Source organism: Streptomyces spirodelae, assembly GCF_017676385.1.
GTDB lineage: Bacteria > Actinomycetota > Actinomycetes > Streptomycetales > Streptomycetaceae > Streptomyces > Streptomyces spirodelae.
Genome location: NZ_JAFFZN010000014.1, coordinates 115,103 through 171,478, shown reverse-complemented (window position 1 = coordinate 171,478; position 56,376 = coordinate 115,103). Strand labels below are relative to the sequence as shown.

Below are 56,376 nucleotides of genomic sequence, written 5' to 3'. Positions count from 1 at the left end.
CGGCCCGGTCGCAGCCCTCGTGCACGGTCTTGCCGAACAGCCACTGCGGCCGCAGCATGTGGTCCAGCGGCGGGGGCGGTGCGTCCCCGGCCGCGTGGTAGAGCACCCAGACCAGGGTCTCCATGAAGTTCTCGGGCTGGATCGGGCAGCCCGGCACGTTGACGACCGGCAGTGCGCCCTGCGACTTGCAGTCCCAGCCGAGGTAGTCCGCGAGTCCCATGGAGCCGGTCGGGTTCCCCGCCATGGCGTGGATGCCGCCGTACGTGGCGCAGGTCCCGGCGGCGACGACCGCCCATGCCCGGTGCGCGAGGTTGTCGAGCCACCAGTTGAGGGTGAGGGGTTCGCCGGTCTCCTCGTCGTTGCCGAAGGACGTCCAGAAGCCGTCGCCCTCGATGATGTTCTGGTTGGGGATCGAGCCCTCGATGACGAGGATGAACGGCCGCTCGGCCTCGCCGCGGGCCGCTGCCCGGAACGGAGCGAGGAACTCCTCGCCGCCGGAGGTGGGCGAGAGCACTTTGTTGTGCACGTTCACCTTCGGCAGGCCGGGCACGAGGCCCAGTACGAGGTCCTCGATGGAGGGCTGGTCGGCGGCCGTCATCGAGACGGTGTCGCCGTCGCAGCTCATCCCCTCGGAGATCCAGAGGATGTCGATCTCTTCGATACCCTGCCGTTTCTCTGCGTGTGACGGGTGCTCACTCGTGCGGGTGGTGCCGCTTTCGATGGTCATGTCCTCGGCCTCCCTTGCAGCCGGTCGCGGAGTCGGTCGTAGACACCGGCGACAGGTGCCGCCATGGCAGGAGCCGGTGGCTGGTCGGGGGCGTGCGGGTGGGGCCGGCTCGGCGCGGCGCGTTCGGCCTTCCCCAGTTCCCGGCCCGGCTCGTCCAGGGTCTGCTGGTCGACGGCCTCGCGCAGCTCGGGCGTCAGCCGGCCCTCTTCCTCGGCCACGTGTGCGTCGATCGCCTGCTGCCCGTCCGGGCATCCCTCGGGCCTCTCTGCGTCGAAGGAAGCGCAACCGGCGCCGCCCAAGGGCTGGACCTCATCGGGGCGGAAGTAGAAGAACCTGCCGTACCAGGCGTTCAGTTCGGCGGCGGGATCGTCCTCCACCGAGACGGCGAGATGCACGCTGCCGTCCACGTCGTGGAAGACGCCCTCGACCTGTGCGGTGCGCCCGGCCAGGAACATGTCCTGCGCGTCCGCGCCCCGGCCGCGGGGCCGCAGCCGCACCCGGTGGCCGCGCCGTACCGCGACGCCGTCCACCGGGACGCTGTCGGTCGCCGGGCTCAGTCCCTCGTCCCCGCCCTCCTGCCACCAGGGGACCGGCCCTGGGGGGTGGGGGGAGTGATCGCGGGCCGGGGGTCCGGCGCCGGGCCCGGGCCGGGGGTCCGGCGGGTCCGGGTGGGTGGGCCTGCCGGTGCCGGACGGCTCGGTGGAGCGCAGGACGCCGTGCAGCCGGGCGAAGACCTCCTGCGGCATGCTCTCGACCCGGTCGAGGATCGCGGCGGCACGCGGGTCGGTGGCGCGGGCCTCGCGCTTCTCCTCGTCGGTCAGCAGCAGGGTGCGCAGCGAGAGGATCTCGTCGATCTCGGCCGCGTCGTGCAGATCGCCCGGGCTCTCGGGGGCGACCTGCGGGTGGTCGCCCAGCAGGATGGGCGAGGAGAACATCATCCGCCGGCTGCCCTCAGGACCGGCCAGGACCGGGAAGGTGCGGACATTCCGGCAGGCCCGCGCGTGTGCCGCTGCCTCGGCGGGCGGGTCGATCAGCGAGAGGAAGCTCAGGCCGTCGCCGCCGAGCAGGGTGTGGGTGGCCAGCAGCGCGTGACGCAGCGCCTCTTCCCGCGGGGTGCCGGGTGGAGGGGTGCTGTCGGTGTTCTCCGTTCGTACGGTGAGGCGGTACAGGCCGTCGACCCGTTCGGCGTACAGGGTGGTACGGGCCCGCAGCGGGTGCCGGTGGCGTACGACGCGCGCCTGCTCGGCACCCTGGGTCTCCAGCGGCTGGACCTCGGTGCCTCCGGGCGCCCCGACCGGATACGTCAGCTCCTCACCCGTCAGCAGATCAGTCAGCGGCACCTCGATATCGGTCTCACGCGGTACCGCCTCGTCGAAGGACAGATGCAGCTCACCGGCCACGTCCAGGGCTTCCACGGCCTCCCACCGGCCCTCGGTGCCGCCGCGCCGCTCCACCGTCTTGCGCCGGGCCTGGAGGTAGCGCACCCGGAGACGCAGCACGGCGCCGGGATCGGCCTCGAACAGGCACTGGGTCTGCTGGTACCAGGACTCGGCCGCGCCGGAGACGCCGGGCTGTCCGGTGCCGTCGGCCGCCACCCAGTCGCGCGGCGCGAGGACGCCGAACTGCCAGCGCACCCGGTTCTTCGGGGAGCTGCGGCGGTACGGGTAGAGCAGGTATCCCTCGTAGCAGATGGCGTCGGCGACAGCGCGCGCCTGTGCGAACGCGTCAGCCGTGCAGGGCCCACCGCGCTCCGTACGCACCGGATCGTCCACCTCGCGCCTCCCGGTCCACGGCGCTCATGGCGCCTCCACACACCGGCGTCCATATTTGCACCATTTTTTAGACTTTGCCCATTTTGGCGCTGCCGGTGTCGCGAGGTACGCCCAGGTGGCGGCGGGGGACGCGGGCCGGTCCCGGCGGCCGGGACCGGGCCCGGCCGCCGGCTCAGTCCTGCTGCTTGCCCCGGCCGCTGAGCGCGTCGCGGGCGCGGTCGACGAGGCCGACCCCCGGGGCCACGGCCTTGAGGGCGGGCGGCTGGTGAGGGCTGGTGGGGTGCGGGCGGGTGGGTGCGGTCTTCTTGGCCTGCCGGACCTTGTCGCCCAGTTCGGTGAGCTCCAGTCGCGGCAGCACTTCCTTGAGCCGGGGGAAGAGGTTGTCCTCCTCGTCACTCACATGGGAGCGGACCTCCTGGATCAGGCTGGTCAGGATGTGGTCGAAGGCCGGGTCGCCGACGTGCAGGCCCTCGAGGTCCTTCATCAGCCGTTCGGCGCCCTTGTGGTCCTCCAGCTCCTTGTCCGCGAGCTCGTCCCCGCCGGGTACGTGGGAGCGTACCGCCGGGTACAGGTACTCCTCCTCCGCGATGGAGTGGCGCACCAGTTCGATCGTGGCCTGGTCCGCGTACCCCTTGCGCTTCTCGTCCCCGGGCGGCAGTGCCTCGATCTTGGCAAAGAGCTCCTCCACCTCGCGGTGGTCCGTGGTGAGTTCTTCGATGACCGTTCCACCATGTCCCATGGCGTCTCCTCCCAGTGGGCTGTCTCCAAGCTCGCTTCGAGGAAACCGGGTCCCCGCGCGGCACGGCGGGCTAACCTCCCGCCACCCGGGGGGCCGAGGAGGCAGGGTGAGCGTTTAGCCGGTGCCGGGCCTGGAACACCGTGACGTGTGTGGCTCCTGAGACCGCCGGGTGTGTACCCACCGCAAGGCGATTCCGACCTGCTGCTCGAAGCGCTGGCCGACGCCGCCGTACCGCGCGGCGCGCGGATGCTGGACGTGTGCACAGGCACCGGCATCGTCGCGCTGGCCGGCGCCCGGCTGGGCGCCGCCGAGGTGCACGCCGTGGACGTCTCGGCTCGGGCGGCGCTGGCCGCCGACTGGAACGCCCGGCTGCGGGGGCTGCCCGTCCGGGTGCACCGCGGAGACTTCCTGGCACGCGCCACGGGCCGCTACGACATCGTGACGGCCAACCCCCCGTATGTGCCGCACGCGGGACCGTGCGGGCGCTCCGGCCCACGCCGGGCCCGCGCCTGGAACGCCGGCCGGGACGGGCGCGGCGTGCTGGACCGGCTGTGCGAGTCCGCACCCCGGCTGCTCGCCCGGAACGGCGTCCTGCTGGTGGTGCACTCCGCGCTGAGCGGATCACAGCGGACCCTGGACATGTTGACCGAGGCGGGCCTGAAGGCGGCGGTGACGGCGCGCCGTACCCAGCCGTTCGGCCCCGTACTGCGGGAGCGTGCGCACTGGCTGGAGCAGCAGCGACTGATCGCTCCTGGACAGCGACACGAGGAACTGGTGGTCATCCGTGCCGACCTCACCCGATGAGCAGCCGCCTCCCCGCACCGCGACCGGGCCCGGCGACCCGCGCGAGCGCGAACCGCGCCCCGAACCGCACTCCGAACCGCGCCGCGACCGGCGCCGGGTGACCCTGGAGCAGGGCGGGCCCGTACTGGTGGAAGGTCCCGTGGAGGTCCGTCTCGACGACGGGAGCACGGTCGTCTCCGACCGCTTCATGACGGCACTGTGCACCTGCCGCCGCAGCCGCACCTACCCCTGGTGCGACACCAGTCACCGCCGCCGCTCCCGCCCCGCATGACCACAGCTCGCAGCGGCACCTCTCCTTGCAGCGTCGCGCCTCTCAGGGCAGCGGGGTACCGCCGGTCGCGTTGAGGACCTCCGCGGTCACGTAGTTGGCGTCATCGGAGGCGAGGAAGACATAGCCCGGCGCCATCTCGGCCGGCTGCGCGGGGCGTTGCAGCAGGCTCTTGGCGCCGAACTCGGAGGTGTCGGGCAGCGTCGAGGGGATCAGCGGCGTCCAGACGGGGCCCGGCGCCACGGCGTTGACGCGGATGCCGCGCTCGGCCAGGTTCTGCGCGAGGCCCTGGGTGAAGGTGACGATGCCGCCCTTGGTCATGGCGTAGTCCAGCAGATACGGCTTGGGCTGGTATGCCTGTACGGAAGTGCTGTTGATGACGCAGCCGCCCTGCGGGATGTGGGCGAGCGCCAGCTTGGTGACCCAGAACATGCCGTAGAGGTTGGTGCGCACCACCCGGTCGAACTGCTCGGTGCTGATGTCGTCGATGCCGCCGGACTGCGCCATCTGGAAGGCCGCGTTGTTGACCAGTACGTCGATCCGGCCGAACTCGCGCACGGTGCGCTCCACCAGGCGGCGGCACTCCGCTTCCTCGCGGATGTCGCAGGGTACGGCGACTGCTCGGCGGCCCGCGTCCTCCACCAGCCGGGTGGTTTCGCGCGCCTCGTTCTCCTCCTCGGGCAGATGGCTGAAGGCGACGTCGGCGCCCTCGCGGGCGTAGGCGAGAGCGACGGCTCGGCCGATGCCCGAGTCCCCGCCGGTGATCAGAGTGCGCCGGTCCGCCAGCCGTCCGCTGCCCCGGTAGGTGCGCTCCCCGTGGTCGGGACGGGGTTCCATGGCCTCGGTGTCACCCGGATGGGTCTGCTCCTGCTGCGGGAACTCCGGCTTGGGGTGCTTGTCCGCCGGGTGGCCGCCGGTCGGCTCGTTGGTGCCGCGGTTGCCGTTGCCGTCTGCGCTCATGTTCTCCTCCGGTTCCGGGTTCGCGACGGTGCCGGGCCCGCGGTGCGGGCCCGGCCGCCGGGTCAGCTCACGGACGCGCCCGCGGGGAAGCGCTCCCAGGCACGGTGCTCGGAGAGCGCCTGGGCGATCTGACCGAACACGGACCGCGGGTCGTCGGCCACCACCACACCGGCCGCGTCCTGCGGGCAGCCTGCGGCGGCGAGCACATCGGCTCCGTCACCCCACGCGCCCAGCGCCTTGGCGTGCCGGAACGCCTCGGAGACCAGCAGCAGGACGCGCGGGTCGATCCCGCCGCTGCCGGCGTGCAGCCCCGCCTTGGCGTCGCGGGCCCCGTAGGCGTCCTTCCCGGTGCCAGGCGCTGCCGCGAGCAGTAGGGCGTCGAACTCGACGGAGCGCGCGTTGGCGAAGGTCCGCTGGACGACGACGGGCCCGCCGGCGCCCGCCAGCTCTCCTCCGTGCGGGGCGATGACGAGCGGGACCATGCCCGCGCCGTGGACGGTGGCGCGCAGCGCGGAGAGCGCCGCCAGATCGCTGGTCTCGTCCGCGACGATGCCGATGACCCGGCCGTCGGTCGGCCAGGTGCGGCCGAGCTGGGAGAGGGCCGGGCTGGGAGTCACATCGGGAAGCGGGCCCGAGGGCTCGGGTGCCGGCAGCCCGAGCCCGGCCGCCACCCCGGCGCACAGCTCCGGGTCGATGTCGGCGAGCACGCGCAGCTGGCGCTCCTTGATGGCCTGCTCGTAGCACTTGCTCAGCTCGAAGGTGTAGGCGGCGATGACGTGCTCCCGCTCGACCGGGCTGAGGCTGAGGTAGAAGCGCCGCGGGTGGCTGGTGTGGTCGCTGAAGGACGCGGGCGCCGCACGTACCTTGGACGCCTGCGGAACGGTGACCGGAGTCTCCACATAGGCGCCCTCGCCCGCGCCCGCCAGGAAGGGGCAGCCGCCGTCGAGCGAGTTGGGGCGGTAAGCCGCAACACCGCTGTGCACCGCCGTCTGGTGCATACCGTCCCGCGTCATGTCGTTGATCGGCGCGTGCGGCCGGTTGATGGGCAGCTGTGCGAAGTTGGGGCCACCGAGCCGGGTGATCTGGGTGTCGATGTAGGAGAACAGCCGCCCGGCCAGCAGCGGGTCGTCCGTGATGTCGATGCCGGGCACCAGGTGGCCGGGGTGGAAGGCGACCTGTTCGGTCTCGGCGAAGAAGTTGGAGGGGTTGGCGGTGAGCGTCAGCAGCCCGATGGGCTGTACCGGCGCCCACTCCTCGGGCACGATCTTGGTCGGGTCGAGCAGGTCGATGCCCTCGAAGGTCTGTTCGGGGGTGTCGGGGAAGGTCTGGATGCCCAGCTCCCACTCCGGGAAGGCGCCGGCCTCGATGGCGTCGGCCAGGTCGCGGCGGTGGAAGTCGGGGTCGACGCCGTTGGTGATCTGGGCTTCTTCCCAGGTCATCGAGTGGACGCCGAGCTTGGGCTTCCAGTGGAACTTCACCAGGGTGGTCTCGCCCTGCTCGTCGACCAGCCGGAAGGTGTGGACGCCGAAGCCCTCCATCATCCGGAAGGAGCGCGGAATGGCGCGGTCGGACATGTTCCAGATGGTGTGGTGGGCGGCCTCGGTGTGCAGGGAGACGAAGTCCCAGAAGGTGTCGTGCGCGCTCTGCGCCTGCGGGATCTCCCGGTCCGGGTGCGGCTTTCCGGCGTGGATGACGTCGGGGAACTTGATGGCGTCCTGGATGAAGAAGACCGGGATGTTGTTGCCGACCAGGTCGAAGACGCCCTGCGGGGTGTAGAACTTCGTCGCGAAGCCGCGGGTGTCGCGCACCGTGTCGGCGGAGCCGCGCGAGCCGAGCACAGTGGAGAACCGTACGAAGACGGGCGTCTCGACATCCTTGCCGAGGAAGGCCGCCTTGCAGATCCTCGAGGCGGTGCCGTAGCCGCGGAAGACGCCGTGGGCCGCTGCGCCCCGGGCGTGCACCACCCGCTCCGGGATGCGTTCGTGGTCGAAGTGGGTGATCTTCTCCCGCAGATGGTGGTCCTGGAGCAGTACGGGACCGCGTTCACCGGCCTTGAGCGAGTGGTCCGTGTCGTACAGCCGCAGCCCCTGCGCCGTGGTGAGCCTGCCACCCGTCTGGGCCCACACGGCCGGGTCGACTCCCTCGGCGTGCTCGCCGGTGGCGGAGTAGATCTCCGGGCCCGACTGGTCCTGCTTGGGCGGAAGCGGCTCGCGCGGGGTGGTCGGCTCCTCGACGGGGGGCGGTTCGGGCGCCGGACGGCCGGGGATGAACGGCTCCCCTTCGCTGCTGTTCTCGTGGGTCGGGCCGGCCATGGAACCTCCAAGAGCGAGAGAGACGGACCACCGCAGGGGTAACCGGACCACCTCTCCCCGAAACGGGAGATCTGGGAAGTAACCGCAGATGCCACAGGGGCAGGCCGGGAAGGTGATACCCGCTCAGTTCGCCTCCGGGAGGCACACCTCCAGCACTCCGTCGTCCGTCACCCGGGTACGGAAGCTGGGCTGGGGTGCCGTTGCCGGGCCGCTGACGTTCCAGCCGTCCGAGAGCCGAAAGGTGCTGCCGTGCCAGGGGCAGGTCACACAGCCGTCGGAGACCGTGCCCTCGGACAGCGGGCCCGACTGGTGGGCACACCGGTCGGCGAGCACCCGCACGGTGCCGGAGGGCTCCCGGAAGACCAGCAACTTCACCTCGCCCAGCGAGGCGCTCGCGGCCTGCCCGACGGGGAAGCTGTCCGCCTTGCCCACCGGGTGCCAGCCGGGCCCGACCAGGTACGGCACGGGTTCGGACTGGTTGGGACCCGCGGACTGCCGGTAGGCGAGGTGACCGCCGATCAGCCCGCCCAGGCCGGCCATGGCCAGACCGCCGAAGCCGAGCATCCGTCCACGGCACTCGCGGCCGCGTACCCGGGCCCCGAGCGAGGCGGTGTACAGCCCCAGGGCCGCCACATTGGCCGCCGCGTGTACCAGCCCGGTACGCAGCTGCGGCTTGTGCAGCTGTGCCCAGTCGGTGGCGCCCGAGACAGCCGCGGGGAGCGCGGCCAGGATGCCGGTGCCGATCAGCACCCGGCTGGCGCGGCGGGTGCCGGGCAGCAGGTCGAGCAGCCCCGCCGAGTACCAGGCCCCGAGGGGCACCTGCACCAGTGCGGGGTGCAGCGGATGCCCCAGCCAGGTGCCGTGCAGTGCGTCCCGGATGCCCTTCAGCGGGGACTTGTGGACGGCGCTCTGCAGGGGGCCGATCGCGGGGTCGAGGGCGCGGAGGGTGCCCAGCCTGTCGAGCCACGCGGGGAGCGAGGAGGCCGCGGAAGGCTGCGCGGCCGGCGCCTTGAACGCCTGGGACACCTTGGCGGATTTGGACGACGTTTCGGAGGACATATCGCTCCGGTTGCCACACCTGGCCGCCGACAAACGGTCAGCGCGGCGCACCACTCCGTCAGGCGTAGCCCTGCCGGACGCAGTCCCCTTCCGCGCCTTCCGTCCCCGTTTCGGCAGCTGCCGCCAGGGGACCCGGCTGAGGTCCACCGAGCAGAGAGGAGCCGAGATGACTACGGCACGCGACATCATGTCCCCGGGCGCCGACTGTGTGCAGACGGACCAGACGGCGGCGGACGCGGCGGAACTGATGACCGAGCTGGGGGTGGGCGCTCTGCCCATCTGCGGGAAGGACAACAAGCTCAAGGGAGTCGTCACCGACCGCGACCTGGTGGTCAAGGTGCTGGGGCCGGGACGTGACCCGGCGAGCTTCCCGGCGGGCAGCCTCAATCAGGCCGAGGCCGTCACCATCGGCGCCGACGACAGCGCCGAGGAGGTGCTGGAGACCATGTCGCGGCACCAGGTGCGGCGCCTGCCGGTGATCGACGGTGACCAGCTCGTCGGGATGGTCGCGCTCGCGGATGTCGCCCGCTCACTCCCCCACCCGGAGACGGGACGGCTGGTGGAAGCCCTCTCGGCCGACTGACCCGGAGGGCCCGGGACCGGCCCTACGCGTCGGCTCGGCGTGCCCTCAGCCCCCTCCGCCCCCCGCACGGGTGTCATGGCGTCGGTGCGCGCGGCCGGGGGGCCGCCGTCTGCCCCGGTGAGTTTGTTCCGCGGATGACCGGGGCACTGCGGTATGCGGTCATCGAGGAGGGCGACCGCATGACACACTCACGGGCCCGCGCCACCCGGCGGGCCGCGCTGCGCAAGGCCGCCGAGCGCGGCTTCGAGGCCGCGGACCGGAGACTTCCCGTGGCGGTCGGCGGCAAGGCACTCATCCGTAAGGTGTTCCCCGAGCACTGGTCCTTCCTGCTCGGGGAACTGGCTCTGTACAGCTTTCTGGTGCTGTTGCTGACGGGGGTGTACCTCACCCTGTTCTTCGATGCGGATATGACGCAGATCCGCTATGAAGGCGCCTACCGGCCGCTGCGCGGCCAGCCGATGTCGGCGGCGTACGCCTCGACGCTGAAGATCAGCTTCGAGGTACGGGGCGGCCTGCTGGTCCGTCAGGTCCACCACTGGGCCGCGCTGGTCTTTGTGAGCGCCATCGGGGTGCACATGCTGCGGATCTTCTTCACCGGCGCCTTCCGCAAGCCCCGGGACATCAACTGGATCGTCGGGCTGACGCTGTTCGTGCTGGCGCTCGCCGAGGGCTTCTCGGGGTACTCCCTCCCCGACGACCTGCTCTCGGGCACCGGGCTGCGGATCGCGGAGGGCATCATGCTCTCGATCCCGGTGGTCGGTACGTACATCGTGATGTTCGTCTTCGGCGGCCAGTATCCGGGCCACGAGATCATCGACCGGCTCTATCCGCTGCACATCCTGCTCATCCCCGGGCTGCTGCTCGCGCTGGTGGTGCTCCACCTCCTGCTGGTGGTCGTCCTCCAGCACACGCACTGGAGCGGCCCCGGCAGGACCAACAAGAACGTGGTGGGCCACGCGCTGATGCCCCAGTTCGCCGCCCGCTCCAGCGGACTGTTCTTCATGGTCGCGGGGGTGCTGGGGATTCTGGGCGCCGTCGCGCAGATCAACCCCGTCTGGAACTACGGCCCCTACAACCCCAGTCAGGTCTCCACGGCCGCCCAGCCGGACTGGTACGTCGGCTTCCTGGAGGGGTCGCTGCGGCTGATGCCGCCGTTCGAGACGACCCTGTTCGGCCATACGCTGATGTGGAACGTGCTGGTGCCGGCCGTCATCCTGCCGGCGCTGCTGTTCCTGGTTCTGTACGCGTACCCGTTGTTCGAGCAGTGGATCACCGGCGGCGAGGAGACGCCGCACGTGTGCGACCGGCCCCGGAACCGGCCTGTGCGCACCGCGCTGGGCGTCGCCGGGATCACCTTCTACGGCGTGCTGCTGCTGGCGGGCGGCAACGACGTCCTGGCGTTCACCTTCGACATCTCGCTGAACAGACTGACCTGGGCGTTCCGCGTCGCACTGGTGGTGGGCCCGCCGCTGGCGTTCGTGCTGACGAAACGGCTGTGCCTGGCCCTGCAGAACCGGGACGCCCAGCGCGTGACCGAGGGCGAGGAGACCAGCCATGTGCGGCAGTCCGTGGAGGGCACCTTCAGCGCCGACCACGAACCGCTGCCGCAGGCGGAGACGTTCCGGCTGACCGCCCAGCGCTTCCCCCACCCGGTCGAGACGGACCCGTCGGCCGGTCGCTCCGCCCGGCTGCGCGCCGCGCTCAGCCGCTGGTACTACCAGGACTCACCGGCCCGGCAGTGGCGCGCCGTCCCCCACCACCGCCGGCGCGCACAGACCGCCGTCTCGGGGCTGCGGGCCGAACAGCGCGAAGGCCGTACGGTCAGTGATCGGTCCGCGCGTACTGGAAAACGAAGCCGAACACTCCGGCGCCGGTGAGTCCTGCACCGATCAGGGCCAGCCACAGCCCGAACACGGTGCCGGTGCCGGTCACCGCAACGCCCAGCGCGGTCAGCACCGGGTAGGGGCTGCCTGCCGGGAAGAAGCCCAGCGGGCCGCCCCGTTCGTGGATCTCCCCCGTCAGGCGGTCCTCGGGCCGGGTGCCCCGGCGCTTGTACTGCACCGTGAGGAAGAACGAGACCAGCGCGGCCATCAGACACGCGATCAGTACCGCGGCAGTCCCGGCTGGGTCGTCGCCGTACAGCGCGTACGGAATGGTGACGCAGGCGAAGAAGAGCGAGACGCCCGCGAAGAGCATGGCTTCGAGCTTCATCAGGCACTCCCCTTGTCGGACGGATGCCGGGGGTCGGTGTCCTTCGTGGGCGGCGCCGCCAGGTCCACCGACGAGTCAGGAGGCCCGGGGCGCACCCCGGTGCTCTCGGGCGCGCCGGGTGCCACGATCGCCACCTCCTCCTCGGCCTCGGGGTGGTGCAGCCAGAAGGCCGGGGAGTCGGAGCGGATGGTGGGCAGGGCCGTGAAGTTGTGGCGGGGCGGCGGGCAGGAGGTCGCCCACTCCAGGGAGCGTCCGAAGCCCCAGGGGTCGTCCTCGGTGACCTTCTCGGTGTGCGTGGTCGTCCACCACACGTTGTAGAGGAAGACCAGGGTGGAGACCCCCAGGGTGAACGCGCCGATCGTGGAGACCATGTTGAGCGCCGTGAAACCGTCCGCGGGCAGATTGTCGGCGTACCGGCGGGGCATGCCCTCGGCGCCGAGCCAGTGCTGCACCAGGAACGTGACCTGGAAGCCGATCAGCGTCAGCCAGAAGTGCACCTTGCCGAGGCGTTCCCCCAGCATCCGCCCGGTCAGCTTCGGCCACCAGAAGTAGAAGCCGCCGAACATGGCGAAGACAACGGTGCCGAAGAGCACGTAGTGCAGATGGGCGACGATGAAATAGCTGTCCGTCGTGTGGAAGTCCAGCGGCGGGGAGGCGATCAGCACGCCGCTGAGGCCGCCGAGCAGGAAGGTGACCAGGAAGCCGATGGCCCACAGCATCGGCGTCTCGAAACTCAGCGAGCCCTTCCACATGGTGCCGATCCAGTTGAAGAACTTCACCCCGGTGGGCACGGCGATCAGGAAGGACATCAGGGAGAAGAACGGCAGCAGTACGGCGCCCGTCGCGAACATGTGGTGCGCCCAGACGACGGCGGAGAGCATGGTGATGGTCGCCGTGGCACCGACCAGCCCGAGGTAGCCGAACAGCGGCTTTCTGCTGAAGACCGGAAGGATCTCGCTGACGACGCCGAAGAACGGCAGTGCCACGATGTAGACCTCCGGGTGCCCGAAGAACCAGAACAGGTGCTGCCACAGGATGGCGCCGCCGTTGGACGGGTCGAAGATATGGCTGCCGAACTTGCGGTCAGCCTCCAGCGCCAGCAGCGCGGCCGACAGCACGGGGAACGCGAACAGCGCCAGGATCGATGTGAACAGCACGTTCCAGGTGAACAGCGGCATCCGGAACATCGTCATGCCCGGGGCGCGCAGACAGATGATGGTGGTGATGAAGTTGACGGCGCCCAGGATGGTGCTCAGCCCGGCCACGGACAGCCCCATGGTCCACAGGTCACCGCCCGTACCGGGGGTGTACTCGGGCCCGTTCAGCGGCGCGTACGCGAACCAGCCGAAGTCCGCTGCGCCGCTGGGGGTCAGAAAGCCGCCGACCACCATCAGCCCGCCGAAGAGGTACACCCAGTAGGTGAAGGCGTTCAGCCGGGGAAAGGCCACATCGGGCGCCCCGATCTGCAGCGGCATGATGGCGTTGGCGAACCCCGCGAACAGCGGGGTGGCGAACAGCAGCATCATGATGGTGCCGTGCACGGTGAACAGCTGGTTGTACTCCCCCTTGGAGACGACCTGCATACCGGGGTGTGCCAGCTCGGTCCGCATCACCAGGGCCATGGCGCCGGCGGCGAGGAAGAAACAGAAAGATGTGACGAGGTAGAGGTTGCCGATCACCTTGTGGTCGGTCGTCGTCAACCATCGCAGCACCATGGCGCCTCCGCTTGGGTCGGCCGAACGTTGTTGCTGGGTCCGCCGTGTCTTCCGCCGAACCCTGTTTCGTCGTGGCTGGCCGCCGTAGCGGCGGACATGGATGCGGGGGCTCCGCCCCCGCCGCCCCGGTAAGGGCTGGGGCATCGGCCGTCGCCCGCCTCGGGTAAGGAGCCGGGGCTTCCGGCCCTCCCCGGGCCGGGGGTGCGGGGGCGGAGCCCCCGTTGATGTTTCCGCCGCGACGGCGAGCACCCACGACGATGCGTGACCGGCGGCAAAGGGTTCACCGCAACCGCCGCGTTCGGCCGGCGCCCGCGACGAGTGCTGCCGCGCCGACGGCCGCCGCGGCCGGTGCCGCGAGGCGGGCGGCGCGCCGGTACCAGGACGGTGCGGGTTTCGCGGTCGGCTCCGCGTCAGCTCGATAGGCGCGGCGGACCAGTTCGGCGAGGTGCACAGGATCGGTGTCCAGGCCCGCTGCGCCCAGCTGGGTCTTGCAGGAGAACCCGTTGGCCACCACCGTGGTGCCAGGGTCCGCGTCGCGGACTGCGGGCAGCAGCGCCTGTTCACCGCAGTCCATGGAGATGCCGTACTTGCCCTGTTCGAACCCCCAGGACCCGGCCAGTCCGCAGCAGCCGCCTGCCAGGTCCGCGGCCTGGACGCCGAGTTGCTCCAGCAGCTTGCGGTCGGCTGCGGTCCCGCCGGTGGCGCGCTGGTGGCAGTGGACCCACAGCAGTGCGGGCCCGGCGCCGTCCAGCCGGGGCGGTGTGATGCCGTAGGTGTCGAAGAACTCGGCGAAGTGGTGGGCGTTGGCGGCCAGCCGCCTGGCGTCGTTGTCGTGTGGGAGCAGCTTGGTCAACTCGTCCTTGAAGACGGCCAGGCAGCTGGGTTCCATGCCGACGACGGGGGTGTCGGCACGCAGGTGCGGGCGGAGCGCGTCCAGGACGGAGTGCAGATAGCGTTCGGCGGCGTCCAGGAAGCCGTAGTCGTAGAGCGGCCGCCCGCAGCACACGTGCTGCTCGGGCATGACGACCCGCCATCCGGCGGCCTCGATGGCCTCCACGCAGGCGACGCCGACGTCCGTGTCGAAGTAGTTGTTGAAGGTGTCGGGGAAGAGGACGACGGGGCGGCCGCCCGGGTTGGCGGTGCCGCCGCGCTGCCGAAACCACCGCTGGAGTGTCATCGGCGCGAACGCCGGAAGCGGCCTGCGCCGGTCGATACCGGCGACGAGCTTGGCGATCCGGCCCAGGAGTGGGGCGTGGGTGACCAGGTTGGCGGCCTCCGGCAGCCGGGAGGCGAGGCGGGACGCCTGGTCGATGAAGCCGAACGCGTAGGCGTGGCGCGGGCGCCACCTGCGGGCCGATTTGAAGTGGTGGTACAGGAACTCGGCCTTGTAGGTGGGCATGTCGACGTTGACCGGGCAGTCGTTGGTGCAGCCCTTGCAGGCCAGGCACAGGTCGAGCGCGTCGTAGACCTCCTTGGACTGCCAGCCGTCCTCGACGGTCTCGCCGCGCAGCATCTCGTGCAGCAGCCGGGCCCGGCCGCGGGTGGTGTGCTCCTCCTCGCGGGTGACCTGGTAGCTGGGGCACATGGTCTGGCCCTGGGAGGCGTCCGGCACACGGCAGGCGCCGATGCCCACGCAGCGCAGGCCGGCGTGGGCGAAGTCGCCGTTGTCCTCGGCGTAGGCGAACTTGACGTCGGGCCGCGGGGGGTTGAAGCCGGAGCCCAGCCGCAGGTCCTCGTCCAGCCGGTAGGCGTCCACGACCTTGCCCGGGTTCATCCTGGCCTCGGGGTCCCAGATCTGCTTGAACTCGCGCATGGCCTGCACCAGCTCGCTGCCGTACTGCCGCTCCAGCAGCTCGCCGCGCTGCTGCCCGTCGCCGTGTTCGCCGGATAGCGAGCCTCCCATGGAGGTGACGAGGTCGGCGGCCTCCTCCATGAAGGCGCGGTAGCCTGCCACGCCCTCGGCGGAGAGCAGATCGAAGCTGATCCTGGAGTGGACGCAGCCCTGTGCGAAGTGCCCGTACATCGCGCCGCGCAGTCCGTGCTTGTCGAGCAGGGAGCGCAGGGCCGTGACGTATTCGCCGAGCCTGGCCGGTGGTACGGCGGAGTCCTCCCAGCCCGGCCAGTGGTCGCCGTCGGGCGGGAAGGCGGTGGCGCCCAGCCCGCTCTCGCGGACCTTCCACAGGTTCTGCGCCTGCTCCTCGTCCTCGTCGCTGGTGGTGATCCGGTCGGGTGCGTAGCCGCGTTCCTTGGTCAGCCAGGCGGCGAACCGTTCGGCCTGTGCGCGCGCCTCCTGTTTGGTGTCGGCGCCGAACTCGACGAGTAGCCAGGCGGCGCCGCCCTGCCTGGGGAGCTGTTGGAGGGAGGCGAGGTTCATGTGCTGGAGCTTCTGGTCCTGGATGAGCTGTTCGTCCAGGGCTTCCAGGCCGATCGGGCGGAAGGTGCGGGTGCAGATGTCGGCGTCCACGGCGGCCGCGGCGATCTGGTCGTACTCGACGACCACGAGTGACCGCTCCAGCAGCGCCGGGGTGAGCTTCATCTGGGCCTGGAGGACGGTGGCGCAGGTGGACTCAGTGCCGACCAGGGCGCGGGCCACGTTGAAGCCGTTCTCGGGCAGCAGTTCGTCCAGGTTGTAGCCGGAAACCCGGCGGGGCATCTCGGCCACCGAGGGGAAGCCGGCGCGGATGGCGTCGGCGTACCGGTCGCGCAGGTCCCGGAGCTTGGCGTAGATCTCGCCCTTGGGCCCCCCGGCGGCGGTGATCGACTCCAGGTCCTTCTCCTCGTCGACACCCACCCAGAAGCGGTCGCCGGCGTAGGTGACGATCTCCAGCGCTTCCACATTGTCGGAGGTGCGCGGTCCCGGCCCGTACAGCTGGGACTGCACGGAGTGGATGCCGCAGGAGTTGTTGCCGATGTTCCCGCCGATGACGCAGCGGGAGTGGGTCGAGGGGTCGGGGCCGAAGACCAGGTTCCAGGCGCCGGTGTGCCGGTTGAGCTCCTCGTTGATGACCCCGGGCTCCACGGTGACGAGCCGCTGCGCGGCATCCACCTCGCCGATACGGGTGAGGTACTTGGAGTGGTCGATGACCACGGCGTAGTTGACGGTTTCACCGGACAGGCTGGTGCCTCCGCCGCGGTTCAGGACGGGCGCGCCGTACTCGTGGCAGATCCGGTGGGTGGCGACCACGTCGTCGAGGGTCCTGGGCACCACGACACCGATGGGCACCTGGCGGAAGTTGGAGGCGTCGTGGGCGTACAGCCCCTTGGCGGCGGTGTCGAAGCGGACCTCGCCCTCGATCGCCTTGCCCAGTGCCTTGGCCAGCTTTCCGGCCGCGATCACTCGGCGCGCGCGGGGCGGCCCCGCCACCGCGGGCGTGGTCTTGGCGGGGACCTCCTCCGTACGGGAACCGGTGGCGGTGCGGGTGCGGTGGGTGTTGGCCATTGCGGGTCGCCTTCGGTCGCGTTCGGACACGTTCGGTCGGGTGGCTGGCTCGGGGCGGGTCGCCGGGCGGATCGATGGCGCGCTCAGCCGGGGCGGTGGCCGTGGACGCGGTACGGTTCGGCGTCCGTCCACCGCACTTCGAGGCCGAGACCCGGCCGGTCCCGCGCGGGGCGCAGCACGCCGTCGACCGGCCGCTGGATGCCGTCGAACAGCAGTTCCTCGACCCGGACGTGGTCATGGAAGTACTCCAGGTGACGGAGCCGCTCGACGGCACAGAAAGCGTGGGCCGAGACCGCCGGGGCGCAGTGCGCCGACAGGTCGACACGGTGGGCCGCGGTCAGACCGGCGACCTGGAGCAGCCCCGTGATGCCGCCACAGCGCGTGACGTCCGCCTGCAGGCAGTCCACGGCCCCCGCCTCCAGCAGCGCCGTGAAGTCGCCCAGTACGAAGCCGTACTCCCCCGCCGCGATCTCCAGCCGTCCGGGGCCCTGGTCGCGCAGCAGCCGCAGGCCCGGGGTGTCGTCGGAGCTGACCGGCTCCTCCAGCCACCGCACGTCCCACTCCTCGGCCAGCCGCCGCGCCCAGTAGAGGGCTTCCTTGCGGTTCAGGGCTCCGTTGGCGTCGGTGTACAGCTCCGTCCCGGGGCCGACGGCCTCGCGTACCGCGGCCAGGCGTGCCGGGTCCCGGTCGGGGTGACGGGAGATCTTCAGCTTGACCCGCGGGATGCACTCGCGCACCCAGTCGGAGAGCTGTTCGGTGAGCCGGCCGATGGAGTAGTTGGTGAAGCCGCCGCTGCCGTAGACGGGCACCTCGTCGTGGAGGGCGGGCAGGAGCTGGTACAGCGGCAGTCCCAGCAGCCGCGCCTTGAGATCCCACAGGGCGATGTCGACGGCGGAGACGGCCATGGCGCCGGGCCCCGGCCGGCCCGCGTTGCGGATGGCGGCGAACATCCGGTGCCACAGGGCCGCCGGCGCGAACACATCGCCGCCCCGCACCACCGGGGCGAGCTTGGCGGCGATGAACCCGGCGAGCGACTCGTCACCGTAGGTGTAGCCCGTTCCGGTGAACGGTCCGGCGTGCGCCTCCACGACGACGGCCGTGGTGGCCTCCCAGCGCAGGGTGCCGTCCTCCTCCGCACCGTCTGGGCCGTCGGTGGGCACCTGAAAGGCGTGGACGGTCAGCTCATCCACCGCCACCCGGCCGGATGCGGCCACGTGCCGGCCAGGTGCGGCCAGCTGCTGTGTTGCCCCCTGTGCTGCCCCTGAGGAGGTCACCGTCCGCCGTCCCCTTCCGCTCGCCTGGCGCCGTGTGGTCGCGCGCGGTCAGCCGTGTGCCTCGCGCGCGGTCATGGGTACCTCGCGGGGGGTCGGTGAAACGGGTGGGCACTGCTGAGCTGCGGCGCGTTTGCGGGTGCCCCGGTCGTGGGACCCGGGCCGGGACCGTCGCGTCGACCTGTGAAATGGGAGTACCAATGGCGCAGCAAGTAGCCGACTTCGTTCTCTCACGCCTCCGCGAATGGGGCGTGCACCGGGTCTACGGGTACCCCGGCGACGGCATCAACGGCATGCTGGGCGCTTTCGACCGCGCCAAGGGTGATCCGGAGTTCGTCCAGACCCGGCACGAGGAGATGGCCGCGTTCATGGCGTGCGGGCACGCCAAGTTCACCGGGGATGTCGGGGTCTGCGCCGCCACCTCGGGACCCGGCGCGATCCACCTGCTCAACGGCCTCTACGACGCGAAGCTGGACCATCAGCCGGTGGTGGCGGTCGTCGGGCAGCAGAAGCGGCTCGCGCAGGGCACCCACTACCAGCAGGAAGTCGCCCTGGAGCAGCTCTTCGCCGATGTGTCGGAGTTCTGCCAGGTCTGTATGCACCCGGGGCAGGTGCGGCACGTGATCGACCGCGCGTTCAAGACGGCGCTGACGACGCGCTCGGTCGCCACGATCATCATTCCGGAGGACATCCAGGAGGCGGAGGCACAGCCCTCGCCGCCCAAGACCCACGGCTCCGTCTACTCCAGCGTCGGCTGGAGCCAGCCGCGAATCCTGCCCAACAAGGAGGAGCTGCGCAAGGCGGCCGACATCCTCAACGAAGGGCAGAAGGTCGCCATCATGATCGGCCAGGGGGCGGCGCACGCCGAGGCCGAGGTGGTGGAGGCCGCCGAGCTGCTGGGGGCCGGGATCGCCAAGGCGCTGCTGGGCCGGGAGGCCGTCCCGGACGAGCTGCCGTTCGTCACAGGGCCTGTCGGACTGCTGGGCAGCAAGGCCAGCGACGAGATGATCATGAACTGTGACACCCTGTTCATGATCGGGACCAGCTTCCCGTACGCCGAATGGCTGCCGGACGAGGGCAGCTGCAAGGGCGTCGAGATCGATATCGACGGCCGGATGATCGGCATCCGCTACCCCATGGACGCCCATGTGGTCGGTGACGCCAAGGAGACGCTCAAGGAGCTGATCCCGCTGCTCAACCGCAAGGAGGACCGCTCCTGGCGGGAGAAGATCGAGGAGAACGTCCGCGCCTGGAACACCGTCCTGGACAAGCGCGCCGCGCAGACCTTCGACGGCAAGATCAACCCGCAGGCCGTGGCGCACGAGGTCTCCTCGCTGCTGCCGGACGGCGCCATCCTCACCGCGGACTCCGGCTCGGCCACCAACTGGTGGGCCCGCCACATCAAGCTGCGCAAGGGTATGCAGGCGTCGCTGTCCGGCACGCTGGCCACCATGGGTCCCGGCGTGCCGTATGCCATCGCGGCGCGGTTCGCCTACCCGGACCGGCCGGTGATCGCCTTCGTCGGGGACGGCGCCTTCCAGATGAACGGCATGAACGAGATGATCACCGTCAAGCGCTACGCCGACCGGATGGCCGGCTCGCCGCCGTTGATCTTCTGCGTGCTCAACAACCAGGACCTCAACCAGGTCACCTGGGAGCAGCGCGCCATGGGCGGCGATCCCAAGTACCCGGGCTCCCAGTTCATCCCGGACTTCCCCTACGCCGAATACGCGGAGCTGGCCGGGCTGCACGGCATCCGCTGCGACGACCCGAAGAAGGTCACCTCCGCCTGGCAGGAGGCGCTGGCCTCCGACCGCCCGGTCGTCCTGGAGTTCGTCGTCGACAACGAGATCGCCCCGATCCCGCCGCACATCATGAAGGAGCAGGGCAAGAAGGCCGTCAAGGCGGGTATTCGCGATCCCGAACGCACCGGGATCGCGACCCGGGGCTTCCGCCAGAAGTTGACGGAGGTCTATGAGAACCTGCCCGGCCGCAAGCACGACTGAGCGGGTAACCGAATTGGCCGGGGCCGGGGCGCTGCCCCGGCCCCGGCCAATTCGGCGGTCTTCCTGACGGGTTGCCGTCAGGTCGCTAGCGTGAACGCATGGACGACAGGGACGCCGACCCCGCCGACGCCTGGCCGCTCCCTCCCGTGTGGATGTGGGGGTGCGAGAAGTGCATCGAGCTGTACAAGGCGATGAAGCACGCCTGCGAGGTGACCAACGCCGCGCGCGAGGAATACGGACCGTCGTTCGACTGCGACCCGTTCGACACGGTCCTCACCAGCCAGATCCGGCTCGCCGAGCATCTGGCCACCGAGCACACGGAGGACATCCCCGCGCAGGACCCGGCGTGCGCCAAGTGCACCTCGCCGGAGATGATCCACCTGCCCCAGCGGTTCGTCCTGGAGCACCGCGCCCGCCATCTCTTCGCCCCGCCCAGCGTCGTCGATCTGCTGTGAGCAGGCCCGCCTCCGCGTGTTCGGTCACGCCTGTGGCTTGAGGCCCACCGCCGCCCAGCAGCCGACCTCCTCGGGAGTGATCGAGCCGGACGGGCGGCGCATGCCGTCCTGGCTGTCGGCCATCTCCGGGTGCCAGTCACAGGTGGCCACGATGCCCGGCTCGATCAGGGTGAGGCCGGTGGCGGTGAACAGCTCGCGGACGTCCTCGGTGCCGCGCAGCTGCACGGTGATGCCCTGCGCGGCGTAGATCTCCACGACCTTGCGCAGGGTGGTGTCCAGCTCGTCGGTGCCGTGGGAGACCACCAGGGCGCTGCCCGGCGCGAGCGCGTCCACCAGGGTGCCGACGATGCCCTGCGGATCATCGGCGTCGGCGATGAAGTGCAGCAGCGCGACGAGGGAGACGCCGACGGGTCGGTCGAAGTCGAGGGTGCCGCGCGCGTGGTCGAGGATGCGCTTGGGGTCGCGGGCGTCGGCCTCGATGTAGTCGGTTGCGCCCTCGGGGGTGCCGCTCATCAGGGCCCGCGCGTAGGAGAGCACGATGGGGTCGTTGTCGGCGTAGACGACCCGGCAGGCGGGGTCCTCCCGCTGGGCGACCTGGTGCAGGTTGGGGGCGCTGGGAATGCCGGTGCCGATGTCCAGGAACTGCCGGATGCCCTGCTCACGGGCGAGGTAGCGGACAGCGCGGTGCATGAACTCGCGGTTCTCCCGTGCCGCGGTCAGCACATTGGGGAAGGCGGCCATCGTCTGCGCCGCGGCCTGGCGGTCCGGACCGTAGTTGGTCTTGCCCCCGAGGAAGTAGTCGTACATCCGGGCCGAGTGTGCCTTGGCTCCGGTCGACTCGGGCATCTGGTGGCTCATTTGCGGCGGCTCCTGGTCAACGGTGTGAGCACGAACGTGTCCTGGCCTGTCATATGCGGCCTGCGGAGGACAACTACTTTCGTACACACGGTGTTTGAAATCCAGAGCCTCCCGGAAGCACGGGTCCGGGGGCTCGACGACTGAGGGTCGGCGCGGACGGGGTCGATGAGCGCGCGGGGTGCGAACCGCGGCGGTCGGAGGTGTTGACAGCCCGCAGGCGGGCCCTTTCACTGGTGCCGCCTAATCGAACGGTGAACGAAATATCGAACACCCAGGCCGAGGAGACACCGCACCGATGACCACGAGCAGACGCACCCTCCTGGCAGCCACCACCGGTATCGCGGCCGCGGCCGCCACCACCACGGCGGCCACGGCCGCCCCCCGCACCGACCGGAGCAACGGCCACCGCCCCCCGCGGCGGGAGCACTTCGGCACCCTGGACAATGGCGACCGCGTCGACCGGTGGACGCTGTCGGGCGGCGGCATCCGGCTGCGCGTGCTCTCCTACGGCGGGATCGTCCAGTCCCTGGAGGTCCCCGACCGGCGGGGCCGGACCGCGAACGTGTCGCTCGGCTTCGACTCGCTCGACGACTACGTGGCCGACAGCCCCTACTTCGGAGCCCTGATCGGCCGCTATGGCAACCGCATAGCGGGCGCGAAGTTCACACTGGACGGCACGGTCTACCAGCTGCCGGCCAACGACGGACCCAACAGCCTGCACGGCGGCACCGAGGGCTTCGACAAGCGGGTGTGGGACGTCCAGCCCTACCGCAGCGGCGGCGACGTCGGCCTCACGCTGCGGTACGTCAGCAAGGACGGCGAGATGGGCTACCCCGGCACGCTGCGCACCCGGGTCCGCTACCTCCTCACACCGCGCGGCGAGCTGCGCATCGACTACGAGGCGACGACGGACAAGGCCACCGTCGTCAACCTCACCAATCACACCTACTTCAACCTCGCCGGTGAGGGCAGCGGCAGCATCGAGGACCACGCGCTGCGCATCGCCGCCTCCCGTTACACCCCCGTCGACGCCACCCTCATTCCGACGGGCACGCTGGCGCGGGTCGCCGGGACGCCATTCGACTTCCGGCACGGCAAGCCGATCGGCAAGGACCTGCGCGAGGGCCACCAGCAGATCCTGCGCGGCCAGGGATACGACCACAATTTCGTCCTCGACAAGGGCATCACCGGCAAGCCACGGCACGTGGTGACGGTGAGCGAGCCCGGGTCGGGCCGGATCATGCGGGTCGCCACGACCGAGCCGGGGCTGCAGTTCTACAGCGGAAACTTCCTCGACGGCACCCTCAAGGGCAGCTCCGGCCGGATCTACCGGGCGGGCGACGGCTTCTGCCTGGAGACGCAGCACTTCCCGGACTCACCGAACCAGCCCGGCTTCCCCTCGACCGTGCTGCGCCCCGGACAGACCTACCGGTCCTCGACGGTGTACTCCTTCGGCATCGACAGGTGACAGCCGCGCAGAGGTGTACGACCGGGACGGTGGCAGCCGCGCAGAGGTGACGGACCGGGACGGTGACGGTCGTCACCGGGGGCACGAGGTGGCTGGACCGTGAGATAAGGTCCGGCTAAGTTAGGCTCGCCTCACTTAGGAGGCCCGCTCGCACCGCACATCCCCGCTGGAGTCCGTTATGCGTCCCGTCCGCCTCTGTGCCGTCAGTGCCACCCTGGCCGCGATATCACTCGTCGCCGTCAGCGGCTGCGCCGAGAAGGCCGACGCCGGCGGGGAGGGGGCGATCAAGGTGACCGCCACCGACGACTCCTGCGAGGTGTCCAAGAAGAAGTTCCCCGCCGGCCATGTCCAGCTCGCGGTGGAGAACAAGGGCTCCAAGGTCAACGAGGTCTACATCCTCTACCCGGACGGCCGGATCGTCACCGAGCGCGAGAACATCGGCGCCGGCACGAAGGCGAAGGTCACAGCCGAGATCAAGGCGGGCGAGTACGAGATCGCCTGCAAGCCCGGCATGAAGGGCCACGGCATCCGGCAGAAGGTCGAGGCGACCGGCGGCGGCAAGACCGCCGAGCGCGACCCGAAGCTGGACGCCGCCGTCGCCGCCTACCGCGACTACACCCTCCAGCAGGCCGAACAGACCCTGCCGAAGGCCAAGAAGTTCGCAGAGGCCGTCAAGGCGGGCGACCTGGACAAGGCGAAGAAGCTGTACGCACCCTCCCGTATCGGCTGGGAGCGCACCGAGCCGGTCGCGGAGTCCTTCGGCGACATCGACCCCAAGGTCGATCTGCGCGAGGACGGTCTGGAGGACGGCCAGGACCCGAAGAAGGACTGGACGGGCTGGCACCGGCTGGAGAAGTCGCTGTGGAAGACGGAGAAGATCACCGCAGCCGACAAGAAGCTCGCGGACAAGCTGATCAAGGACCTCACCGACTGGAAGGACAGGGTCGGCAAGGCCGAGATCACCCCGACCTCCATGGCCAACGGCGCCAAGGAACTCCTCGACGAGGTCGCCACCGGCAAGGTCACCGGTGAGGAGGAGCGCTACAGCCACACCGACCTGGTCGACTTCAAGGCCAATGTCGAGGGCGCCCAGAAGTCGTACAGCCTGCTCGAGCCGGTCGCGAAGAAGAACGACGCGGCCCTGGTCAAGGAGCTGGACAAGCAGTTCTCGGCGCTGAACAAGCTGCTGGACAAGTACCGCGAGGACGACGGCGAGGACAAGGACGACTACTCCTTCAAGTCCTACGACAAGGTCGGCAAGAGTGAGCGCAAGGAGCTCTCCGACGCGGTGAACGCGCTGGCGGAGCCGCTGTCCAAGCTGGCGGCCGCCGTAGCGAAGTAACCCGGCAACCGCCGCCCGGCCCGCCGTACGGCCACTCGTACGGTCACCGGGCGGCGGCGACGGCCACCGGACGGTCGAGCACGAGGAGCGCGTTCGTGACAGCGGAAGACAGCACGAGTCAGAGCAGCAGCACAGAGCAGCACCAAGGCCAGGAAATGACACCGGAACAAGCCCCGGAACAGGAACGGCGCGAACCGGCCCGGGCCGCCGGCGAGCGGCCCGCCGTGGCGCGGAGGTCGCTGCTCGGCTGGGGCGGGGCCGGGCTGGCGCTGGGCGCCGTCGCGGCCGGCGGTACGGCCACCGCGCTGCACAACGACAGCGCCGACGCGGCCTCCGACGCCGGGCGGGCGGTGCCCTTCCACGGGGCACACCAGGCCGGCATCGCCACGGCGGTTCCCGACCGGCTGCACTTCGCGGCGTTCGACGTGACGACCGAGGACCGTGCCGAGCTGATCCAGCTCCTCAAGGACTGGACGGCCGCCGCGGCCCGGATGACGGCCGGTCACGCCGTCGGCGAGGGCGCGTTCGGGCCGATCCCCGAGTCGCCGCCCGACGACACGGGCGAGGCGGCGGGGCTCAAACCCTCCCGCCTCACCCTCACCATCGGCTTCGGCCCCTCCCTCTTCGACAAGGACCGCTTCGGACTGCACGAGCAGCAGCCCGAGGCGCTGGTCGACCTGCCCTCCTTCCCGGGCGACAAGCTGGAGAAGGCCCGCAGCGGCGGCGATCTGTGCGTCCAGGCGTGTGCCGACGACCCGCAGGTGGCGGTGCACGCGATCCGCAACCTGGCCCGTATCGGCTTCGGCAAGGCCGCCATCCGCTGGTCGCAGCTCGGCTTCGGCAAGACCTCCTCCACCACGCCCGATGCGCAGACCCCGCGCAACATGTTCGGCTTCAAGGACGGCACCCGGAACATCTCGGGGACCGACACCAAGGCGCTGGACGAGCACGTGTGGGTGGCCGAGAAGGACGGCCCGCAGTGGCTGGCAGGCGGCTCCTATCTGGTGGCCAGGCGTATCCGGATGCACATCGAGACCTGGGACCGCACCTCGCTCAAGGAGCAGGAGGACATCTTCGGCCGGGACAAGCGCAAGGGCGCGCCCGTCGGCAAGGCCAAGGAGCACGACGAGCCGTTCCTCAAGGCGATGCTGCCCACCTCGCACGTCCGCCTCGCCCACCCCGACTCCAACAACGGCGCCCGCATTCTGCGGAGGGGCTACTCGTTCACCGATGGCACCGACGGGCTCGGCCGCCTGGACGCCGGACTGTTCTTCCTGGCCTACCAGCGCGACGTACGCCGCGGCTTCATCCCCATCCAGCGCAAGCTGGCGCGCAACGACGCGCTCAACGAGTACATCCAGCACGTCGGCTCAGCTGTCTTCGCCATCCCGCCGGGCGTCCGCGACGAGGACGACTGGTGGGGCCGCGAGCTGTTCTCGTGATCACGCGATTCGACCGATTCGGCCGGCGGTCGATTCGATCAGCGAAGGTGAGGAAAGGACCGGCATGTTCGGCAACTATCTGATCGGCCTGCGCGAGGGTCTTGAGGCCAGCCTGGTCGTCTGCATCCTCGTCGCCTACCTGGTCAAGACGGAGCGACGGGACGCACTGCGCCCCGTCTGGCTCGGCATAGCCGCGGCCTGCGCCATCTCCCTCGCCTTCGGCGCCTCCCTCGAATTCGGTTCGAAGGAGCTGACGTTCGAGGCCCAGGAGGCGCTGGGCGGCTCGCTGTCGATCCTCGCCGTCGGCCTGGTCACCTGGATGGTCTTCTGGATGCGCCGCACGGCCCGCCATCTCAAGAGCGAGCTGCACGGCAAACTGGACGCCGCCCTCCAGATGGGAACCGGGGCCCTGGTCGTCACGGCGCTGCTGGCCGTGGGCCGCGAGGGCCTGGAGACCGCGCTGTTCGTCTGGGCGTCGGTACGGGCCAGCGGCGAGGGCAGTTCGGCGCCGCTGATCGGCGTGCTGCTGGGGCTGGCCACCGCCGTGGTCCTCGGCTGGCTCTTCTACCGCGGCGCCCTGCGGATCAACCTCGCCCGCTTCTTCACCTGGACCGGCGCCATGCTGGTCGTCGTCGCCGCGGGCGTCCTCGCCTACGGCGTCCACGACCTCCAGGAGGCCCGCTTCCTCGGCGGTCTGAGCACCAAGGCGTTCGACATCAGCTCGACCATCGCACCGGACAGCTGGTACGGCACCCTCCTCAAGGGCGTCTTCAACTTCCAGCCCGACCCCACGGTCGCCCAGTTGGTCGTCTGGTCGCTCTACCTCGGCATCACGATGGCCTTCTTCCTCGCCCCGCAGCGCAACGCCTCCGCACGCAAGTCGACGACCACCACGGCGGCCTGAACGGCTCACTCCAAAGAGTGCTTCCGGGGTGCGTTCACTTGCCCTTGGCGAGCTGGTCCACCCGGGGCACCGACAGGCCGAGCAGCTCCGCGACTTCCCGCAACTTCATGCTCTCGCGCAACTCCACCACCGCCTCGCCCCGCACTGATTTCACCCGCCGGGCGGCTTCGGGCAGAAGGTCGTCGGCCAGAGCCCTGGCCGTCACCTCGCGGTCCACCGGATCGGGGATGGCATCCAGACAGGCGAGTGCGGCTTCGATATGTGCAGCCATGGCCGCGCGCACTCCGGGGGAAACTTGCGGGGAAGGAGCGGGCGTGTCGGTCATACGGTAAGCCTACGACGCCCCGAGAGGCCCCTTCTACCCCCTCTTGATTTCCTTCTAGTCCCCCTCTAAAAAATGGGAGTTGCACCGACAGAGGGGGCCCACGTGAACAAAGACGACGTGACCCTCATCCTGTCGGCCGTCTCCGCGTTCTCCAGCGTGATCATCGCTGTCGGGACCATCACCTCCGTCTGGATCGCCTGGGAGAGCATCAGACGGGGCAAACGCCGCCGCTGAGATGGTACCCAGGGGTCGCTCACTGGAGCCCCCAGCGGTGGTTGGCCATCGCCACCTTCACCGACATCACCTCGGCCCTGGTGGCCGACCGCAGCTGTTGCGGATCTGCCGTCCACGCGGGCCCGCCCGGACGTACGAGCCGCACGCGCCCGTCCGCGGTGACGCCGCTGACCACTCCCGCTGTACGCCGGGCGAGGTCGGTGACGACCTCGCCCTGACGCCATGTATTACGGCTCAATTTCCGCGCTGCCCGCCCAGCGCGTGGGCCAGCTTCTCGGCCGTCGCCAGATTGCAGCCGCCCAGCTCCAGGAGCGGACTGCGCAGTGTGCTGCTCGCGCAAGAGCCGAGGTCCACCCGGAGGGACGGCAACACGATCTCCGCCTCCGCGAGTGCGATACGGAGCCGTTCGCACACCTCCTCCGCGTCGCGGAGCTTGATCAGGGTGGGGTTCTCCATGAACGGCGCCTTTCTTGGGGGAGTTTCACGTTCTGTGCTCCCAGCGTGGCGCTCCGGACATAGCCTTGTGGAGAGCACTTGCTGTGCACCTGTGCTTGTCAAGAGGCGGAGAAGCAAGATGACGGCAGAAAGCCCTCGGGCCAACGGCGATCCGAAGGCCGACCCCAAGGTGTCGACCCTGGCCTACTTCGGCACCGAGTTGCGGATCAGGAGAGAAGAGGCCGGACTGAGCCAGACTGTTCTGGCCGGGCGCACCTTCTGCACCCACTCGTACATCTCTCGGATCGAGACCGCTAGCCGCGTCCCGAGCGAGGAGTTCGCCCAGCGCTGTGACGACGTGCTGGGCACAGGCGGGATGTTCGCCCGTCTGTGGCCCATCGTGATCGAGCACGCTTATCCGGACTGGTTCCGGCCGTTCGTAGAGCTGGAGAAGGACGCTGTTGCGATTTGGGACTTCGAGAGCCAAGTGGTGCCGGGGCTGTTGCAGACGGAGGAGTACGCACAGGCGCTCTTCGCCGCAGCCCGCCTACCGAACGCCGATGAGCTGGTCGCGGCCAGAATGACCCGGCAGCACATCTTGGAGCGTGACAACCGCGCCCAGCTGTGGGTTGTCCTCGATGAGAGCGTTCTGCGCCGAGCTGTCGGCGGGCCAGCAGTCATGGCCCGGCAATTGAACGCCGTTCTGGAGGCAGCGGAAGACTCCCGGACGATCGTCCAAGTCATTCCGTTCGACGCGGGGGAACACGCCAGTATGGACGGGCCGTTCGCGGGGCTGACAATGGACGAGGGGGCCGACGTCGTGTACATCGACGGCCGTGCTCGCGGCCACATCAGCGCGGCGCCGGACGAAGTCGCCGGTTACCACCATGCCTATGATCTGCTGCGAGCCGATGCCCTCTCCCCAAAGGCGTCGGTGGACATGATCGCGGCCAGAGTGAAGGAACTTTCATGATCGACCCCACCGACCTGCCCGCCACAGCGTGGCGCAAGAGCAGCTACAGCGGCCAGAACGGCGGGAATTGCCTCGAAGTCGCCACCGACCACCCCGGCCCTGCCCTCCCCGTCCGCGACTCCAAGAATCCCACCGGCCCCGCGCTGCTGATCCCCTCCCCCGCGTGGAAGGCGTTCCTCGTACATGTACGGGGAGGCGGCTTCAAGGCGTAGGTCAGGACAGGACGACGCGGCCTGCCTGGAGCGCTGCGACGTCGCTGCGGGCTCGTTCGATGCTCAGGCCCGCGTCCCTGCGGGCCGGGCTCGCGCCGCTCCAGCGCGGCGAAGAGCGCGCCGCCGATCCGCCAGGCTGGGCCGCGCCGCCCCAGTGCGGGAAGCGTCCCAGCCCAAGTGCCAACGCAGTCCGCCCACTTCGGCCCGCGAAAGGTCGTCGGGCAGGTCTGCGTTGATCGCGACCGGGCCGTGGGGATCGGCGGCTGTTACGGAGCGTCCTGCTGAGAGTCGTCGTCCGCCCGGGCAGGTACGCGCTGCGGGGCGACGGCCGTCAGGGCGGCGGCGAGCAGCGCCAACGCCAGTAGGGCCGACATCAGTTGCACCACTGCGCCTGCGGTCAGGCAGACAACGCCGACGGCCAGGAGGGAAACCGGAGGGAAACCGCGTATCTCCGTCTCTCCGCTTCCGATTCAGGGGAGGGCCGTCCCACCGACGGTCTGCCGGGAGTCTTGCGCGGCGCTGGAGGCACCTGTGCCGCGCCGGGAGAACAGCGCTACGGCCAGCGCACCGGCGAGCAGGATACCGAACGCCACCCACAGCGCCACCGTGTAGCCGTGCACGGTGCCGACGTCGAGGGCGCGGCGGCCCCTTCCGTGCTCCCGGAGGTAGGCCGCGGTCACGCTCGTCGCGATCGAGTTGAGCAGCGCGGTACCGAACGCGGCGCCGACCTGCTGCACCGTGTTGTACGAGGCCGAGGCGACGCCTGCCTCGGCGGGGCTGAGTTCCGCCGTGGCCATGTCGGTCGCCGCGGCCAGCAGGCAGCCCAGGCCGAGACCGGTGAGGACCATGGACGGGGTCAGATAGGCGGCGAAAACGTGGGCGCTGTCCACTTCGAGCTGGGTGAGGATCAGCATGCCGAGCGCCGAGGACAGCAGGCTGCCCGCGATCAGTGCGCTCTGGGCGACGCGTCGGCTCAGTTTCCCGGCGATGAGCATGGCGCCGACCGTCGTGCTGACGGCGTTCACGAGCAGCGTCATGCCGGCCTTGACGGGCGAGTAGCCCAGGATCGTCTGCGTGTAGTAGCTGACGAACAGGTAGAAGCCGAACATCGCGATGAACATCAGGCAGACGGAGACGAACGCGGTGCCCCGTTTGCGGTGCGCGAGGATGTGCAGGGGCAGCAGCGGATGCCCACTGCGGGACTCGACCACAACGAACAGCCCGAGCAGCGCCAGTCCGCCGATCAGCAGCGCGAGAACCTTCGGATCGTCCCAGCCGCGCGGATCGGCCTGGGTGAAGCCGTAGACCAGGCAGCCGAGCCCCGCCACGCTGAGCAGCACTCCCGGGATGTCCAGGTGCCGGAGGGCCCCACTGGGGCGGTCCCGCTTGACGAGCGGCACGCCGAACAGAGCGATCGCCGCCATGGGGACGTTGATGTAGAGGCACCAGCGCCAGTTGGCGTACTCGGTGAGCAGACCGCCCGCCACCACACCGAGTGCGGCCCCGCCGGCGCCCACCCCGGCAAAGACGCCGAAGACCTTCCCGCGTTCACGGCCGTCGGTGAACGTCAGGATCAGCAGGGACAGCGCGGCCGGTGCCAGCAGAGCGGCGAATACGCCCTGCCCCGCACGAGCGGCGAACAGCATGCCCGCGGAGTTCGCCGCGCCGCCCAGCGCGGAGGTCCCGGCGAAACCGATCAGGGCGAAGGCGAAGGAGCGCCGGTGGCCGAGGGCGCCGCACACCCGGCCGCCCACCAGCAGCAGACCGCCGAAGGCCAGTGCGTAGGCCGTGATCACCCAGTGCCGGTCGGCGTCCGACATCCCCAGATCGTGCTGGGCCGAGGGAAGAGCGATGTTCACGATGGTCGCGTCCAGCACGACCATCAGCTGCGCCAGGCTGACCACGGGGAGGGTCCACCAGCGTTTCGCGGAGCGGTCGGGGAAGCGATCGGGAGGGGTCTGGGCTTCTTGCTCGATGTCTGTCACAGTCACTCGCACTATGGTCGGGTGTCTAGAACGTTGTTCCGGTGACGGTGACTCTACTACGCCTCAGCGCAGCGGGGCAGGACGGAGGGTCTGCAGGACAGGCCGCCGACGGCACCTCTGAGGCAGCAAAACCCCAGCTCATCGGGGGTGTGAGGAATTTTTCAACAAGTCGGAACGGAACTCGGCGCAGGTGCCCAGGCGCCTGCGCCGGACCGGCGCCCAAGGCATGCGAGACTCCAGTGCACACTCGGTGCGGCCGACGGCGCCGGAGTCCGAGCCGCGAGATTTCGGAGGTGAACGTCATCGCAGGGAACGAGCGCACGAAGAGCCGGTCCGGCGGGAAAGTCGGCAACGTCTGGCTGCGGCCCTCCAAGGGGAACAAGGGCGAACCCCCGCTGACCCGGGCGCGTATCGTCAAGGCGGCCGTCGCGCTGCTGGACGACGAGGGCATGGACCGGCTGACGATGAGGCGGCTGGCCGAACGGCTCCAGGTGGGCACGACGACGCTGTACTGGCATGTGGCGACCAAGGACGATGTCGTCGACCTGGCCGTCGACGCCATCTTCGGAGAGACCCAGGTTCCGGATCAGCACACCGAAAGCGCGCGCGAGGACATCGCCGCCCTCGTCGGCGACTGGCGCAACGCCATGCTCAGGCACCCCTGGGCAGCCACCGTGCCCGCGCGGCAGCGCCCGCTCATGGGCCCCAACTTCCTGGCCTGGATGGAGTTCCTCCAGACCGCACTGGTGCGCGCCGGACTGACCGGCAAGCAGCTCAACGCGGCGACGTGGGCGCTCTACAACCATGTGATGGGCGCCACCGCGACCCAGTCGAGTCTGCAGCTCTCCGCCGAGGAAACCCGGTTGGGGCAGGAATATCTGGAGAACCGACGCGAGCACTACCCCACGGTCGCCGCGAACAACTACATCGCCGACCACGACTGGGACGCCAACTTCCGGCTCGGGCTGGATTTTCTGCTCGACGGGATCGAGGCGGCCTCACGGCGCTGAGCGCTCCGCATCAGCCCAGCAGGGGGCCCGTGGCCAGGGGGAGGACCGCGCCGCCGGCGAGGCCCAGCAGGAGCGAGGCGGTGCCGGCGGTGTAGGCCGTGCCGGTGGTCAGCGGTCCCAGTACGGCGGCGCGGTGGGACTCGCCGGGGCGGACGACCGGGGCCAGCCAGCGCAGGTAGTAGAAGAGAGAGGCAACCGTGTTGGCGACGGCCACGGCCGCCAGCCAGCTGTAGCCGCCGTCAACGGCGGCGCTGAACACCTCCAGTTTGCCGAGGAAGACGCCGGTGGGCGGGGTGCCGACCAGGCCCAGCAGGCAGACGAGGAGGACGGCGGCGAGCCCTGGCCGGTGCCGGGCCAGCCCCCGGTAGTCCGCCAGCGAGCGCGCTCGGGGCAGCGCTGTGACGACGGCGAACGCACCGATGTTGGTGAGCGCGTAGGCGGCCAGGTAGAACAGCAGAGCTCGCTGTGCGAGGTCGGTGCGGGTGGCGACGGCGAGGGCCATCAGCAGGTAGCCGACCTGGCTGATGGTGGAGTAGGCGAGCAGCCGCTTGACGCTGGCCTGGAAGAACGCCGCGAGGTTGCCCCACGTCATGGAGACCGCCGCCAGAACGGCGAGCAGCAGAGGCCAATTGACGTCGCTGAGCGGCAGCGCCTGGTGCAGCAGCCGGAAGCCGGCGATCAGGCCGCCGATCTTCGGCAGGGTGGTGACGTAGGCGGCGACCGGCGCGGTGGCGCCCTCGGTGACGTCGGGCACCCAGAAGTGCGCGGGCACGGCACCGGCCTTGAAGAGCAGTCCGGCGAGTACGGCGACGAGTCCGACGGCCACCAGTCCGTAGCCGGCGGTGGGCAGCCCGATGCGCAGGTGCCGGTAGAGGGTCGCGCCCCCGGCGCCGTACAGCAGCGCGACACCGGCGAGCATGGTGGTACCCAGCAGCGCGCCGAACAGGTAGTACTTCAGGGCCGCTTCGGTGCCCGGCGCGTCCTTGGCGAACGCGGCCAGGACATAGCCGGGCAGGCTGGCCAGCAGATAGCCGGCGAACAGCGTCAGCAGGTCGTTCGCACCGACCAGGACCAGCGTGCCCGCACCGGTCAGCAGCAGCAGGACGTAGAACTCGCTCTCGCGCTTGTGGCCGCGCACCGACTCGGCGGACAGCGTCACGATCAGCAGCAGCGCGGCCAGCACGGTCAGCCGTCCGGCGTCGGTGGCGGTGTCGACGGCGAACGTACGGGAGAAGACGGTCTGTTCGCCGCCGGTCGCCATGGTGACCGAGGTGGCCACCAGTCCCGTCACACACGCGGCGGCGGCGAGCACCGCGACGGCCCACTGGCGGCGGCGGGGCAGCCAGCTCCCGGCGAGCAGGCCGCAGACGGCTGCGGCGACCAGCGCCGTCTCTGGCAGGAGTGCTGCGACGTTCTCGTTCACCGGGCCACCAGCTCCGTCACGGCACGGCCGGCCGGTTCGACCACGTCCAGCAGGAACCGGGGGACGACGCCGATGAGCAGCGCCAGCGCCAGCAGCGGCACGGTGGCCACCGCCTCGCTGGGGCGCAGGTCGACGACGCCGGCCGCCGGAATCCCGGCGGGCAGGCGTGGCGGCCCGAGGAAGAGGGTTCGCAGGGCACGCAGGAACAGCGCGGCGGTGATGAGGATGCCCAGCAGGGCCACGGCGGTCGCGGTGGCCTGGGAGGCGAGGCTGCCGGTGAAGATCTGGAACTCGGCGATGAATCCGGAGAAGCCGGGCAGGCCGAGTCCGGCGAACGCGGCGACGCCGGTGGCGGCCGCGAACCGTGGAGTGTGCGCGGCCAGGCCGGAGTACGCGTCCATCCGGTATGTGCGGCCCCGGTCGTAGAGCACTCCGGTGAGCAGGAAGAGCGCGCCGGTCAGCAGACCGTGGCTGACCATCTGCACGACCGCTCCGGTGACCGCGAGGGAGCGCGCCTGCACGTCGCTGCCCGCGAGGGTTCCGGCGGCGCCGACGGCCAGCACCACGTACCCCATGTGGTTGACCGAGGTGTAGGCGACCATCCGCTTGAAGTCGGTCTGGGCCAGCGCCACCAGGGCCCCGTACACCACGGAGACCACGCCCACGACGACGAACACCAGCGCGTAATGGCGCCAACTGCCGGGCAGCAGCGGCATGGCGATGCGGACGAACCCGTAGGTGCCCATCTTCAGCAGGACGCCGGCCAGGATGGCGGAGCCCGCGGCGGGCGCGTCGGTGTGCGCGGGGGGCAGCCAGGTGTGGACGGGCACGGTTGGGGTCTTGACGGCCAGTCCCGCGCCGATGGCCAGCAGCACGAGCCCGGCGTAGAGGCCCTGCCCGGCCAGCGGGTTGCGGCGGGTCAGCTCCACCAGGTCGAAGGTGTGCGGGTCCGCCGCCAGGTAGAGGCCGATGAAGCCGAGCAGCAGCGCGAGCGAGCCGGTGAAGGTGTAGAGGAAGAACTTCAGCGCTGCCGCACGGGCGCGTTCGCCATGGCCCCAGCCGGTGATGACGAAGTACATGCCGACGATGGACAGGTCGAAGAAGACGAAGAAGAGGATCAGGTCGAGAGCGACGAACAGGCCGATGCTGACCGTCTGCAGAAACAGGAAGAGGCACACGAAGGTCCGCACCCGGCGGGTCTCGCGCAGCGCGTAGACGGCGGTGGCCAGGAACAGCACGCAGACCATCGCCACCAGGGGCAGCGACAGGCCGTCCACACCGACGTGGTAGCCCACGCCCGCGCTGGGCATCCACCGCACCCGCTGCTCGTACTGCATTCCGCCGCGTGTGTCGAACCCCGCCCACAGCGCGACGACGAGCGCCAGGTCGGCGGCGGCCGTACCGATCCACGCCCACACACAGGCGCGGTCCGGGACCGCACGCGGCGCCAGGGCGAGCACGGCGCAGGCCAGCAGGGGCAGAAAAGTGACGACGGTCAGCACGAGTGGGTTACCTCACCAACAGCACGATCAGGGTCAGCACCGCGAAGCCGACGACGGCTTGGGCGTAGTACTGGTGCAGCACTCCGGTCTGGGGGCGCCGCGCCAAGGAGCCGAGACGGCGGGCCCCGGCGGCCACCGCACCCACCGCGGCGTCCAGTCCGCGGTCGTCGGCACGGCCCGCCAGCCCGGCCAGGGCCAGACCGCCCCGCGCGAGCTGCCGCGCCGCGCCGTCCACGACCCGGTCGTCGAAGACGGCCAGCGCACGGGCCAGCGCCATGACGGGCCGTACGAGCAGCGCGTGCGCGGCCCGTTCGAGGTGCAGCCAGCCCGCCGCCCACGGGGCCGCGGCCCGCGCTGAGTCCGGCAAGCGCGGCAGCAACCACCACATGACGCCTGTGACGATGAGGGCGACCGCTGCGGAGACCCCCGCCTCCCACGGGTGCGGCGACGGCTCGCCGCGCGCACCGAGGAGAGCGCGCAGCCAGTGGGCCGGGCCGGGCAGCGCCAGCACGCCCAGAACGGCGGCGGCAGCGGCGAGCACCCACAGCGGCAGCACGGCGGAACGATCCAGGGGGGCAGCGGGACCAGCGGCCGAACCGGTGGCCGGACCGACGGCCGGGTGAACGGGCTGCGGCCGGGTCACGTACCACAGCGCCTTGACGCTGTAGACCGCCGAGACGGCGCCTGCCGCCAGGCCCACCGCGTACAGACCGGGGCTCTCGGCGAGCGCCGCGGCGAGCACCTCGTCCTTGGCGGCCCACAGGGAGAGCGGCGCGAGCCCTGCCAGGGTCAGCGCCCCCACCGTGAACGCGGCGCCGACCGGCGGGAGGCGGCGGGCCGCGCCCTTCAGCGCGGGAAGCTGCTGGGTGCCCAGCGCGGTCAGCCAGGCGCCCGCGGCCAGGAAGAGGCCGGCCTTCACAGCGGCGTGCGCGACCAGTTGCACGGTCCCGGCTGCGACTCCCCGGCTGCCTGCGGCGAGCACCATGAAGCCCAGCTGCGCACAGGTCGAGGCGGCCAGCAGTTGTTTGAGGTCGCGCTGGGCGGCAGCGACCACGCCCAGCGCCAGCGCGCTGACGGCACCGGTCCAGGCGACCAGCGGCCCGGCCCAGCCCGTCGCGGTCAGCAGCGGGTGCAGCCGCAGCAGCAGATACGCGCCCGCGGCGACCATGGCGGCCGAGTGCAGCAGCGCGGAGACCGGGCTGGGTCCCTCCATCGCCCGCGACAGCCAGAAGGAGAAGGGCAGTTGCGCCGACTTTCCCAGCGCCGCCACCACGACACCCGCGCTCACCAGGTGCAGCCAGCCACCCCCCGCGAACGACAGCGCGTCCAGTCGCAGTGAGCCGACGCCGCCCGCCATGGCGGCACCCGCCGCGAGATACAGCCCCAGGTCCGCAGTGCGGGTGGTCAGGAACGCGGTGTCGGCCGCCTGCGCCCGGCGGGGCTGCCGCCACCAGTAGCCGATCAGGGCCCAACTGGTGGCGCCCATCAGCTCCCAGGCCATCAGCAGCAGCGCCAGCGTGGTCGCCGTGACGGTGACCAGCATCGCGCCGGCGAACAGCAGCATCACCCCGAAGAACCGGCCCCGGTCCTCCCCCGGGCCCATCTCCCCGGCCGAGAAGGCGAGGACGGCGGCGGTGACGGCCGCGACGGTGACCACCATGACGGCCGACAGGCCGTCCACCCGCAGCCCGGCCCGTACGCCGGCGAACAGCGGGGCACTCACCTGGGGCCGGGCGAACGCGACCGCCACGGCGAGCCCGAGGGCCGCCAGCGCGGTGGCGAGAGCGGCGACGGGTACGTACCCGTTCCAGCGCCGCCCGCTGAGGGCGAGCACGGTCCCGGCGCCCAGCGGGAGGGCGATCAGCGCCCACAGCAGTGCGCTCATCCCTTCAGGTCCTCCGCCATGTCGGTCGTATCGACCCGGCGGGCGCGGTAGATCGCGGTCGTGACCGCGAAGCCCAGGGCCATCTCCACCGCCATGGCCACCACGGCGGCCACGACGACGACCTGTCCACTGGCTGCGACCGGGGCGAGGAAGTGCCAGAACGCGGCGGCGGCGACGATGATCCCGCCGATCATCAGCTCGATCCCCATCATGATCATGACGATGGACTGCTGGGAGAGCGCACCGAACAGCCCGACGCAGAAGAGCCCGGCGGCGAGTACGAGAACGAGTTCGAAGGTCACCGTCCCACCCCTCCCCGTACGGGGTCCCGGGCAGGCCGCAGGTCGAGGTCGTCGCCGAAGCGGTCGTAGCGCCCACGGCGGGTGGCCAGCACCGTAGCCCCGACCATGGTGGCCAGCAGCACGAAGCCCAGCACGACCATCGTCAGCATCTGCTCGCCCATCAGCGCCTTGCCGACCTGGAAGGTGGTGTCCGGCGGCGGCTCGCCCACCTGGGCGGGCCAGGGCGTCAGGAAGACGGCCGCCACCAGCGTGGCGAAGACCGCACCGCTGACGGCGAGCGAGCCGCGCTTGTTGTGCAGCATCGACATCGGCATCAGACCGGCCGGGTTCATCATGTAGGCGATCATGAAGACGGCCATCACGACCATCTCCATCACCATCATCAGCACGGTCACCACGCCCAGATACGGCAGGCCCAGCACCGCCACCACGCCGCCGACGCAGCACAGGGAGGCCAGCAGCGCGAAGGTGACCCGGGCCATCGAGTCGCAGGTGAAGACCAGCACAGCGGTGACCAGGGCGACCACCCCCAACGCCGCCAGCAGGGCCGACTCCAGGGTGTCCACGTCGTGTCTCCTCCCTCGGTTGTCCCTCAGCGGTTGTCCCTCAGCGGTTCGGCAAGGCCGGGCTCGTCAGCGGTTCAGCACCACCAGAGCGGGCACCAGCGCCTGCACGATGGCCAGCGGGATGAGGACGACCCAGGCGAACTCCACGTACCGGTCGGCACGCAGCACCGGCAGCCGTCGCAGCACCCACACCAGTACGGCGAGCACCAGCAGCGTCTTCAGCGACGACCAGGCCCAGGCGGGCAGCCAGGGTCCGGCTCCGCCGCCCAGGAACAGCGGGACCGCCATCGCGGCGCCGGAGACGAGCCACAGCCACCGGCCGGCGCGCAGCAGCAACCGGTCGGCACCCGTGGTCTCGCCGAGCACGCCGGAGGCGATGTCCCGGCCCACCGGATAGCCGAACGGCCCCAGGAAGCAGAGCGCCGACACGCCCGCCAGGTACACGACGAAGGCGACCGGCATCCACACCGCGAACCACAGCCCCTGCTGCGCCGCCACGATGTCCCCGACCCGCAGCGACTCGGCGCCGGTGGCCGCCGTGATGAGGGCGAACATCAACGGCAGCTCGTAGGCGAGCCCCTGGGCGACGAACCGGTAGCCGCCGACCAGGGAGAAGACCGCGTTCGGGCCCCAGCCGGCCAGCCACAGCCCCGCCCAGGTGAACACCTCCATGGCGTTGAACCAGACGACGCCGACCGACAGATCGGCGACGGTCCGGTGCCCGAACGGGATCACCAGTACCGACAGCACCGCCGAGACCGGGACGGTCACCACGCCCAGCCGCCACAGCAGCCGATCGGGGGCCGGCATCCGGCGGGGCTGCGCCGCCAGCAGCCGCGGCACCTCCAGCAGCGGACGCGCCGCGGCCACGGCACTGCGGGGCCGCCCGGCGTCCCGCGCCGCCAGCAGTGCGTCCCCGGCGACCGCCAGCACCGCACCGGCCAGCAGCAGCGCGGGCGCCACCAGCAGCGACCACCAGCCCGCCGCCTCAACCATGGATTCCCACCTCCTGCGGGGCAGCGGCCAGTTCGTCCGGGTCCGGATCGAGGCTGGCCACGATCAACCGGGCCGCCGCCAGCTCGGCGCCCTCCAGCAGTTCGGGCAGCACCCGCACCAGCGCGGCGGACGGCCACCGCTCCCCGACCCCTCCGCCACGCGGGCCCTCTTCGGCAGGGTCGAGCGGCGCGGTCTCCCCCAGCCGGTCGACATCGCCCACGATGTCCTCCAGCCAGGTCCGGTAGCGCGCGGGCACATCCCCGCCGGCCCGCGCGGCGGGGCCGCTCACCCCGGCGGCGCGCGCCCGCTCCCCGTCCAGTACGCCCATCCCGCGCGTCAGCCAGTACAGCGTCCTGGACCGTCCGACCCGGCGCGCGAAGCGCCGCACCTCCGGCCGGAGCGCGGCACCGGGTGTGCCGTCGAGCAGCTCGTCCCGCAGCCGCCTGGCCGTGGCCGCCGCACCTGCCCACCCCGCGACGGCCAGCAGCCGTCCCAGACTGTCCAGATGAGCCGCCGCCCGCCGCCGGGCCGCCTCTTCCACGGTCACCGGCTCCCCACCGGCAGCCCGCGCCCACGGCTCGGCCCAGAGCGGTGCCGGCCCGTCGTCGCCGAGCTGCTGCCGGCTCGGCTCGGCCTCCTGGACGACGTCTCCCTGCAGCGTCATGCGGACAGTCAGGCCACTCGGCCAGTCAGCGAGCAACGGCCCGAGTGACACATGGAGTTGATCGAGCGACAGCCCGTCGCGATCTTCCCCCGTCCCGGCCATCGGCAACCCGGCGGGCATCTCCATGCCGCCGCCGTGGCCCTCGTGGCCCCTGCCGCTGTCACGGCCGCCGCCCTCACGGTCACCGTTGTGGGTGTGGTCGGCCAGGTCGGCGCGGCAGCGCGCCAGTGCGCCGGGGACCGCGTCCGCCGTGGGGGCGTGCGCGCGGGCGCGCGGTGCCGGGAGGTGCTGCCACAGCCGGTCGACGGCGGGCCGCAGCGCCGACCGGTCGGGACCGGTGACGAGCAGGAGGTCGGCGTCGGCCGGGGTGAGGGCGAGCGGCAGGTCATGGAGCCGGAGATACCGCTCGGCGGCCAGCCGCGCCGCCGTACCTCCCGGAGTGCTCACCGGCAGCACGTGGGGCCTGGCGGCCGTGGCCCTCAGCAGTCGGGCCCTCATGTCCATCGCAGTGCGCCTTCCCGCCAGGCGTGCAGTACACCGGCGACCAGGACCGCGAGGAAGACGAACATCTCGATCACGGCGGAGGCGCCTACGGCGGAGATGACCCGTGTCCACGGGTACATGAAGACCATCTCCATGTCGAAGGCGAGAAAGAGCATGGAGACCGTGTACCAGCGGACGTGGAAGCGGCTGACCGCGTGCTGGCTCGGCTCGAGCCCCGACTCGAACGGCCCAGCCGGCAGCGGCTCCGCCGGGCTCCGCAGTGCCCGGGCCGCGCCGTAGACGCCACCGACGCCGAGCAGGGCGACGCCCAGCAGCGCCAGCGACGCGGTGAAGCCGTTCATCGGCCCCTCGCCGTGTACAAGCGCCGTTCGTGCCGTACCGCCATGCCGGTCTGCTCCCTTCACCGTCCGTGCCGCTGCTGGCCCGGCGTACCCCTAGGGGGCATACTCAATCGCCCCGATTCCCACCTCGGCCCCCTTGAGGGTGCCTGCTGCCGGACCGGCATCCCGTATGCCACGCCAGCACCGTTCGGACGGCGGTCTGTTGTGCGCGGACGCTTGTCGGGGTCCCCGGCTGCTGTTTCACTGCGTGGTTGGCTGCGCCACATCGGTCCGGCTCCCCCGGGGAGGCCCCATGGAGATCACGCGTAGACATGTACTGTCCCTGCTGTCCGCCGCCGGGCTGGCGGCGGTGATTCCCGCCTCCGGCGCTGCCGCGGCGTCGACGGCACCGGGCGGGGCCCGTGCCGGCGACGCCGGGATCGAACGGTTGCTCGGCAACGCCCGGGCCGTGCTCGCCGGAACCGCCGAGTCCAACTCACGTCCCGAGACGGCGGCGAGACTGGCGGCCGTCGCCGCGACAGCCCGCGGCCACCTGGCGGAGATGGCAGCGGCGGGTGAGAACGAGCTGTTCCACGGGCTGCCGCTGGGCACCAGCGACAGCAACCTCAACACGTCGTTCCGCCGGCTGTACGAGATCGCCCTCGCCTCCCGTACCCCGGGGCTGCCGCCCGGCGCCCCGCCCGGCGACGACGCCACCCGGCGCCGGGTCGTCGACGGGCTCGTCACGCTCCACGAGCGCTACTACGGCGACCAGGCACAGGGCTACTACGGCAACTGGCACCACTGGGAGATCGGCATCTCCACCAGCGTCACCGCCACACTCGTACTGCTCGCCGAGGAGATCGCCGACCAGCAGCCTGAGCTGACCCGCCGTTACATCGCCTCCATGGACGCGTATCTGCGCAACGGCAAGAACGGGGACGTCGATCTGGACTCCCGCTTCCACACCGGCGCCAATCTGGCCGACATCACCACCAACCGCATCCTGCAGGGCGCCCTGCTGGCCGATGAGGGCCGTATCCGCAAGGCGCTGGAGGACCAGCTCACCGTGTACGCGACGATCGACCCCTACCGCCTGGCACACGGCGTCACCGACGGCCACTACGCGGACGGGTCGTTCATCCAGCACGGTTCCGTCGCCTACACCGGTTCGTACGGAAAGGGCCTGCTGAGTCGCGTCGTCCAGACGCTGACATACCTGGACGGCACGGGGTACGCCAACACCGGTGCGCTGGTGCCGGTGGTGCACCGGTGGGTGACGGACGGTTTCGCGCCCGTCATCTTCGAGGGCTGGATGATGGAGATCGTCAAGGGCCGTGCAGTCTCGCGTACGGGCGGCGGCTACGCGGACAGCGCTGCGGTCGCCGAGGCCGTCACCGATCTGTCGGCGTACGCGGACGGCGAGCGGGCCGCGGCGCTCAAGAGCTATGTGAAGCATCTGCACACGGCCTCGGCCGCCCCGCCCGACCCGGCCCGCTTCGCCTCCCCGCTCACCGTGGTGCGGCACGCCGCGATCCTGGCGGACGGTTCGGTACCGGCGGTCGACCTCAACCCCGCGGCCCGCTGCACCGCCTTCAACGCCATGGACCGGACGGTGCACCGGCGCCCGGGGCACGCCTTCGCACTCGCCCGGAGTTCGGAGCGGATCAGCAAGTACGAGTACATGAACGGCGAGAACCTGATGCCCTGGTTCCAGGGCGACGGCGCCCACTATCTCTATCTCGCGGGAGAGGACCAGCGGCAGACCTTCGGCGTCGACTACTTCACCACCGTCTCCCCCTACGAACTCGCCGGGGTCACGGCACCCGACGAGCGGCGGCAGACCGTCCCGGAGCTGTACGGGAAGCCGTACTACGACAACCCCGAGCACCCGCTGCACTTCACGGCCTCTTCGGAGTCGCAGAACACCTACGTCTACTTCCCGCGCGGCACGGGCCGCCACTCCGGCGGCGCGGTGCTGGACGCGTACGGCGCCGCCGCGATGGTGCAGTCCGACGATGTCGCCTACGCCGAACGCGACCGGCTGCCCGACGACTTCACCGTGTACCGGAACGCGAGAGCCACCAAGTCGTGGTTCCTGCTGGACGAGGAGATCGTGGTCCTGGCGGCAGGCGTCGAGGACCGCGCAGGGCGGGCGGTGACCAGCACCGTGGACGCCCGGATCGCGGACCCGGACGACACCGTGCGGGTCAGCGGGGAGCGGGACGGCGGCGGCGCCTGGTCCGGCGACGGCACCGGGCGGCTGCGCTGGCTGCGGTACGCCAACGAGACGCGGCGGACCGCTGTCGGCTACCTCTTCCTCGACTCCCCCGGCGAGCGGCTGCACCCGGTGACCGTCGGGCTGAAGACCGTCACACGCAGCCGGCGTGCCGTGCGCACCGCGAACCCGGACACCGCCGTGACCCGGCGGGTCTTCCACGCCGCCTTCCGGCAGAACGCGGGCGCGACGCAGCGGGCCTACGCGTACGCGCTGGTGCCGGGCGTCGGTGAGCGGGAGTTGCGCGGCTACGGCGCCGGCGGTGGGCCGCTCGCCGTCCTTGCCAACAGCACCCGTCTCCAGGCGGTGCGGCACGCCGGTCTCGGGCTGCTGGCCGTGAACTCCTTCGGGCGCGGCCGACACACCGTCGCGGGGCTCCGTCTCGACGGTCCGGCGTCGGTCCTGGTGCGGCGGCACCACACGTCACGCGAGGTGACCGTCGCCGCCTCCGACCCCACCATGCGGCGCGACCGGCTCACCCTGCTGCTGCACGGCCGCAGCCTGCGGCCTGTCTCGTCGGCCCCGGATGTGCGGGTCAGCCATGTGCCGGGCGGCACCCTGCTCAGAGTGACCACGCGGCATGCGTACGGGAGCACCCGCACGGTTACTCTCCGTTGAACCCGGTACCTGGGAAGCGCCCGCAGCCGCCGACAGCGGGCAGGGGCACCCCCTTCGCTAAACGGCGCGGGGCGCGGGGTACCCGGAAAGGTGGGTCAGAGAGGAGTGAACACGATGAGTGACCAGACACCCATGCCGTCCCAGGCCGAGGGCGAGCGCGACAACGGCTTCGCGGAGGCCCGTTCCCTCCCGCCCGAGGAGCGCCGCAAGGCCGAGCACCCGGACTGCCCGCGCACGACACCCTCGCAGGCCGAGGGAGAGCGCGACGAGAACTCCGGTAGCTGACGACTCGGAGTTCGGTGTACGCCTCACGCAGCCGGCCGGAATGACTCTCGGGGCCGGGGCGCTGCCCGAGCCGCTCACCCGGCCCGCCGCCGCGCCTTCTCCACCTCGCGGCCGGCCCGCCGTACCCGGTCCTGGGCGGCCCGGCTCTCCGCGCGGGCGGCCCGCTGGTCCTGCTCGGCCTCCCGCAACTGCTCGCGGGCCCGGGAGACGCGCTGCTCGGCCAGCCGGTACCGCTCGTCGGCACGCTCGGCCGCACCCTGGGCCGCGGTCAGTTCCTCCTCGCGGGCACGCGACTCCCGCTCGGCCGCCTTCCGCCGCTCGGCCTTCTCGCGCTCGGCCGCCTTCCGCCGCTCGGCCTGTCGCTCCTTCGGCTCCTTCCGCTCCTTCGGCTCCTTCGGTTCCTTGAACCCCCTCCCCCGCCCCGCCTCCCCCGGCACGGCCTCGCCCACGAAGCCGACCGGCGCGGTCAAGGGTCTGGACAGGTGCCCGGCGGCCAACTCGCGTCCCGCCTCCGGGTCGGCCAGCGCGGCGTGCAGCGTCTCGGTCAGCTCGCGCTGGGCTTCGTCGCTGATCCCCCGGCCCTGCCGCTCCGTCAGCTCGCGGGCCTGCCGGGCGAGGGCTGCGGTGATCTGCCGCTGCCGCGCTGACAGCTCGCGCAACTGCCTGCCGTCCAGATCCCGGTGGGCCCGGCGCAGCTCCTCCCCGAGCTCCAGCAGCAGCCTCACCTCCTCGGGCTCCTCGCGCACGAGCAGGTTGCCGGCCCAGGCGGCCATGGTGGGGCGGCGCAGTCGGCGGATGTGCTCGGCCAGCTCCCGCTCCCCCGCGTCCCGGGCCTCCTGGGCTCGCGCGTCGCGGGTGGCGGTGAAGTCGCCGGGCGGCACCCCGTACAGCTCGTCGGCGACAGCGTCCAGATCCAACCGTCCTCCCGCGCAGCCCTGGCACGTGTGCCCCGAAGGCGTACCACCGGCGCCGTCCCGGCACAGCCGAACCCGCCCAGAAGCACCCGGCGGCACCACCGGCTGCGCCGGATGCGACAGGGGCGGCCGCGCAGGTACCGGCCCTGCGGAAGTTCCACTCCCACGCAAGTCCGCTTCCCGGCGCGGGCGCGCTGTTCGAGCGGTCGATTATCCGCTGTTCGCATTCCACTCTTGTTCGCATTTCGCGCCTTTCGTAGGATGCGGAATGTGCAGCGTGTTTCCGTGGAATGCGTCTGGGGCGATGCGCCCCCATCCCAGGTCATGCGCCCCCGACGCTCCCACGCCGTCCCCTCGGGGGGTTAGCCGCCCACTCGCTTGCTTTCGCCGCCGCACCACCCCTGAATGGAATTCCGCTGAAGGAGGCCCGGCGGGCGGGCACCTTCGGCGCCGTGTCCTCCGACGTGTTCTCCATATACGCACTCCGCATGTGTCCTCGAGAAAGGAAAGCGAAGAAAATACGGAACTCACGGAAAGGCGAGAATTCAGCGGAGAGCACGAACCCGGCCGTGGCCCGGCCGGGACCTTTCGGGGCACCGTGCCCCTGGCCGCTTGCACCGGACGGTCAGGGGCACGCCCGGTGCTCAACCGGGCTCCCCGGGCGCACGACGCCACCGGCGGGCACAAGCCCTGCCCCGGCTCCCGAAGCTGTCCGGCCAAGCTGACCGTCCCGACCCGGCGCAGCGTCGGATCGCGCCGCCGCAGGAGGTTCGGGCGGCCCATGGGGACTACACCGGCTCCTGGAGGACACCCGTCCTCCAGGAGCCGGCTCGTGCGGCGGTGCACGCGGCAGACGGCGGCATCCGAGGGGGACGGGAGTGACCGGCGTCACAGCCTGCGCTGGGTTCCGCGAATGAACTTTCCGCGCTGTCGGCGCATCAATCCTTCCGTGAAAGCGCGCAAGCGCCCGTTGGAGAGGGGAAAGCCGAGATGACCGAGCAGCACCGCAACACCAGCACGGCGCCGGGACACGCGGTCCAGCGTGCCGCCTGTGCGGCTCTGGCCGTGGCCACAGCGGCGGGGCTCGGCCTCGCCGGGGCCGGTGCGGCACAGGCGCTCGGCGACAGCCAGGCATCGACGCCCACCTGCACCACCTCCGGGCTGACCGCCTCGTTCGGGCAGAAGCTCGGCGGCGGGATGAGCCACGAGGGCGTCGTCCTCAAGCTGAAGAACACCAGCGGCCACACCTGCGCCCTGCGCGGCTACCCGGGCCTCGGCCTCGAGGACTCCAAGCACCGCACACTGGGCTCCTCCGTCCACTGGGGCGACACCTGGTACGCGAAGGACCCCGGCAAGAAGACGCTCACGCTCAAGAAGAACCAGAGCGCCGAGGCCGTCATCGCCTGGACCCACGCCAACGCCGGCACCTCCGGCGCCCGCCACGCCACCTACCTCCAGGTGACCCCACCCGCCAACACCACCCACAAGACGCTGAAGCTGCCCACCTGGGTCGACCACGGCCGCCTGAACGTCACAGCCCTGGCCCCGGACATCCGCATAGGCTGACCCGGCCGGACCGGCCCCGGGCCCCGCACGGTCGCGCTCCTAGGCCGGGAAGGTGACCGGGAGGTGGTCGAGACGGGTCTCCCAGGTGGAGGCCGTGTCCGTCAGCTGGTCGGGGTCGGCGGTCAGGCTGAGGCCGGGAAGGCGCTGGATCAGCACCTCCACGGCCGTCTCGATGATGGCCTGGCCCAGGGCCTGCCCCGGGCACTGGTGCGGGCCGCTGCTGAAGGCCAGATGGGCCTGGTTGCCGTTGACCGCTGTACCGGTGTGCGGGCGTACCTCCGGGTCCAGGTTGCCCGCGGCCAGTCCGAGGATGAGCAGGTCCCCGGTCCTGAGGCGCTGGCCGCCGAGTTCGCAGTCGGCGTTGGCGAACCGGCCCGGGAGCACCGCGAGCGGCGGCGAGTTCCACATCATCTCCTCGACGACCGCCGTCGTGGTCATCTCTCCGCTGATCAGTTCGCCGAGCCGGGATTCGTTGCCGAGGATCGACTGGAGCACACGCGCCAGCAGGTTGCTGGTGGTGGTGTGGGCCGCGATGAGCACCAGACGCAGGTGGTTCTGCACCTCGTCGTCGTCCAGTCCTGCCGGGTGCTGGATCAGCCCGGTGGCGAAGTCCGGGCCGGGCTCGGCGCGTTTGTGCGCGGTGAGCTCGGCCAGCACGCGGCCGATCCGGTCGTTGTGGGCGATGGCGTCCTCGCCGCCCCGCATCATCCCGGCGCACGAGGTCACCAGGCTCTCCCCCTCGGTCTCCGGCAGCCCGAAGAGCCGGGTGAGGACGAGCATCGGCAGGTACTCGGAGTACTGCAGCACCAGGTCGGCGCGGCCGGTGTCGGCGAAGGCGTCGATCTGCTGGTCGGCGACGTGGACGACGTGACGGCGTATCCCGCGGTTCGTGACGGTCTCCATGCTGTCGGTGACAGCGCGGCGCAGCCGCTGGTGGGGTTCCCCGTCCTGCGAGAGGCAGTCGGGGCGCCAGCCCAGCATCGGGATGAGCGGCGAGTTCTCCGCGATCCGCCCCTCCTTCCAGTCCCGCCATCTGCGCGAGTCCCGGCTGAACTGGCCGGGGTTGTCCAGCACCCGCCGGTTCTCCCGGTAGCCGAGCACCAGCCAGGCGGGCACATCGCCCTCCAGCAGGACGGGGGCCACCGGCCCGTACTGCTTGCGCAGCCGGGAGTAGGTTCCGTACGGATCGCTCGTGGTCTCCGTCGCGTACAGCCTCGTCGTGGCGCCGGCGTGCTGCGCAGGGCAGGCCGTGGGCACGTCCGGCTCAGCAAGGTGCGGGCCTTCGGAAGGCTGGGCATTCATCGGGGCTCCAATGCGGCAGCAGACCGTTCCTTGATATGGCGGACGAGCGCGATCAGCACATCGCGGCTCGACGCCCGGTCGCGCGCGTCACAGCTGATGATCGGGGTGTGCGGCGAGACGGCCAGCGCCTCGCGCACCTCCTCGACAGGGTGATCGCGGGCATCAGGGAAGATGTTGAGGGCGATGACGAACGGCACATCCAGTCTCTCCATCTCCTCGATGGCCCGGAAGCTGGACTGCAACCGCCGGGTGTCCACCAGGACGACCGCGCCGAGAGCGCCCTTGAACAGGCCGTTCCACAGGAACCAGAACCGCTCCTGGCCCGGCGTGCCGAACAGATAGAGCACCAACTGCTCGTTGAGGCTGATCCGGCCGAAGTCGAGGCTGACGGTGGTGCTCTTCTTGTCCGCGACACCGACCAGGTCGTCGACGCCGGCGCTGGCCTGGGTGAGAGTCTCCTCGGTGGTGAGCGGCACGATCTCGCTGACCGAGCCGACCATGGTCGTCTTCCCGGTGCCGAAGCCGCCCGCGACCATCACTTTGACCGACCGGCTCTCCGCGTGCAGCGCCTCCGCCCGTTGCGGAGGCGCGGGCCGGTCAAAGCCGTTGTAGTCCACTGAGTACCTCCTCGAGGAGCGTGAGGTCGGGCCCGCGGTCGCCCGTACCCGCGAGCGGGTCACGGGCCTGCACCAGACCTCTGTTCAGCAGGTCGGCCAGCAGCACCGAGAGAATGTTGAAGGGCAGTTCGAGATGCGCGCCCAGTTCGGCCACCGACAACGGGTCGCGGCACCAGCGCAGGACGGCGTCCTGCTCGGGCTCGATCCCCGGTTCGGGCGCGGAGCACGCGACGACGAGCGTGGCCACATCCAGGCTCGACGCGTCCCCGACAGGTGCGGCGCGCCCCTCGGTGAGTATGTAGTAGCGCTCCAGTCCTGGCCGTCCCGAGCGCACTTGCGGCTCTGTCATCCAGGCTGCTCCTGGCGGGGAACGGTGCCGAGGAGGTCGCCCATCCTGCGGGCGCAGTCCCTCATCTGGTGCCCGAGCACCCCCTGGTCGATACCGGTCCTGGCCAGCACTCCCAGGTAGGTCTCGTTACCGGCGCGTACGACGAACAGGTGTCCACCGTCGACCTCGATCCCGGCCAGCCGCAACTGGCCCTTGTGGTTGGGGAATTTCTCGGCGACCGGCTGGGCCAGCGACTGGAGGCCCGCGACGATGGCGGCGAACCGGTCGGTGTCGTCGGGGTCGGCGCCGAAGGAGGTGATGGCCTTCCCGTCCGAGGAGGCCACCAGTGCGAAGCGGATCTCCTGGATGCTCTCCGCCAGGTCGCGGAGCGCCCAGCTCAGGTCGGACTGATACTGCGTCATGTGGCTAGTCACTCTCTGGTTGCTCGTCAGGGCGGGCGTTCGGGGCGGACGGGTCCGCCGGGCAGCTGCCGGAAGCGCTCTGCGAACCGTTGCCCGAGGCGTTCACCGAGCCGGAGGTGTTCGCGGAGTCGGGGGCCTTCGTCGGGCTGCAGCCGGACACGAAGGCGGCCAGCCCGGTGAAGGACTCCTCCGGCGGCACGCTGGAGGTGTCGGCCGATCCGGTGTGCAGGCCGTTGCCCGGACCCGGTGAACCCGTGGCGCTCTTGCTCCGCTTGGGCAGGCCGCCCGGCGTGGTGCCCGAGACCAGCGCGTCGTCATCGTCGTCGAGGACGGGCCGGTACTCCCGGCCGACGGACGGTGCGGGGATGGCGGGCTCCGGAGCCGGAGAGGGTGAGGGTGAGGGAGACGAGGACGGGGATGGAGACGGAATCTGCCTGGGAGACGGAGCCGGCTTGGCCGCCTGGGCCCGTCGTCGGGCCATGGCGGCGCGCACCGACGGCGGATCGGGGTACCGGGGCCCGTCGAGGGGCTTGATGTACTTGTTCGGAACCACCACGACCGCGGCGGTCCCGAGCCAGGGCGAGTCGTCGAACGTCACCGTGATGCCGTACTTGCGGGCGAGGTTGCCCACCACGCGCAGGCCGAGCTGCGCGTCCTCCGCCAGGTCGCCGGGTCCGGCGCCGACGGGCACACCGTTCAGCAGTCGCAGGGCCTGGCGCCGCTTCTCCGCCCTGAGCCCCGTTCCGGCGTCCTGCACCTCGATGCCCAGCCCGTTGGGCACCTCGCGCGCGGAGACGAACACCGTCTCCGCCGGGGGCGAGTACCGCGTCCCGTTGTCCATCAGATGGGCGAGGATCAGCGTGAGGTGGTCGACCAGACCGCCGTCCACCGCCAGCTCGGGAAGGCGCCGCAGCTTGACGCGCCGGTACTCCTTGATCCGCCCCATGCCGCCGCGGACCACACTGATCAGCGGCTGAGGGGTCTGCCATGCGCGACCCGGCCGGGAGGCGCCGCCCAGTACGACGATGCTGGCCGCCAGACAGTCGGCCGGGCCCAGCTCCTGGTCCAGCTCCATCAGGTCCTGGGCGACAGTCGGCAGATTGCCGTGCACGCCCTGCATCTCGTGCAGTTGGGCACGGAGCTTGCTCGTGTACACCTGCATCCGGCTGCCGATGCTCACCACGGAGTGCCGCGCGGAGGAGCTGCGGTCGAACTCCTCCTCGATGGCCAGCATGGCGAACCGCAGCAGCTTCCTGAGCGTGGGGCGGAAGTCGTCGGGGATGTCGGGGTCCTTGGCCAGCGGGCGCAGCAGGTCGTCCATGGCCTGACCGGCGCGCAGGTCGTCGACCGCCCTGGGCAGGAACTCCTCGGCGATGCGCACGAGTAGGGCCTTGTGCAGCTCGGTCAGCCCGGAGAGCTGCTCTTGCAGCGAGGAGACCTCGGTGGCGTGCCGGGCTTCCATCGACACCAGCCGCTGCCTGGCCTCCTCCCTTTCCCCCGCGGTCTGCGCCTGGTGCTCCAGGGCGGCTCGGCGGGCGCGGAGTTCGCCGTTGAGCAGGCGCTCGACACAGACGGCCGCGGCCGCTGTGACCGCCACTCCGACGAGGAGCACGGCCGGCCGGCCGTCGGCCGGTCCCACGGCCATCACCACGGCCGTGGCCATGCATATCGCTGCGGGCAGTGACCACCACGCGTACCAGGCGGCGGGCAGCCGGGCCGCGGGTGGATTCGTGGCAAGTTCCATGTGGGTCCTCAACCAATTTGCTCGAGCGGGGCGGGTCGGAAACGCACTCGCCGTACAGCCGGTGCCCTACGGGAGGCGGCACTCACCGATCTGGCCTGCTGCTGGTCCGGCTCCTTTTCCACCGGAGGCACGGAGTTGTCGACGACAGGCCACGGCTCCCTGCGAGTGCGTCAACTCGCCGGGAGTGCGGGAGCTTAGCGACAACTGGCGGCGCCCCGCAGGAGATGCCGTGTTCTGCCAAACATCTCCGGATTCCCGTTCGAATACCGTGCGGGATTCCCAGGCCCGGCCCCCTCGGAGAACCATCTCGGCAGCCGGGATCGTTCGGTGATCCGTTCTGACCGCCGAGTCAGCGCTTTCCGACCGTTTCTTATTGGTCGATGATATTTTTATGACCGGTTCCGCTGGTTTTTGAGCGGCTGGGGGCGGCCGACGCCGGTTGTGCGCCCCTTCCCGGATGCATCCGCGAATTGTGGGGAGACTGGCCCTAGCAACCGGCGGCACCCCCCTCACGCGCCCCGTCGGGCCCACCGCACCGCGGACCTCGCGGCCGGCGGGCCGGCCAGCCGCCGCCTACTGCTTGACCTGCTCCGAGAGTTCGAGCAGACATGTTCACCCAGCGGTTCGGCCGTGTACACGAGAAACGCTGCTGCACCGCAGGCACCACCGCACCGCGTATGACAGTCCAGCACGCAGTACCGACGTGAGCGTTCCCACCAGAGCAGGAGGACTCACCGATGCGACGAAGCGGAACAAGCGGCGAACTGGCAGAGATGGTCAGAAGTGCCGTAAGGAGTTGCGGGGGAGAGTACAAACGCCGGGAGGAATCAGGCGTCGCCCGCCGGGACCGATCGGCTTGCCGGGACGAACGGCACCGTGCCGCAGTGGCATTCCCGCTGGAAGGAGCACTGGCCCGCGCACCCCGGCAATTCCCCGGGCCCGATGAGCACGGTAAAGAGCGCCTGCGCAGGCTGGACGAATGCCTCGCCGTCATTCAGCGCGCATTTCCCGGCGTCGAGACCGGTGTCCGGTTGTGCCGACTCTCGTGCGAACTGCTGGAAGGCGCCTGGCGCGAGCGGGCCCTGGGTACGGATACCACCACCTACGACGATTCGTGCACCTGTACGCTCTGCGCCCACTTGCCCAAACCGCTCACCCGCAGCCTCGCCGACTACGACTGGCGCCGCAGCGACGGGCAGCCACTGTCGGTCAAGACCTGGCCCTTCCGGAAAGAATTGGACAGCGTGCTGACCGGGGGCTGGGTGTGGACCCGGAAGATGAACGACTCGGACCGGGACCTGGGCCTCAGGTTCCGGCACCAGGACGACATCCTGGTGCTGCACGAGTACAAGCGCGTCGAGGCGGCGATCGAGGTCTCCGAGACCGCGCGGGTCGTCCGGCAGCGCCTCGCCGAGGACCGTACGACCAACGGGGCGCGCGCCCTGATCTGCGGGCTCTACGCCGCCTACAAGCGGTCGGTCGACGAGTACTGGCTCAAGCAGCACGTGGCGGGCGCTGTCGCGCTCCCGCAGGAGACACCGCTGGACAAGGCGGCCTACACCCTGCTCCAGCTCATGGACTGCCTGTTCTGGCACGTCTCCCCGGACGCCGAGCTCTGGCAGGAGGAGCACCTCGCCGCCCTGGTCCTGTGCCGGGTGCTCAACGACATGACCGACGCACGCGCCGACGCGGTCACCGGGGAAGCCAGCAACTTCTGGCTGAGCGCCATGTCCACGCACGAGAAGGCCATGTACGGGGCCTGCGTCGTCGCCCTGATCAAGTACGGGTGCATGCCGGAGGCGCACGGCCTGCTGTGGAACACCTGGCTGATGGGCACCACGGTGGTGTGGGAGGGGCTGACCGGGCGGCACGCCCTGTGGTTCGACGGGATCACCAGCGGCCTGCCTCCCCTGGAGGGCTGTCTGCTGTGCGGCATCGAGCCCAACGCCTGCGCGGGGCTGCTGACCGCGGGCGTCACCCTGCGCGCCGGCTGCTCCCCCGCTGTGGACCGTCTCGGTGAACGCGCGGCGTTACTCGCGGCGCGCTGCCGCGAGCAACACCCGCAAGTGTGGCGGATGTTCGAGCGCGAGCTGGCCGTGTTCGAGGCCCTGCACGGGGAGTGGCACGGTGACGTCGACATCGTCTGGGAGATACTGCGCCGCACTTACATAGCCGCTGTCGCGGCGGCGCTGGCGGGCGGTGAGGGGGCGCGCGAGGTCCAGACCGACTCCGGCCGCGTGGGCGCCGAGCTGTTCCACACGCTGCACAGGCCCCCCACCTGGAAGGAGGACACCGCACTGCTCGCCTACATGTTCGGCTGCGCGCACCCCCACTTCCTGTGGAACGCCCAGGGTTTCGCACCGACCGCGGTCGGCGGTGACTGGCTGGACGGCTGAGCGGAGCCGGACCGCTTCGGTCACGGCGTGAGGTGCGGGTGGGCCCGGCAGCGCTGCCGGGCCCACCCGCACGTCACGGACGCAGCCTGGGCCGGAGTGCGGCCGCCGTCACTTGGCCTTCTCGACGAACTCGGTGGTGTAGGTCTTCTTCAGGTCGATGGTGGTGTTCTTCAGGTTCGGGTTGAACGCCTTCAGCACGCGCTCGACTGTCCTGGGCCCGTCCGCCGGCATGACTCCGTCCGTGGTGAACATCGGCAGCGTGTTCTTGATCGACTGCGCGTACAGCTCCTTGCCGCCCTGCGCGTAGTCGGACGGCATCTTCGCGGCGATCTCTTCGGGCGTGTGCTTCGACATCCACTTGAGCGTCTTGACGAAGGCGTTGGCCAGCTTCTGCACCGTCTCCTTGTGGCTGTTGGCCCACTCGGTGTTCATGTACAGGCTGGAGGAGGGATAGGTGCCGCCGAGCGCCTTCTTGGAGCCCTCCGGGGTGCGCATGTCGACCAGCACCTTGCCGAGCTTCTTGTCGAGCACCTGACTGACGGTGGGCTCCGTGGTCATCCCGCCCTGGATCGAGCCCTTCTTCAGCGCGGAGATGAAGGTCTGTCCCGCGCCGACGGCGACCGGGGTGATCTGGTTGGTCGGCACCCCGTTGTGGACGGCGAGGTACTTGGTGAGGAAGTCGGTCGAGGACCCCAGGCCGGTGACACCGAGCTTCTTGCCCTTGAAGTCCTTGGGCGAGGTGATGTCCCCGGCGGCCTTCGTGGAGACCATCTCCACCTCTCCCGGCGCGTGGGAGAGCTGGACGACCGACTCCACCTGCTTGCCCTTGGCCTGGAGGTCGAGGGTGTGGTCGTAGAAGCCGACGACGCCCTGCACGTCGCCGGAGACGAGCGAGGTGGTGGCCTGTACGCCGGCCGGCTCGGTGAGCAGTTCGACGTCGACACCCTCGTCCTTGAAGTAGCCGAGCCGCTTGGTGAGCATCGCGGGCAGGTAGATCACCTTGTCGAGGCCGCCCACCATGATCTTCACCTTGCCGCCGCTCTTCGCCTCGTCGGAGGCGGCGGAGCCGCCTCCGCAGGCGCTGAGGGAGGTGAGGGCGAGCGTCGCGGCGACCGACACGGCGGCGAGCCTGGCATTCTTGCGCATGACGAGTCCTTCGGGGAGCGGGAGAAGGGATGCGGGAGGGGAGGAAGCAAGAGGAGGGAGGGAGAAGAGGGAGGGAGCGTCGGACGGTCAGCGGGCGGTGCCGGACTCGACCGGCTTCCAGCGGAAGAGCCGTTTCTCCAGGAAGGCCAGCAGCCCTTCGGCCAGCAGCGCCACCACGGCGAGGATCACCATCGCGGCGTACACCCCGGCGGCGTTGAAGGTGCCCTGCGAGGCGGAGACCAGCAGGCCGAGGCCCTTGGTCGCGCCGATGTACTCGCCGACGATCGCGCCGATCAGCGCGAAGCCGAAGCTGACATGCAGGCTGGTGAAGATCCACGACGTGGCGGAGGGGATCACCACGTGCAGGGTGACCTGCCGGTTGCTCGCGCCGAGAATCCGCGAGTTGTCGACCAGGTTGCGGTCGACCTCCCGCGCGCCCTGGAAGGCGTTGAAGAAGACGGGGAAGAAGACCAGCACCACGGCTGAGGCGACCTTCGAGGCAGGGCCGAGGCCGAACCAGATCAGGAAGATCGGCGCGAGGACGATCCGCGGCAGCGCGTTGAGCACCTTGATGTACGGGCCCACCACATCGGCCAGGAAGCGAATCCTGCCGAGCGCGATGCCCAGCACCACACCGCCGAAGACGCCGAGGACCCAGCCCAGCAGCGCCTCGTAGAGCGTGTACCAGATCTGCTCCCACAGGGGGCCCTGCGGAGTGCCGTTCAGTGCCCACTGCCGGATCTGGTCCCAGATCTTGGACGGCATGGAGAAGTTGAACGGGTCGATGACGGCGGTCCTGGCGAGCACCTCCCACAGGCCGACCACGGCGACGAACAGCACCACCCGGGTGCTGTACACCAGGAGCCTGCGGTTGCGCGCCGCCCGTTCCCTGGCCTGGGTGCGCTCGGTGCCGGGGCTCTTGTGCTCCTCGGCGGCGGCCGGCGCTGCGATGGTCTCAGGCGACATCTGCGGCACCCCTCTCACGGGTGATGCGGACCTCTTCGCCGAGCGAGGACCACAGTTCCCGGTAGATCTCGACGAACCGCGGCTCCAGCCGTACCTCCTCGACCTTGCGCGGCCGGGGAAGATCGATGGCGAAGACCTCCTTGACGGTGGCCGGCCCCGCGGTCATGACCACGACCTTGTCGGCCAGTGCGATGGACTCCTCCAGGTCGTGGGTGACGAAGACGACCGAGGCGCCGGTCCCGGCCCACAGCTCCAGCAGCTGGTCCGACATCAGCGCGCGGGTCTGTACGTCCAGCGCCGAGAAGGGTTCGTCCATCAGCAGCAGCTCCGGGTCGTTGACGAAGGTCGCCGCGAGCGCCACCCGCTTGCGCTGGCCGCCGGAGAGCTGGTGCGGATAGCGGTCCTGGAAGCTCCCCAGGCCCACGCGGTCGAGCCACTCGCGGGCCCGCTCCCTCGCCTCGGCCTTGGGTACGCCACGGAACCGGGGGCCCGCCATCACGTTCGACAGCACGGTGCGCCAGGGGAAGACGGCGTCCTGCTGGAAGACGAAGCCGACCTTGTCGCCGATGCCGCGTACCGGCTCCCCGGCCACCAGCACCTCGCCCTCCGTGGGCTCTTCCAGACCGCTGACCAGCGTCAGGGTCGTCGACTTGCCGCATCCGGTCGGGCCGACCACCGCGACGAACTCGCCTCGCCGAACGGTCAGGTCCAGGTCACGGACAGCGGTGTGCAGCCGGCCCGACGGTGTGCGGAACGCTTTGCTCGTCGCCCTTAGCTCGATGGCTGGGGTCGTCTGGCTGTTCATGGCCGGGAGGTTAGGAGCGCCATGGGCACCCTCGGCAGTCTTGTGAGCACTCCTCGCGCTTCTGCGCCTAAGCGTTCTTTTGCTCGTTCTGCTCATGGCTGGACAACAAAACCGCGCACAAGACTGGCCACCGGGCCTTCCGCCTCTTACGTTGCGTTCACACACCACGTTCAGGCCGCGCGTGGCGTGAAAGTTTCGCTTCGCAACAGCGTCCGCTCCGCCGGGGGCAGCCGCTTCGTGCGGGGCGTACGCGCCCGCAACCCGTGAGGGTGAAGGCGGAGGGTCGGAAGGCAGGGAGTGCGATGCGTATCCGCTGGCCCACGCGTGTCTCCGCCCAGGTCCTGGTCATCCAGCTGGCCCTCACCACCGGGGTGACGGCACTGGCCACGGGGCTCTTCCTGGCCCCGTTCAGCTCGGAGATCGACGACCAGGCCACCAGCAGGGCGCTGGCCATCGCGCGGACCACCACCGCCGACCCGCAGATCACACGTGAGCTGCTCACCACGGCGCCGAGCCCGACCGGTCCTGTGCAGCGCGACGCCGAGCGGATACGCAAGGCCACGGGCGCGCTGTACATCGTGGTGATGGACACCCGCGGGGTGCGCTGGTCGCACACCAACCCGGCGCGTATCGGCCGGCACGTCTCCACCGACCCCAGCCGCGCCCTCGCCGGTGAGGAGGTCCGGCAGATCGACACCGGCACCCTCGGCCGTTCCGCACGCGCCAAGGCGCCACTGCGCGACAGCTCGGGGAAGATCGTCGGCGCGGTCTCGGTCGGCATCTCCTACGGCAGCGTGCGGGAGAAGCTGTTCGCGGAGGTGCCGCGGCTGTTGAGTTACGCGGGGATCGCGCTCGGCGCGGGCGTGCTGGCGGCGCTGGTGGTCGCCCGCAGACTGCGCCGCCGTACGCACGGGGTCGCGTTCGCCGACATCTCGGCGCTGCTGGACGAGCGCGAGGCGATGCTGCACGGCATCCGGGAGGGCGTGGTCGCCGTGGACCGGCACGGCAGGGTGCGGATGGTCAACGACGAGGCGCAGCGGCTGCTGGGTCTGGGCCCGCAGGACGCGGGGAGGCCGCTGGACGAGCTGCTGCCCCCGGGGCGTACGGCCGACGTGCTGACGGGTCGGGTGGCCGGGGCCGATCTGCTGACCATCAGCAGCGGCCGGGTGCTGGTCGTCAACCGGATGCCGACCAGGGACGGCGGAGCGGTGGCGACCCTGCGCGACCGGACCGAGCTGGAGCTGCTCGGCCGCGAGCTGGACAGCACTCATGGGCTGCTGGACGTACTGCGCGCCAAGGATCACGAGCACGCCAACCG

51 protein-coding genes (2 of these 51 only partly in view) are annotated in these 56,376 nt (G+C 70.7%); 19 read left to right on the top strand and 32 right to left on the bottom strand.

Annotated elements, in window-relative coordinates; genetic code table 11:
* From JW592_RS17060 to JW592_RS17050, 3 genes are all read right to left on the bottom strand, one after another.
* On the bottom strand, window positions 1-727 hold the 5' portion of the coding sequence (locus JW592_RS17060) for an NADH-quinone oxidoreductase subunit B family protein (protein WP_209265964.1). It extends 365 nt beyond the left edge of the window; the window shows 727 of its 1,092 coding nt (coding positions 1-727); its start codon is at window positions 725-727; its stop codon lies off the left edge, out of view.
* Window positions 724-2,499: a hypothetical protein gene (locus JW592_RS17055; RefSeq protein WP_372446526.1), complete on the bottom strand. Its 1,776-nt coding sequence runs from the start codon at window positions 2,497-2,499 to the stop codon at window positions 724-726. Before JW592_RS17055 ends, JW592_RS17060 begins: the two co-directional genes overlap by 4 nt.
* 172 nt (window positions 2,500-2,671) lie before the next feature.
* Entirely contained in the window at window positions 2,672-3,238 is a 567-nt protein-coding gene (locus JW592_RS17050; RefSeq protein ID WP_209265963.1) for a hemerythrin domain-containing protein, read from the bottom strand.
* Between the two features lie 171 nt (window positions 3,239-3,409).
* On the opposite strand from JW592_RS17050, the gene JW592_RS17045 reads away from it, so the two are divergent.
* Together JW592_RS17045 and JW592_RS33380 are read left to right on the top strand one after the other, a co-directional pair.
* Window positions 3,410-4,042 carry a HemK2/MTQ2 family protein methyltransferase gene (locus JW592_RS17045; RefSeq protein ID WP_307805441.1) on the top strand — a complete coding sequence of 211 codons (633 nt, stop codon included), beginning with the start codon at window positions 3,410-3,412 and terminating at the stop codon, window positions 4,040-4,042.
* Window positions 4,023-4,313: a CDGSH iron-sulfur domain-containing protein gene (locus tag JW592_RS33380; RefSeq protein WP_307805440.1), complete on the top strand. Its 291-nt coding sequence runs from the start codon at window positions 4,023-4,025 to the stop codon at window positions 4,311-4,313. Before JW592_RS17045 ends, JW592_RS33380 begins: the two co-directional genes overlap by 20 nt.
* 42 nt (window positions 4,314-4,355) lie before the next feature.
* Here JW592_RS33380 and JW592_RS17035 read toward each other — a convergent pair whose 3' ends face one another.
* The 3 genes from JW592_RS17035 to JW592_RS17025 all read right to left on the bottom strand — a co-directional run bounded on the left by JW592_RS17035 (window position 4,356) and on the right by JW592_RS17025 (window position 8,641).
* The gene (locus JW592_RS17035; RefSeq protein WP_209265961.1) at window positions 4,356-5,270 is read right to left on the bottom strand and encodes an SDR family oxidoreductase; all 915 of its coding nucleotides are present in this window, start codon (window positions 5,268-5,270) and stop codon (window positions 4,356-4,358) included.
* Between the two features lie 62 nt (window positions 5,271-5,332).
* Window positions 5,333-7,582, bottom strand: a complete 2,250-nt coding sequence (locus JW592_RS17030; protein WP_209265960.1) for a catalase — start codon at window positions 7,580-7,582, stop codon at window positions 5,333-5,335.
* A gap of 123 nt (window positions 7,583-7,705) precedes the next feature.
* The gene (locus JW592_RS17025; RefSeq protein ID WP_209265959.1) at window positions 7,706-8,641 is read right to left on the bottom strand and encodes a Rieske (2Fe-2S) protein; all 936 of its coding nucleotides are present in this window, start codon (window positions 8,639-8,641) and stop codon (window positions 7,706-7,708) included.
* 166 nt (window positions 8,642-8,807) lie between these two features.
* Here JW592_RS17025 and JW592_RS17020 point away from each other — a divergent pair, with 166 nt between their 5' ends.
* Together JW592_RS17020 and qcrB are read left to right on the top strand one after the other, a co-directional pair.
* On the top strand, window positions 8,808-9,224 hold the full coding sequence (locus JW592_RS17020) for a CBS domain-containing protein (protein ID WP_209265958.1): 417 nt from the start codon (window positions 8,808-8,810) through the stop codon (window positions 9,222-9,224).
* A 179-nt stretch (window positions 9,225-9,403) separates the two neighbouring features.
* Window positions 9,404-11,101 (top strand): cytochrome bc1 complex cytochrome b subunit, encoded by a 1,698-nt coding sequence (gene qcrB, locus JW592_RS17015; RefSeq protein WP_209265957.1) that lies wholly within the window; start codon window positions 9,404-9,406, stop codon window positions 11,099-11,101.
* Here the strand turns inward: qcrB and ctaF are convergent.
* From ctaF to JW592_RS16995, 4 genes are all read right to left on the bottom strand, one after another.
* Complete coding sequence (gene ctaF / locus JW592_RS17010; protein ID WP_209265956.1) at window positions 11,046-11,435, bottom strand: aa3-type cytochrome oxidase subunit IV; 390 nt, start codon at window positions 11,433-11,435, stop codon at window positions 11,046-11,048. The genes qcrB and ctaF overlap by 56 nt on opposite strands.
* Window positions 11,435-13,150 (bottom strand): aa3-type cytochrome oxidase subunit I, encoded by a 1,716-nt coding sequence (ctaD, locus tag JW592_RS17005; RefSeq protein ID WP_209265955.1) that lies wholly within the window; start codon window positions 13,148-13,150, stop codon window positions 11,435-11,437. Before ctaD ends, ctaF begins: the two co-directional genes overlap by 1 nt.
* Window positions 13,151-13,430: 280 nt before the next feature.
* Entirely contained in the window at window positions 13,431-16,589 is a 3,159-nt protein-coding gene (locus JW592_RS17000) for an FAD-binding and (Fe-S)-binding domain-containing protein (protein WP_209265954.1), read from the bottom strand.
* A gap of 83 nt (window positions 16,590-16,672) precedes the next feature.
* Window positions 16,673-17,824 carry an enolase C-terminal domain-like protein gene (locus JW592_RS16995; RefSeq protein WP_209265990.1) on the bottom strand — a complete coding sequence of 384 codons (1,152 nt, stop codon included), beginning with the start codon at window positions 17,822-17,824 and terminating at the stop codon, window positions 16,673-16,675.
* Window positions 17,825-18,060: 236 nt separating this feature from the next.
* Between JW592_RS16995 and JW592_RS16990 the strand changes: the two genes are divergently transcribed.
* Window positions 18,061-19,866 carry a thiamine pyrophosphate-requiring protein gene (locus tag JW592_RS16990; protein ID WP_209265953.1) on the top strand — a complete coding sequence of 602 codons (1,806 nt, stop codon included), beginning with the start codon at window positions 18,061-18,063 and terminating at the stop codon, window positions 19,864-19,866.
* A gap of 98 nt (window positions 19,867-19,964) precedes the next feature.
* On the top strand, window positions 19,965-20,321 hold the full coding sequence (locus JW592_RS16985) for a hypothetical protein (RefSeq protein ID WP_209265952.1): 357 nt from the start codon (window positions 19,965-19,967) through the stop codon (window positions 20,319-20,321).
* A 24-nt stretch (window positions 20,322-20,345) separates the two neighbouring features.
* Here the strand turns inward: JW592_RS16985 and JW592_RS16980 are convergent, their stop codons facing one another.
* The gene (locus JW592_RS16980) at window positions 20,346-21,179 is read right to left on the bottom strand and encodes an SAM-dependent methyltransferase (RefSeq protein ID WP_209265951.1); all 834 of its coding nucleotides are present in this window, start codon (window positions 21,177-21,179) and stop codon (window positions 20,346-20,348) included.
* 295 nt (window positions 21,180-21,474) lie between these two features.
* Here JW592_RS16980 and JW592_RS16975 point away from each other — a divergent pair, with 295 nt between their 5' ends.
* The 4 genes from JW592_RS16975 (at window position 21,475) to efeU (ending at window position 26,335) form a co-directional block, all read left to right on the top strand.
* Window positions 21,475-22,647, top strand: a complete 1,173-nt coding sequence (locus tag JW592_RS16975) for an aldose epimerase family protein (protein WP_209265950.1) — start codon at window positions 21,475-21,477, stop codon at window positions 22,645-22,647.
* A 178-nt stretch (window positions 22,648-22,825) separates the two neighbouring features.
* Window positions 22,826-23,989, top strand: coding sequence for an iron uptake system protein EfeO (efeO, locus tag JW592_RS16970; RefSeq protein WP_209265949.1), 1,164 nt, complete (start codon window positions 22,826-22,828; stop codon window positions 23,987-23,989).
* A 155-nt stretch (window positions 23,990-24,144) separates the two neighbouring features.
* Window positions 24,145-25,431 (top strand): iron uptake transporter deferrochelatase/peroxidase subunit, encoded by a 1,287-nt coding sequence (gene efeB / locus JW592_RS16965; protein WP_209265948.1) that lies wholly within the window; start codon window positions 24,145-24,147, stop codon window positions 25,429-25,431.
* A 64-nt stretch (window positions 25,432-25,495) separates the two neighbouring features.
* Window positions 25,496-26,335 carry an iron uptake transporter permease EfeU gene (gene efeU, locus JW592_RS16960; RefSeq protein WP_209265947.1) on the top strand — a complete coding sequence of 280 codons (840 nt, stop codon included), beginning with the start codon at window positions 25,496-25,498 and terminating at the stop codon, window positions 26,333-26,335.
* Between the two features lie 34 nt (window positions 26,336-26,369).
* On the opposite strand, the gene JW592_RS16955 is transcribed toward efeU, so the two are convergent.
* A complete protein-coding gene (locus tag JW592_RS16955; RefSeq protein ID WP_209265946.1) occupies window positions 26,370-26,606 on the bottom strand; it encodes a hypothetical protein in 237 nt (78 codons plus the stop codon).
* Between the two features lie 156 nt (window positions 26,607-26,762).
* On the opposite strand from JW592_RS16955, the gene JW592_RS33220 reads away from it, so the two are divergent.
* Complete coding sequence (locus tag JW592_RS33220) at window positions 26,763-26,894, top strand: hypothetical protein (RefSeq protein WP_267878024.1); 132 nt, start codon at window positions 26,763-26,765, stop codon at window positions 26,892-26,894.
* A 19-nt stretch (window positions 26,895-26,913) separates the two neighbouring features.
* Here the strand turns inward: JW592_RS33220 and JW592_RS16950 are convergent, their stop codons facing one another.
* Complete coding sequence (locus tag JW592_RS16950; RefSeq protein ID WP_209265945.1) at window positions 26,914-27,132, bottom strand: hypothetical protein; 219 nt, start codon at window positions 27,130-27,132, stop codon at window positions 26,914-26,916.
* On the bottom strand, window positions 27,129-27,350 hold the full coding sequence (locus JW592_RS16945; protein WP_209265944.1) for a hypothetical protein: 222 nt from the start codon (window positions 27,348-27,350) through the stop codon (window positions 27,129-27,131). The genes JW592_RS16950 and JW592_RS16945 overlap by 4 nt, the downstream gene beginning before the upstream one ends.
* 118 nt (window positions 27,351-27,468) lie before the next feature.
* Here JW592_RS16945 and JW592_RS16940 point away from each other — a divergent pair, with 118 nt between their 5' ends.
* On the top strand, window positions 27,469-28,302 hold the full coding sequence (locus tag JW592_RS16940) for a helix-turn-helix domain-containing protein (RefSeq protein ID WP_209265943.1): 834 nt from the start codon (window positions 27,469-27,471) through the stop codon (window positions 28,300-28,302).
* Window positions 28,299-28,514, top strand: a complete 216-nt coding sequence (locus JW592_RS16935) for a DUF397 domain-containing protein (protein WP_209265942.1) — start codon at window positions 28,299-28,301, stop codon at window positions 28,512-28,514. Before JW592_RS16940 ends, JW592_RS16935 begins: the two co-directional genes overlap by 4 nt.
* A gap of 470 nt (window positions 28,515-28,984) precedes the next feature.
* Here the strand turns inward: JW592_RS16935 and JW592_RS16930 are convergent, their stop codons facing one another.
* Window positions 28,985-30,511, bottom strand: a complete 1,527-nt coding sequence (locus JW592_RS16930; RefSeq protein WP_372446524.1) for an MFS transporter — start codon at window positions 30,509-30,511, stop codon at window positions 28,985-28,987.
* 281 nt (window positions 30,512-30,792) lie between these two features.
* Here JW592_RS16930 and JW592_RS16925 point away from each other — a divergent pair, with 281 nt between their 5' ends.
* Window positions 30,793-31,509, top strand: coding sequence for a TetR/AcrR family transcriptional regulator (locus tag JW592_RS16925; RefSeq protein WP_307805439.1), 717 nt, complete (start codon window positions 30,793-30,795; stop codon window positions 31,507-31,509).
* Window positions 31,510-31,519: 10 nt separating this feature from the next.
* Here the strand turns inward: JW592_RS16925 and JW592_RS16920 are convergent, their stop codons facing one another.
* The 8 genes from JW592_RS16920 to JW592_RS16885 all read right to left on the bottom strand — a co-directional run bounded on the left by JW592_RS16920 (window position 31,520) and on the right by JW592_RS16885 (window position 39,692).
* Window positions 31,520-32,932, bottom strand: coding sequence for an NADH-quinone oxidoreductase subunit N (locus JW592_RS16920; RefSeq protein WP_209265941.1), 1,413 nt, complete (start codon window positions 32,930-32,932; stop codon window positions 31,520-31,522).
* Window positions 32,929-34,434 carry a complex I subunit 4 family protein gene (locus JW592_RS16915; RefSeq protein WP_209265940.1) on the bottom strand — a complete coding sequence of 502 codons (1,506 nt, stop codon included), beginning with the start codon at window positions 34,432-34,434 and terminating at the stop codon, window positions 32,929-32,931. The genes JW592_RS16920 and JW592_RS16915 overlap by 4 nt, the downstream gene beginning before the upstream one ends.
* A gap of 7 nt (window positions 34,435-34,441) precedes the next feature.
* Window positions 34,442-36,319, bottom strand: a complete 1,878-nt coding sequence (locus JW592_RS16910; RefSeq protein WP_209265939.1) for an NADH-quinone oxidoreductase subunit 5 family protein — start codon at window positions 36,317-36,319, stop codon at window positions 34,442-34,444.
* Complete coding sequence (locus JW592_RS16905) at window positions 36,316-36,621, bottom strand: NADH-quinone oxidoreductase subunit NuoK (protein WP_209265938.1); 306 nt, start codon at window positions 36,619-36,621, stop codon at window positions 36,316-36,318. Before JW592_RS16905 ends, JW592_RS16910 begins: the two co-directional genes overlap by 4 nt.
* Window positions 36,618-37,178: an NADH-quinone oxidoreductase subunit J family protein gene (locus JW592_RS16900; RefSeq protein ID WP_209265987.1), complete on the bottom strand. Its 561-nt coding sequence runs from the start codon at window positions 37,176-37,178 to the stop codon at window positions 36,618-36,620. The genes JW592_RS16905 and JW592_RS16900 overlap by 4 nt, the downstream gene beginning before the upstream one ends.
* A 75-nt stretch (window positions 37,179-37,253) precedes the next feature.
* Window positions 37,254-38,183, bottom strand: a complete 930-nt coding sequence (locus JW592_RS16895; protein WP_209265937.1) for an NADH-quinone oxidoreductase subunit H — start codon at window positions 38,181-38,183, stop codon at window positions 37,254-37,256.
* Window positions 38,176-39,351: a hypothetical protein gene (locus JW592_RS16890; RefSeq protein ID WP_209265936.1), complete on the bottom strand. Its 1,176-nt coding sequence runs from the start codon at window positions 39,349-39,351 to the stop codon at window positions 38,176-38,178. The genes JW592_RS16895 and JW592_RS16890 overlap by 8 nt, the downstream gene beginning before the upstream one ends.
* On the bottom strand, window positions 39,342-39,692 hold the full coding sequence (locus JW592_RS16885) for an NADH-quinone oxidoreductase subunit A (protein ID WP_209265935.1): 351 nt from the start codon (window positions 39,690-39,692) through the stop codon (window positions 39,342-39,344). Before JW592_RS16885 ends, JW592_RS16890 begins: the two co-directional genes overlap by 10 nt.
* A gap of 292 nt (window positions 39,693-39,984) precedes the next feature.
* On the opposite strand from JW592_RS16885, the gene JW592_RS16880 reads away from it, so the two are divergent.
* Both JW592_RS16880 and JW592_RS16875 read left to right on the top strand, forming a co-directional pair.
* A complete protein-coding gene (locus JW592_RS16880) occupies window positions 39,985-42,567 on the top strand; it encodes a polysaccharide lyase family 8 super-sandwich domain-containing protein (RefSeq protein ID WP_209265934.1) in 2,583 nt (860 codons plus the stop codon).
* Window positions 42,568-42,681: 114 nt separating this feature from the next.
* Entirely contained in the window at window positions 42,682-42,852 is a 171-nt protein-coding gene (locus JW592_RS16875) for a hypothetical protein (protein ID WP_209265933.1), read from the top strand.
* A 74-nt stretch (window positions 42,853-42,926) separates the two neighbouring features.
* Here the strand turns inward: JW592_RS16875 and JW592_RS16870 are convergent, their stop codons facing one another.
* Window positions 42,927-43,769, bottom strand: coding sequence for a hypothetical protein (locus JW592_RS16870; protein ID WP_209265932.1), 843 nt, complete (start codon window positions 43,767-43,769; stop codon window positions 42,927-42,929).
* A 987-nt stretch (window positions 43,770-44,756) separates the two neighbouring features.
* Here JW592_RS16870 and JW592_RS16865 point away from each other — a divergent pair.
* Window positions 44,757-45,332 (top strand): DUF4232 domain-containing protein, encoded by a 576-nt coding sequence (locus JW592_RS16865; RefSeq protein WP_209265931.1) that lies wholly within the window; start codon window positions 44,757-44,759, stop codon window positions 45,330-45,332.
* 39 nt (window positions 45,333-45,371) lie between these two features.
* Here JW592_RS16865 and JW592_RS16860 read toward each other — a convergent pair whose 3' ends face one another.
* Genes JW592_RS16860 through JW592_RS16840 form a run of 5 tightly spaced genes read right to left on the bottom strand, consistent with a single transcriptional unit; the run spans window position 45,372 to window position 49,745 of the window.
* Window positions 45,372-46,634, bottom strand: a complete 1,263-nt coding sequence (locus JW592_RS16860) for a cytochrome P450 (protein WP_209265930.1) — start codon at window positions 46,632-46,634, stop codon at window positions 45,372-45,374.
* Window positions 46,631-47,251 carry a GTP-binding protein gene (locus JW592_RS16855; protein ID WP_243082830.1) on the bottom strand — a complete coding sequence of 207 codons (621 nt, stop codon included), beginning with the start codon at window positions 47,249-47,251 and terminating at the stop codon, window positions 46,631-46,633. Before JW592_RS16855 ends, JW592_RS16860 begins: the two co-directional genes overlap by 4 nt.
* The gene (locus JW592_RS16850; protein WP_209265929.1) at window positions 47,232-47,600 is read right to left on the bottom strand and encodes a DUF742 domain-containing protein; all 369 of its coding nucleotides are present in this window, start codon (window positions 47,598-47,600) and stop codon (window positions 47,232-47,234) included. Before JW592_RS16850 ends, JW592_RS16855 begins: the two co-directional genes overlap by 20 nt.
* Window positions 47,597-48,001 (bottom strand): roadblock/LC7 domain-containing protein, encoded by a 405-nt coding sequence (locus tag JW592_RS16845; RefSeq protein WP_209265928.1) that lies wholly within the window; start codon window positions 47,999-48,001, stop codon window positions 47,597-47,599. The genes JW592_RS16850 and JW592_RS16845 overlap by 4 nt, the downstream gene beginning before the upstream one ends.
* Window positions 48,002-48,005: 4 nt before the next feature.
* Window positions 48,006-49,745 carry an ATP-binding protein gene (locus JW592_RS16840; protein ID WP_209265927.1) on the bottom strand — a complete coding sequence of 580 codons (1,740 nt, stop codon included), beginning with the start codon at window positions 49,743-49,745 and terminating at the stop codon, window positions 48,006-48,008.
* Window positions 49,746-50,629: 884 nt separating this feature from the next.
* Here JW592_RS16840 and JW592_RS16835 point away from each other — a divergent pair.
* Complete coding sequence (locus JW592_RS16835) at window positions 50,630-52,141, top strand: hypothetical protein (RefSeq protein WP_307805438.1); 1,512 nt, start codon at window positions 50,630-50,632, stop codon at window positions 52,139-52,141.
* 108 nt (window positions 52,142-52,249) lie between these two features.
* On the opposite strand, the gene JW592_RS16830 is transcribed toward JW592_RS16835, so the two are convergent.
* The 3 genes from JW592_RS16830 to JW592_RS16820 form a co-directional block, all read right to left on the bottom strand.
* Entirely contained in the window at window positions 52,250-53,287 is a 1,038-nt protein-coding gene (locus JW592_RS16830; protein WP_209265925.1) for an ABC transporter substrate-binding protein, read from the bottom strand.
* Window positions 53,288-53,374: 87 nt separating this feature from the next.
* On the bottom strand, window positions 53,375-54,253 hold the full coding sequence (locus JW592_RS16825) for an ABC transporter permease (protein WP_209265923.1): 879 nt from the start codon (window positions 54,251-54,253) through the stop codon (window positions 53,375-53,377).
* The gene (locus JW592_RS16820; RefSeq protein ID WP_209265921.1) at window positions 54,243-55,058 is read right to left on the bottom strand and encodes an ABC transporter ATP-binding protein; all 816 of its coding nucleotides are present in this window, start codon (window positions 55,056-55,058) and stop codon (window positions 54,243-54,245) included. Before JW592_RS16820 ends, JW592_RS16825 begins: the two co-directional genes overlap by 11 nt.
* Window positions 55,059-55,360: 302 nt before the next feature.
* Here JW592_RS16820 and JW592_RS16815 point away from each other — a divergent pair, with 302 nt between their 5' ends.
* A protein-coding gene (locus JW592_RS16815; RefSeq protein ID WP_209265919.1) for a sensor histidine kinase crosses the window boundary here: on the top strand, window positions 55,361-56,376 show its 5' portion. The gene runs 682 nt beyond the window's last position; only the first 1,016 of its 1,698 coding nucleotides appear in the window; its start codon is at window positions 55,361-55,363; its stop codon lies off the right edge, out of view.

Excerpts from the sequence above, each read along its gene's own strand:
- JW592_RS17050 (WP_209265963.1), bottom strand. The coding sequence starts at position 3,238 with ATGGGACATGGTGGAACGGTCATCGAAGAACTCACCACGGACCACCGC.
- JW592_RS17035 (WP_209265961.1), bottom strand. The coding sequence starts at position 5,270 with ATGAGCGCAGACGGCAACGGCAACCGCGGCACCAACGAGCCGACCGGC.
- JW592_RS17030 (WP_209265960.1), bottom strand. The coding sequence starts at position 7,582 with ATGGCCGGCCCGACCCACGAGAACAGCAGCGAAGGGGAGCCGTTCATC.
- JW592_RS17025 (WP_209265959.1), bottom strand. The coding sequence starts at position 8,641 with ATGTCCTCCGAAACGTCGTCCAAATCCGCCAAGGTGTCCCAGGCGTTC.
- JW592_RS17020 (WP_209265958.1), top strand. The coding sequence starts at position 8,808 with ATGACTACGGCACGCGACATCATGTCCCCGGGCGCCGACTGTGTGCAG.
- qcrB (WP_209265957.1), top strand. The coding sequence starts at position 9,404 with ATGACACACTCACGGGCCCGCGCCACCCGGCGGGCCGCGCTGCGCAAG.
- ctaF (WP_209265956.1), bottom strand. The coding sequence starts at position 11,435 with ATGAAGCTCGAAGCCATGCTCTTCGCGGGCGTCTCGCTCTTCTTCGCC.
- ctaD (WP_209265955.1), bottom strand. The coding sequence starts at position 13,150 with ATGGTGCTGCGATGGTTGACGACGACCGACCACAAGGTGATCGGCAAC.
- JW592_RS17000 (WP_209265954.1), bottom strand. The coding sequence starts at position 16,589 with ATGGCCAACACCCACCGCACCCGCACCGCCACCGGTTCCCGTACGGAG.
- JW592_RS16990 (WP_209265953.1), top strand. The coding sequence starts at position 18,061 with ATGGCGCAGCAAGTAGCCGACTTCGTTCTCTCACGCCTCCGCGAATGG.
- JW592_RS16985 (WP_209265952.1), top strand. The coding sequence starts at position 19,965 with ATGGACGACAGGGACGCCGACCCCGCCGACGCCTGGCCGCTCCCTCCC.
- JW592_RS16980 (WP_209265951.1), bottom strand. The coding sequence starts at position 21,179 with ATGAGCCACCAGATGCCCGAGTCGACCGGAGCCAAGGCACACTCGGCC.
- JW592_RS16975 (WP_209265950.1), top strand. The coding sequence starts at position 21,475 with ATGACCACGAGCAGACGCACCCTCCTGGCAGCCACCACCGGTATCGCG.
- efeO (WP_209265949.1), top strand. The coding sequence starts at position 22,826 with ATGCGTCCCGTCCGCCTCTGTGCCGTCAGTGCCACCCTGGCCGCGATA.
- efeB (WP_209265948.1), top strand. The coding sequence starts at position 24,145 with ATGACACCGGAACAAGCCCCGGAACAGGAACGGCGCGAACCGGCCCGG.
- efeU (WP_209265947.1), top strand. The coding sequence starts at position 25,496 with ATGTTCGGCAACTATCTGATCGGCCTGCGCGAGGGTCTTGAGGCCAGC.
- JW592_RS16955 (WP_209265946.1), bottom strand. The coding sequence starts at position 26,606 with ATGGCTGCACATATCGAAGCCGCACTCGCCTGTCTGGATGCCATCCCC.
- JW592_RS16945 (WP_209265944.1), bottom strand. The coding sequence starts at position 27,350 with ATGGAGAACCCCACCCTGATCAAGCTCCGCGACGCGGAGGAGGTGTGC.
- JW592_RS16940 (WP_209265943.1), top strand. The coding sequence starts at position 27,469 with ATGACGGCAGAAAGCCCTCGGGCCAACGGCGATCCGAAGGCCGACCCC.
- JW592_RS16935 (WP_209265942.1), top strand. The coding sequence starts at position 28,299 with ATGATCGACCCCACCGACCTGCCCGCCACAGCGTGGCGCAAGAGCAGC.
- JW592_RS16910 (WP_209265939.1), bottom strand. The coding sequence starts at position 36,319 with ATGAGCGCACTGCTGTGGGCGCTGATCGCCCTCCCGCTGGGCGCCGGG.
- JW592_RS16895 (WP_209265937.1), bottom strand. The coding sequence starts at position 38,183 with ATGGTTGAGGCGGCGGGCTGGTGGTCGCTGCTGGTGGCGCCCGCGCTG.
- JW592_RS16890 (WP_209265936.1), bottom strand. The coding sequence starts at position 39,351 with ATGGACATGAGGGCCCGACTGCTGAGGGCCACGGCCGCCAGGCCCCAC.
- JW592_RS16885 (WP_209265935.1), bottom strand. The coding sequence starts at position 39,692 with ATGAACGGCTTCACCGCGTCGCTGGCGCTGCTGGGCGTCGCCCTGCTC.
- JW592_RS16880 (WP_209265934.1), top strand. The coding sequence starts at position 39,985 with ATGGAGATCACGCGTAGACATGTACTGTCCCTGCTGTCCGCCGCCGGG.
- JW592_RS16875 (WP_209265933.1), top strand. The coding sequence starts at position 42,682 with ATGAGTGACCAGACACCCATGCCGTCCCAGGCCGAGGGCGAGCGCGAC.
- JW592_RS16865 (WP_209265931.1), top strand. The coding sequence starts at position 44,757 with ATGACCGAGCAGCACCGCAACACCAGCACGGCGCCGGGACACGCGGTC.
- JW592_RS16860 (WP_209265930.1), bottom strand. The coding sequence starts at position 46,634 with ATGAATGCCCAGCCTTCCGAAGGCCCGCACCTTGCTGAGCCGGACGTG.
- JW592_RS16850 (WP_209265929.1), bottom strand. The coding sequence starts at position 47,600 with ATGACAGAGCCGCAAGTGCGCTCGGGACGGCCAGGACTGGAGCGCTAC.
- JW592_RS16845 (WP_209265928.1), bottom strand. The coding sequence starts at position 48,001 with ATGACGCAGTATCAGTCCGACCTGAGCTGGGCGCTCCGCGACCTGGCG.
- JW592_RS16840 (WP_209265927.1), bottom strand. The coding sequence starts at position 49,745 with ATGGAACTTGCCACGAATCCACCCGCGGCCCGGCTGCCCGCCGCCTGG.
- JW592_RS16830 (WP_209265925.1), bottom strand. The coding sequence starts at position 53,287 with ATGCGCAAGAATGCCAGGCTCGCCGCCGTGTCGGTCGCCGCGACGCTC.
- JW592_RS16825 (WP_209265923.1), bottom strand. The coding sequence starts at position 54,253 with ATGTCGCCTGAGACCATCGCAGCGCCGGCCGCCGCCGAGGAGCACAAG.
- JW592_RS16820 (WP_209265921.1), bottom strand. The coding sequence starts at position 55,058 with ATGAACAGCCAGACGACCCCAGCCATCGAGCTAAGGGCGACGAGCAAA.